Annotated in this window: 54 protein-coding genes, 1 tRNA gene and 2 rRNA genes (2 of these 57 cut by a window edge); 40 read left to right on the plus strand and 17 right to left on the minus strand. The window is 69.3% G+C overall.

Annotation, left to right across the window (positions count from 1 at the left end; all coding sequences use genetic code 11):
* The 3 genes from DFJ64_RS17240 to DFJ64_RS17250 all read left to right on the plus strand — a co-directional run.
* Positions 1-2,708 (plus strand): 23S ribosomal RNA (locus tag DFJ64_RS17240); it begins 438 nt to the left of the window's first position.
* 166 nt (positions 2,709-2,874) lie between these two features.
* Positions 2,875-2,991, plus strand: a 5S ribosomal RNA gene (rrf, locus tag DFJ64_RS17245).
* Between the two features lie 428 nt (positions 2,992-3,419).
* Entirely contained in the window at positions 3,420-4,121 is a 702-nt protein-coding gene (locus tag DFJ64_RS17250) for a tetratricopeptide repeat protein (protein ID WP_245941199.1), read from the plus strand.
* Positions 4,122-4,236: 115 nt separating this feature from the next.
* On the opposite strand, the gene DFJ64_RS17255 is transcribed toward DFJ64_RS17250, so the two are convergent.
* Positions 4,237-5,595, minus strand: a complete 1,359-nt coding sequence (locus DFJ64_RS17255; protein ID WP_211310649.1) for a DUF1015 family protein — start codon at positions 5,593-5,595, stop codon at positions 4,237-4,239.
* 75 nt (positions 5,596-5,670) lie between these two features.
* On the opposite strand from DFJ64_RS17255, the gene DFJ64_RS17260 reads away from it, so the two are divergent.
* The 11 genes from DFJ64_RS17260 to DFJ64_RS17305 all read left to right on the plus strand — a co-directional run bounded on the left by DFJ64_RS17260 (position 5,671) and on the right by DFJ64_RS17305 (position 17,521).
* Positions 5,671-6,072 (plus strand): tetratricopeptide repeat protein, encoded by a 402-nt coding sequence (locus DFJ64_RS17260; protein WP_115851375.1) that lies wholly within the window; start codon positions 5,671-5,673, stop codon positions 6,070-6,072.
* Complete coding sequence (locus DFJ64_RS17265) at positions 6,069-7,136, plus strand: HAD-IIA family hydrolase (protein WP_115851376.1); 1,068 nt, start codon at positions 6,069-6,071, stop codon at positions 7,134-7,136. The genes DFJ64_RS17260 and DFJ64_RS17265 overlap by 4 nt, the downstream gene beginning before the upstream one ends.
* 67 nt (positions 7,137-7,203) lie before the next feature.
* Positions 7,204-7,410: a hypothetical protein gene (locus DFJ64_RS20005; protein WP_245941200.1), complete on the plus strand. Its 207-nt coding sequence runs from the start codon at positions 7,204-7,206 to the stop codon at positions 7,408-7,410.
* Complete coding sequence (locus DFJ64_RS17270; RefSeq protein WP_245941201.1) at positions 7,385-8,209, plus strand: TlyA family RNA methyltransferase; 825 nt, start codon at positions 7,385-7,387, stop codon at positions 8,207-8,209. Before DFJ64_RS20005 ends, DFJ64_RS17270 begins: the two co-directional genes overlap by 26 nt.
* Entirely contained in the window at positions 8,206-9,171 is a 966-nt protein-coding gene (locus DFJ64_RS17275; protein ID WP_115851378.1) for an NAD kinase, read from the plus strand. The genes DFJ64_RS17270 and DFJ64_RS17275 overlap by 4 nt, the downstream gene beginning before the upstream one ends.
* Positions 9,172-9,181: 10 nt before the next feature.
* The gene (gene recN, locus DFJ64_RS17280; RefSeq protein WP_115851379.1) at positions 9,182-10,981 is read left to right on the plus strand and encodes a DNA repair protein RecN; all 1,800 of its coding nucleotides are present in this window, start codon (positions 9,182-9,184) and stop codon (positions 10,979-10,981) included.
* A gap of 134 nt (positions 10,982-11,115) precedes the next feature.
* Complete coding sequence (gene steA, locus DFJ64_RS17285; RefSeq protein ID WP_115851380.1) at positions 11,116-12,300, plus strand: putative cytokinetic ring protein SteA; 1,185 nt, start codon at positions 11,116-11,118, stop codon at positions 12,298-12,300.
* Positions 12,297-13,442, plus strand: a complete 1,146-nt coding sequence (locus DFJ64_RS17290) for a copper transporter (RefSeq protein WP_170152657.1) — start codon at positions 12,297-12,299, stop codon at positions 13,440-13,442. Before steA ends, DFJ64_RS17290 begins: the two co-directional genes overlap by 4 nt.
* A gap of 265 nt (positions 13,443-13,707) precedes the next feature.
* Positions 13,708-14,778: a glycosyltransferase family 4 protein gene (locus DFJ64_RS17295; RefSeq protein WP_115851382.1), complete on the plus strand. Its 1,071-nt coding sequence runs from the start codon at positions 13,708-13,710 to the stop codon at positions 14,776-14,778.
* Between the two features lie 224 nt (positions 14,779-15,002).
* Positions 15,003-16,793, plus strand: a complete 1,791-nt coding sequence (locus DFJ64_RS17300) for a CTP synthase (protein WP_115851383.1) — start codon at positions 15,003-15,005, stop codon at positions 16,791-16,793.
* Between the two features lie 29 nt (positions 16,794-16,822).
* Complete coding sequence (locus DFJ64_RS17305; RefSeq protein ID WP_211310651.1) at positions 16,823-17,521, plus strand: NUDIX domain-containing protein; 699 nt, start codon at positions 16,823-16,825, stop codon at positions 17,519-17,521.
* Between the two features lie 68 nt (positions 17,522-17,589).
* Here DFJ64_RS17305 and DFJ64_RS17310 read toward each other — a convergent pair whose 3' ends face one another.
* The 4 genes from DFJ64_RS17310 to DFJ64_RS17325 form a co-directional block, all read right to left on the minus strand.
* A complete protein-coding gene (locus DFJ64_RS17310; protein WP_245941202.1) occupies positions 17,590-18,663 on the minus strand; it encodes an aminotransferase class V-fold PLP-dependent enzyme in 1,074 nt (357 codons plus the stop codon).
* A 56-nt stretch (positions 18,664-18,719) separates the two neighbouring features.
* The gene (locus DFJ64_RS17315) at positions 18,720-19,049 is read right to left on the minus strand and encodes a DUF2087 domain-containing protein (protein ID WP_115852200.1); all 330 of its coding nucleotides are present in this window, start codon (positions 19,047-19,049) and stop codon (positions 18,720-18,722) included.
* Between the two features lie 177 nt (positions 19,050-19,226).
* Positions 19,227-19,670 carry a cyanase gene (cynS, locus tag DFJ64_RS17320; protein ID WP_115851385.1) on the minus strand — a complete coding sequence of 148 codons (444 nt, stop codon included), beginning with the start codon at positions 19,668-19,670 and terminating at the stop codon, positions 19,227-19,229.
* Positions 19,671-19,730: 60 nt separating this feature from the next.
* The gene (locus DFJ64_RS17325) at positions 19,731-21,260 is read right to left on the minus strand and encodes a helix-turn-helix domain-containing protein (protein WP_115851386.1); all 1,530 of its coding nucleotides are present in this window, start codon (positions 21,258-21,260) and stop codon (positions 19,731-19,733) included.
* A gap of 264 nt (positions 21,261-21,524) precedes the next feature.
* On the opposite strand from DFJ64_RS17325, the gene ald reads away from it, so the two are divergent.
* The 8 genes from ald to DFJ64_RS17365 all read left to right on the plus strand — a co-directional run bounded on the left by ald (position 21,525) and on the right by DFJ64_RS17365 (position 29,951).
* Positions 21,525-22,640 (plus strand): alanine dehydrogenase, encoded by a 1,116-nt coding sequence (gene ald / locus DFJ64_RS17330; protein ID WP_115851387.1) that lies wholly within the window; start codon positions 21,525-21,527, stop codon positions 22,638-22,640.
* Positions 22,641-22,750: 110 nt separating this feature from the next.
* Positions 22,751-23,632, plus strand: a complete 882-nt coding sequence (xerD, locus tag DFJ64_RS17335; protein ID WP_245941331.1) for a site-specific tyrosine recombinase XerD — start codon at positions 22,751-22,753, stop codon at positions 23,630-23,632.
* 162 nt (positions 23,633-23,794) lie between these two features.
* On the plus strand, positions 23,795-24,730 hold the full coding sequence (locus tag DFJ64_RS17340; protein WP_115851388.1) for a ParA family protein: 936 nt from the start codon (positions 23,795-23,797) through the stop codon (positions 24,728-24,730).
* Positions 24,727-25,698 carry a segregation and condensation protein A gene (locus DFJ64_RS17345; protein WP_115851389.1) on the plus strand — a complete coding sequence of 324 codons (972 nt, stop codon included), beginning with the start codon at positions 24,727-24,729 and terminating at the stop codon, positions 25,696-25,698. The genes DFJ64_RS17340 and DFJ64_RS17345 overlap by 4 nt, the downstream gene beginning before the upstream one ends.
* 17 nt (positions 25,699-25,715) lie before the next feature.
* Positions 25,716-26,738 carry an SMC-Scp complex subunit ScpB gene (gene scpB, locus DFJ64_RS20170; protein ID WP_342768145.1) on the plus strand — a complete coding sequence of 341 codons (1,023 nt, stop codon included), beginning with the start codon at positions 25,716-25,718 and terminating at the stop codon, positions 26,736-26,738.
* Positions 26,735-27,496: a pseudouridine synthase gene (locus DFJ64_RS17355; RefSeq protein WP_115851390.1), complete on the plus strand. Its 762-nt coding sequence runs from the start codon at positions 26,735-26,737 to the stop codon at positions 27,494-27,496. Before scpB ends, DFJ64_RS17355 begins: the two co-directional genes overlap by 4 nt.
* 151 nt (positions 27,497-27,647) lie before the next feature.
* The gene (locus DFJ64_RS17360) at positions 27,648-29,198 is read left to right on the plus strand and encodes a serine/threonine-protein kinase (protein WP_170152658.1); all 1,551 of its coding nucleotides are present in this window, start codon (positions 27,648-27,650) and stop codon (positions 29,196-29,198) included.
* A gap of 15 nt (positions 29,199-29,213) precedes the next feature.
* On the plus strand, positions 29,214-29,951 hold the full coding sequence (locus DFJ64_RS17365; RefSeq protein WP_115851392.1) for a creatininase family protein: 738 nt from the start codon (positions 29,214-29,216) through the stop codon (positions 29,949-29,951).
* A gap of 421 nt (positions 29,952-30,372) precedes the next feature.
* Here DFJ64_RS17365 and DFJ64_RS17370 read toward each other — a convergent pair whose 3' ends face one another.
* From DFJ64_RS17370 to DFJ64_RS17390, 5 genes are all read right to left on the minus strand, one after another.
* The gene (locus tag DFJ64_RS17370) at positions 30,373-30,846 is read right to left on the minus strand and encodes a YbaB/EbfC family nucleoid-associated protein (RefSeq protein ID WP_115851393.1); all 474 of its coding nucleotides are present in this window, start codon (positions 30,844-30,846) and stop codon (positions 30,373-30,375) included.
* 34 nt (positions 30,847-30,880) lie between these two features.
* Positions 30,881-31,828: a hypothetical protein gene (locus DFJ64_RS17375; RefSeq protein ID WP_115851394.1), complete on the minus strand. Its 948-nt coding sequence runs from the start codon at positions 31,826-31,828 to the stop codon at positions 30,881-30,883.
* A gap of 51 nt (positions 31,829-31,879) precedes the next feature.
* Positions 31,880-32,185, minus strand: a complete 306-nt coding sequence (locus DFJ64_RS17380) for a hypothetical protein (RefSeq protein WP_115851395.1) — start codon at positions 32,183-32,185, stop codon at positions 31,880-31,882.
* Between the two features lie 92 nt (positions 32,186-32,277).
* Positions 32,278-32,949 (minus strand): type III secretion system chaperone family protein, encoded by a 672-nt coding sequence (locus DFJ64_RS17385; RefSeq protein WP_115851396.1) that lies wholly within the window; start codon positions 32,947-32,949, stop codon positions 32,278-32,280.
* A 74-nt stretch (positions 32,950-33,023) separates the two neighbouring features.
* Positions 33,024-33,920 (minus strand): glycoside hydrolase family 16 protein, encoded by an 897-nt coding sequence (locus tag DFJ64_RS17390; RefSeq protein ID WP_147304747.1) that lies wholly within the window; start codon positions 33,918-33,920, stop codon positions 33,024-33,026.
* A 123-nt stretch (positions 33,921-34,043) separates the two neighbouring features.
* Between DFJ64_RS17390 and DFJ64_RS17395 the strand changes: the two genes are divergently transcribed.
* Positions 34,044-35,027, plus strand: a complete 984-nt coding sequence (locus DFJ64_RS17395) for a dihydrodipicolinate synthase family protein (protein ID WP_115851398.1) — start codon at positions 34,044-34,046, stop codon at positions 35,025-35,027.
* A 45-nt stretch (positions 35,028-35,072) separates the two neighbouring features.
* Here the strand turns inward: DFJ64_RS17395 and DFJ64_RS17400 are convergent, their stop codons facing one another.
* Entirely contained in the window at positions 35,073-36,122 is a 1,050-nt protein-coding gene (locus DFJ64_RS17400; RefSeq protein ID WP_115851399.1) for a DUF4037 domain-containing protein, read from the minus strand.
* A gap of 128 nt (positions 36,123-36,250) precedes the next feature.
* On the opposite strand from DFJ64_RS17400, the gene DFJ64_RS17405 reads away from it, so the two are divergent.
* The 9 genes from DFJ64_RS17405 to DFJ64_RS17445 all read left to right on the plus strand — a co-directional run bounded on the left by DFJ64_RS17405 (position 36,251) and on the right by DFJ64_RS17445 (position 43,880).
* Entirely contained in the window at positions 36,251-36,691 is a 441-nt protein-coding gene (locus DFJ64_RS17405; protein ID WP_211310652.1) for an ester cyclase, read from the plus strand.
* Positions 36,688-37,692, plus strand: coding sequence for an acyltransferase domain-containing protein (locus tag DFJ64_RS17410; protein ID WP_115851400.1), 1,005 nt, complete (start codon positions 36,688-36,690; stop codon positions 37,690-37,692). Before DFJ64_RS17405 ends, DFJ64_RS17410 begins: the two co-directional genes overlap by 4 nt.
* A 102-nt stretch (positions 37,693-37,794) precedes the next feature.
* On the plus strand, positions 37,795-38,268 hold the full coding sequence (gene aroH / locus DFJ64_RS17415) for a chorismate mutase (protein WP_115851401.1): 474 nt from the start codon (positions 37,795-37,797) through the stop codon (positions 38,266-38,268).
* Positions 38,265-39,362: a prephenate dehydrogenase gene (locus tag DFJ64_RS17420; protein WP_245941204.1), complete on the plus strand. Its 1,098-nt coding sequence runs from the start codon at positions 38,265-38,267 to the stop codon at positions 39,360-39,362. Before aroH ends, DFJ64_RS17420 begins: the two co-directional genes overlap by 4 nt.
* A gap of 30 nt (positions 39,363-39,392) precedes the next feature.
* Positions 39,393-40,088, plus strand: a complete 696-nt coding sequence (gene cmk, locus DFJ64_RS17425) for a (d)CMP kinase (RefSeq protein ID WP_115851402.1) — start codon at positions 39,393-39,395, stop codon at positions 40,086-40,088.
* Positions 40,089-40,093: 5 nt separating this feature from the next.
* Positions 40,094-40,849, plus strand: a complete 756-nt coding sequence (locus tag DFJ64_RS17430) for a lysophospholipid acyltransferase family protein (protein ID WP_170152659.1) — start codon at positions 40,094-40,096, stop codon at positions 40,847-40,849.
* 2 nt (positions 40,850-40,851) lie between these two features.
* Positions 40,852-42,246: a ribosome biogenesis GTPase Der gene (gene der, locus DFJ64_RS17435; RefSeq protein WP_115851404.1), complete on the plus strand. Its 1,395-nt coding sequence runs from the start codon at positions 40,852-40,854 to the stop codon at positions 42,244-42,246.
* A 259-nt stretch (positions 42,247-42,505) separates the two neighbouring features.
* Positions 42,506-42,579 (plus strand) — tRNA-Pro (locus DFJ64_RS17440).
* A gap of 566 nt (positions 42,580-43,145) precedes the next feature.
* Positions 43,146-43,880, plus strand: coding sequence for a lysoplasmalogenase family protein (locus DFJ64_RS17445; RefSeq protein WP_115851405.1), 735 nt, complete (start codon positions 43,146-43,148; stop codon positions 43,878-43,880).
* Between the two features lie 229 nt (positions 43,881-44,109).
* On the opposite strand, the gene DFJ64_RS17450 is transcribed toward DFJ64_RS17445, so the two are convergent.
* Positions 44,110-44,934: an SDR family NAD(P)-dependent oxidoreductase gene (locus DFJ64_RS17450; RefSeq protein WP_211310653.1), complete on the minus strand. Its 825-nt coding sequence runs from the start codon at positions 44,932-44,934 to the stop codon at positions 44,110-44,112.
* 123 nt (positions 44,935-45,057) lie between these two features.
* On the opposite strand from DFJ64_RS17450, the gene DFJ64_RS17455 reads away from it, so the two are divergent.
* Positions 45,058-45,450, plus strand: a complete 393-nt coding sequence (locus DFJ64_RS17455) for a winged helix-turn-helix transcriptional regulator (protein WP_211310654.1) — start codon at positions 45,058-45,060, stop codon at positions 45,448-45,450.
* Between the two features lie 128 nt (positions 45,451-45,578).
* Here the strand turns inward: DFJ64_RS17455 and DFJ64_RS17460 are convergent, their stop codons facing one another.
* Positions 45,579-46,025 carry a winged helix-turn-helix transcriptional regulator gene (locus DFJ64_RS17460; RefSeq protein WP_115851408.1) on the minus strand — a complete coding sequence of 149 codons (447 nt, stop codon included), beginning with the start codon at positions 46,023-46,025 and terminating at the stop codon, positions 45,579-45,581.
* 122 nt (positions 46,026-46,147) lie between these two features.
* Here DFJ64_RS17460 and DFJ64_RS17465 point away from each other — a divergent pair, with 122 nt between their 5' ends.
* From DFJ64_RS17465 to DFJ64_RS17495, 7 genes are all read left to right on the plus strand, one after another.
* Entirely contained in the window at positions 46,148-47,077 is a 930-nt protein-coding gene (locus DFJ64_RS17465; protein ID WP_115851409.1) for an NADP-dependent oxidoreductase, read from the plus strand.
* A gap of 193 nt (positions 47,078-47,270) precedes the next feature.
* Positions 47,271-48,236, plus strand: coding sequence for a nitroreductase/quinone reductase family protein (locus DFJ64_RS20125; RefSeq protein ID WP_115851410.1), 966 nt, complete (start codon positions 47,271-47,273; stop codon positions 48,234-48,236).
* A 434-nt stretch (positions 48,237-48,670) separates the two neighbouring features.
* A complete protein-coding gene (locus DFJ64_RS17475) occupies positions 48,671-48,907 on the plus strand; it encodes a hypothetical protein (protein ID WP_115851411.1) in 237 nt (78 codons plus the stop codon).
* Between the two features lie 254 nt (positions 48,908-49,161).
* A complete protein-coding gene (locus DFJ64_RS17480) occupies positions 49,162-50,598 on the plus strand; it encodes a serine hydrolase domain-containing protein (RefSeq protein ID WP_115852205.1) in 1,437 nt (478 codons plus the stop codon).
* Between the two features lie 242 nt (positions 50,599-50,840).
* The gene (locus tag DFJ64_RS17485) at positions 50,841-51,077 is read left to right on the plus strand and encodes a hypothetical protein (RefSeq protein WP_115851412.1); all 237 of its coding nucleotides are present in this window, start codon (positions 50,841-50,843) and stop codon (positions 51,075-51,077) included.
* A 75-nt stretch (positions 51,078-51,152) separates the two neighbouring features.
* On the plus strand, positions 51,153-52,160 hold the full coding sequence (locus tag DFJ64_RS17490) for a hypothetical protein (RefSeq protein WP_115851413.1): 1,008 nt from the start codon (positions 51,153-51,155) through the stop codon (positions 52,158-52,160).
* The gene (locus tag DFJ64_RS17495) at positions 52,157-52,441 is read left to right on the plus strand and encodes a hypothetical protein (protein WP_115851414.1); all 285 of its coding nucleotides are present in this window, start codon (positions 52,157-52,159) and stop codon (positions 52,439-52,441) included. The genes DFJ64_RS17490 and DFJ64_RS17495 overlap by 4 nt, the downstream gene beginning before the upstream one ends.
* An 80-nt stretch (positions 52,442-52,521) precedes the next feature.
* Here the strand turns inward: DFJ64_RS17495 and DFJ64_RS17500 are convergent, their stop codons facing one another.
* The 4 genes from DFJ64_RS17500 to DFJ64_RS17515 all read right to left on the minus strand — a co-directional run.
* Entirely contained in the window at positions 52,522-53,748 is a 1,227-nt protein-coding gene (locus tag DFJ64_RS17500) for an SfnB family sulfur acquisition oxidoreductase (protein ID WP_211310655.1), read from the minus strand.
* Entirely contained in the window at positions 53,745-54,932 is a 1,188-nt protein-coding gene (locus DFJ64_RS17505) for an LLM class flavin-dependent oxidoreductase (RefSeq protein WP_115851415.1), read from the minus strand. Before DFJ64_RS17505 ends, DFJ64_RS17500 begins: the two co-directional genes overlap by 4 nt.
* Before the next feature lie 112 nt (positions 54,933-55,044).
* Positions 55,045-56,673, minus strand: a complete 1,629-nt coding sequence (locus DFJ64_RS17510; RefSeq protein WP_211310656.1) for an ABC transporter substrate-binding protein — start codon at positions 56,671-56,673, stop codon at positions 55,045-55,047.
* Between the two features lie 38 nt (positions 56,674-56,711).
* Positions 56,712-57,671, minus strand: the 3' portion of a protein-coding gene (locus DFJ64_RS17515) for an LLM class flavin-dependent oxidoreductase (protein ID WP_115851417.1). The gene runs 486 nt beyond the window's last position; only the last 960 of its 1,446 coding nucleotides appear in the window; its start codon lies beyond the right edge, outside the window — the gene reads right to left on this strand; it ends in the stop codon at positions 56,712-56,714.

Raw genomic sequence — 57,671 nt, forward strand, 5'->3', positions numbered from 1 at the left:
CCCGGACGTGTCCCCAAGTAGCACGGGACCCCGGAAATCCCGTGTGAATCTGGCGGGACCACCCGCTAAGCCTAAATACTCTCTGGTGACCGATAGTGAACCAGTACCGTGAGGGAAAGGTGAAAAGTACCCCGGGAGGGGAGTGAAATAGTTCCTGAAACCGGGTGCCTACAAACCGTCGGAGCGGCTGGCTCTCCTTGTGGGGGTTGGCTGTGACGGCGTGCCTTTTGAAGAATGAGCCTGCGAGTTAGCGGCATGTGGCGAGGTTAACCCGTGAGGGGGAGCCGTAGCGAAAGCGAGTCTGAAGAGGGCGTTGAGTCGCATGTCCTAGACCCGAAGCGGGGTGATCTACCCATGGGCAGGGTGAAGCGCGGGTAAGACCGCGTGGAGGCCCGAACCCACCGGCGTTGAAAAGCCGGGGGATGACCTGTGGGTAGGGGTGAAAGGCCAATCAAACTCCGTGATAGCTGGTTCTCCCCGAAATGCATTTTGGTGCAGCGTCACGTGTTTCCTGCCGGAGGTAGAGCACTGGATGGCCTAGGGGGCCCACAAGCTTACCGAAGTCAGCCAAACTCCGAATGCCGGTAGGTGAGAGCGTGGCAGTGAGACTACGGGGGATAAGCTTCGTAGTCGAGAGGGAAACAGCCCGGACCACCAGCTAAGGCCCCTAAGCGTCCGCTAAGTGGAAAAGGATGTGGAGTTGCTTAGACAGCCAGGAGGTTGGCTTAGAAGCAGCCATCCTTTAAAGAGTGCGTAATAGCTCACTGGTCGAGTGATTCTGCGCCGACAATGTAGCGGGGCTCAAGCGGACCGCCGAAGCTGTGGCATTCGCACGTGAACCTGGCCCTTCGGGGTTGGGTGTGCGGATGGGTAGGGGAGCGTCGTGTGGCGTGTGAAGCGGCGGGGTGACCCAGCCGTGGATGCCACACGAGTGAGAATGCAGGCATGAGTAGCGAAAGAGGGGTGAGAAACCCCTCCGCCGGATGACCAAGGGTTCCAGGGCCAGGCTAATCCGCCCTGGGTAAGTCGGGACCTAAGGCGAGGCCGACAGGCGTAGTCGATGGACAACGGGTTGATATTCCCGTACCGGTCTTGCCGCGCCCATGTCGAATCCGGTGATGCTAAGCGCCCGGCCCCGCGCTGGTCCTTCGGGACTGGTGGTGGGTGTCCGCGCGTGACCCGATCCGGTAGTAGGCAAGCGATGGGGTGACGCAGAAGGGTAGCTCTACGCGGCGATGGTAGGCCCTTTCGGGCTGAACCGCGGGCAAGGGTGTAGGGCGAGGCGTAGGCAAATCCGCGCCTCATACAAGCCTGAGACCTGATGCCGAGCCGATTGAGGCGAAGTGAGTGATCCCATGCTGCCGAGAAAAACCTCTAGCGAGTGGCAAGGCCGCCCGTACCCGAAACCGACACAGGTGGTCAGGTAGAGAATACCAAGGCGATCGGGCGAACCGTGGTTAAGGAACTCGGCAAATTGCCCCCGTAACTTCGGGAGAAGGGGGGCCGGATCCGTGACGGAACTTGCTTCCTGAGCGGTGAAGGTCGCAGAGACCAGGCCCAAGCGACTGTTTACTAAAAACACAGGTCCGTGCGAAGTCGCAAGACGATGTATACGGACTGACGCCTGCCCGGTGCTGGAACGTTAAGGGGACGAGTTAGCTGACCCTTCGGGGTTGGCGAAGCTCTGAACTTAAGCGCCAGTAAACGGCGGTGGTAACTATAACCATCCTAAGGTAGCGAAATTCCTTGTCGGGTAAGTTCCGACCTGCACGAATGGCGTAACGACTTGGGCGCTGTCTCAACCACGGACCCGGCGAAATTGCACTACGAGTAAAGATGCTCGTTACGCGCAGCAGGACGGAAAGACCCCGGGACCTTTACTACAGCTTGGTATTGGCGGTCGGTTCGGCTTGTGTAGGATAGGTGGGAGACTGTGAAGCCTGGACGCCAGTTCAGGTGGAGTCGCCGTTGAAATACCACTCTGGTCGTACTGGCTGTCTAACCTCGGTCCGTTATCCGGATCAGGGACAGTGCCTGGCGGGTAGTTTAACTGGGGCGGTTGCCTCCTAAAAGGTAACGGAGGCGCCCAAAGGTTCCCTCAGCCTGGTTGGCAATCAGGTGTTGAGTGTAAGTGCACAAGGGAGCTTGACTGTGAGACCGGCGGGTCGAGCAGGGACGAAAGTCGGGACTAGTGATCTCGCGGTGGCATGTGGAAGCGCCGTGACTCAACGGATAAAAGGTACCCCGGGGATAACAGGCTGATCTTGCCCAAGAGTCCATATCGACGGCATGGTTTGGCACCTCGATGTCGGCTCGTCGCATCCTGGGGCCGGAGCAGGTCCCAAGGGTTGGGCTGTTCGCCCATTAAAGCGGTACGCGAGCTGGGTTTAGAACGTCGTGAGACAGTTCGGTCCCTATCCGCTGCGCGCGTAGGAGACTTGAGAAGGGCTGTCCCTAGTACGAGAGGACCGGGACGGACGAACCTCTGGTGTGCCAGTTGTCCCGCCAGGGGCACGGCTGGTTAGCCACGTTCGGAAGTGATAACCGCTGAAGGCATCTAAGCGGGAAGCACGCTTCAAGATGAGGTCTCCCACCGGGTCAACCGGGTAAGGCCCCCAGCAGACTACTGGGTTGATAGGCCAGAAGTGGAAGCGAGGACTAGCGACTCGTGAAGCTGACTGGTACTAATAGGCCGAGGGCTTGTCCTCTAACACACGTATGCTCGTATTCCACTGTGCGGTTCTGGAAACACAAGCCACCACCCCCGCACACACCCCCCAGGGTTAGGGGTGGGCGGCTCGGGTTGTGACAACAGAACAACGAGCCCACCCGGGACCGTGAGCATTTCCTAGGTTTTTGAAGGGTGTGGGTTGTCTCGGTGGTCATAGCGGAGGGGAAACACCCGGTCCCATTCCGAACCCGGAAGTTAAGCCCTCCAGCGCCGATGGTACTGCAGGGGAGGCCCTGTGGGAGAGTAGGACACTGCCGGACAACCACAACACGTGAAGCGAGGTGTGGGAGAAGGCCACCACCGAGTGGTTCTCCCGCACCTCGCTTTTTCTTGTCCGGACTCTCGCTCGACTCCGCGTTTCCGGGAGGGCGTCTTTTTTCCGTTCCAGGGCGGGTGTTGGGCCTGTCCGTCTCGGGGGTGTTTGGCAGGGATGCGCCCTTCCGCGGTTGGACGCCCGGGTGGGAGCTCGCTCAGGGACGTGGCTAGGTTTACAGCGGGACCGGCCGGAAGGGACACGATGAGCGAGAACGCGGGGCACGCTGGAGGCGAGAGCGACGGCAGGCAGGGTCAGCCGTGGCGAGGGCGAAGCCGGCCCAAGCGGGATAGGGCTCGCCATCCATCCCGGCCCCGGGACGGGCGCCGTCGACCCCGGCCCACCCGAGACTCCGGTCGAGAGACCACCCGGCCGTTGGGGGAGCGAGCGCACGGGACGCCGGAGCCAGATGTACCGGAGGAGATCACCGGTCACGAGCTCGATCCAGCCGTGCGGCGCGAGCTCGGCACGCTCGCCAAGCCCACTGCGGTACGGGTGGCACGTCACCTCGTCGCCGCGGGCCAGCTGCTCGAGGACGACCCCGAGCTCGCGCTGGAGCACGCGCAGGCAGCCCGCCGAGCGGCCCCCCGGCTGGGTGTGGTCCGGGAAGCCTGCGGCCTTGCCGCGTACCAGGCTGGACGGTATGACCTCGCACTCGCCGAGCTACGGGCGGCACGACGGATGACAGGCTCGGTCGAGTACGTGCCGGTCATGGCGGACTGTGAGCGAGGGCTGGGGCGTCCCGAGCGTGCGCTCGACCTCGTCGCAAGCGTCGACCGCGCCACGCTCGACCTGGCCACGCGGATCGAACTGCTCATCGTCGAGGCGGGCGCCCGGCGCGACCTGGGGCAGCTCGCGGCCGCGCTCACCGTCTTGGACGTTCCCGAGCTGCGCATGAGGAGCGCCCACCCAGCGATCGCGCGCCTTCGCTACGCGTACGCCGACACGCTCACTCAGCTGGGGCGGCGCAAGGAGGCGGCGAGCTGGTTCGCGCGAGCCGCTGAAGCCGACCTCGAGGGTGAGACCGATGCGGAGGAGCGTTACGCGGCTCTGGTCTCGGAGATGGATGTGTCCTGACGCCAGGGCGGGGGAGCTCGATCCACAACGCTGAGGATCGGTGCGCAGCGGTCAGTCCAGGTCGGCGGTCGGTGACGTGCGTTCGGTTGGGGGAGATGACGACCGGGCGCGACCTTCACCCCCACGCCGGCCGGTTCGGACCGGGAGACCGCGTCGTCTGGTCGTCGAAGGCCCGCATGACGAAACCCGTGCGCGGCTTGGGCCCGAACGAGGTCGACTTGCGTGGCATTCGTCCGCCCTCGCCGGCCACCGTCCACACGGTGGCCACGTCGACGGGGTTGAGCACGAACGCCACACCGCCGCCGTCACGCACCGCGTCGATGACGGCCCGCTCGTCGTGGACGTAGCTGATCGCTTCCTCAGCAACCCGGAGGGGGCCGCCCAGGAGGAGCCCGTGGAGGACGTCGGTATCGAGAAGGGGGCGTGACGCAAGGAGCGTGCTCTGGAACGCGGCCGCTCGGTCGTGCGGGAGCCGGAGGAGTACCCACTGGCTCCCATCAGTCGCGATGAGAGCGTGGGCAACTCCGGCGCACCCGGCGAGAGCCTTCCGGGCCGCCGCGCCATCGGCACCGAACATCTCGACCTGGAAGACCCCGGACGCGGCGTCGACCACGTCACGCAGGGTGCGGCCGGTGACGGTGCGATGGATCGCCGCAATCCCCAGGGGATGCGCGCGTTGGTCGACGAGGAGAGCGAGTCCGGCGTCCCACGGCCCGTTTCCGGCTCCCGCGGCGTGCATCTCCTCTCGGAGCCGGAGATAGGCGGCGTAGCGGTGGTGGCCGTCGGCGATGAGCGACTGCCGTGGAGCCAGGTCTTGCGCGATGGTCGCCAGGCGCTGTGGGTCGCTGATCCGCCACAGCCGGTAGCTGGTGCCGTCCGGCCCGTGTGCTTCGACCATCGGTGGCGTGGCGCTCACCGCCTCCACGATCTCGGTGGTCGTGCCGCCGCCCTGGTAGACGAGCAGGATCGGTTCGAGGTTGGCTCTCGTGACGCGCATGAGAGCCAGGCGGTCCTGGACCGGCCCGGGAAGGACGTCCTCGTGGGGGAGGACGACCCGCTCGTCCGGATCGCGTAGTTCCACGGCGCCGATGAGTCCGCGGAGCACGCCGGCCGGCGACCCGCGGTTCTCAGGTCGACCGTCGACCTGCTCGTAGACGTAGAGGGCCGGCTCGGGGTCGACGACCAGCACGCCGTCGCCGCGCCACCGGGCGAGGAGGTCACGTGCCTCGTCGTACCCGGCGTCATGCGCGGCTGCCCGTTCTGGCCGCCGAGTGGGTTTGGTGGCCCGTGGAAGAATGATTCGGACGATGTTGTGCGGGTCGGTCGCTCGCAAGGCGGCGACGCCGGCTCGGTCGAGGGTGTCGTACGGCGGCGCCGTCACCGCGGCGAGGTCCTCGACCCGCTCTGGCGCATACCGCAGGCCGCGGAAGGGTTCGAAGGTCAGGGGGCGCCTGCGACGCGCGGCATCAGTCACGCTGGGCCATGGTAGGTGCTGGCTGGCGGCGCCCGGCGAATCGATCGGCATTGGCGTCGGAGAGGAGGCGTGGCCATGGAGCAAGCCGGTAGGCCCGCAGGAGAGGTCTACGACTGGTATCGGCGAGGCCTCGATCTGCTCGCGTCCGGAGACGCGGCCGCGGCGGCGCAGGTGCTCGGCCACGCGCACGCCGTCGAGCCCGGTTCGAAGGCGATCCGCGAGGCGTTGGCTCGGGCGCAGTTCAACTCGCGGCAGTACTCCGACTCCGCCCGGACGTTCGAGAGCCTGGTCGCGGACAACCCCGCCGACGACTACGCCCACTTCGGTCTCGGTCTCGCGTTGAGCAGGATCGGCCAGCACCGGGAGGCGGCGCCTCACCTGGCGATGGCCGTGGCCATGCGTCCGTCCTCGAAGCACTACGCGAACGCTCTCCGTCAGGTACGTGCGACCTTGCGGGCACGCGAGGAGATGGAGTGAGCCATACCCTTCCCACCGGCCGGCCCCTGGGACTCCAGCCACTGAGCGAGGCGCCGCGTCCGCTGGTCGACCTCTACGACACCGGCCTGTTCGACCTGGATGGTGTGGTCTACATCGGTGCCCACGCGGTGCCGGGTGCGCCCGCCGCACTGGATCAGGCGCGGTCGAGGGGGATGCGGGTGATGTTCCTCACCAACAACGCGTCCCGCACGCCGGAGGCGGTGGCCGCGCACTTGACCGGTGTCGGCGTGCCGGCGACCGCGGAGGACGTGGTCACCGCCGCCCAGGCGGCGGCCGGCCTGGTCGCTGAGCGTGTCCCGCCGGGCGCTCGAGTGCTCGTCGTGGGCGGTGATGGGCTCGTCGCGGCGTTGCGGGAGCGCGGTCTCGTCCCGGTCTTCTCAGCGTCGGAGCGGCCGTCCGCGGTCGTGCAGGGCTTCCATCCGGATGTCGGCTGGCGGCAGCTGGCGGAGGGCGCGTACGCCGTCGCGGCCGGCATTCCCTGGGTGGCCTCCAACGTCGACGTGACCCTTCCCACCGACGGCGGACTGGCGCCGGGCAATGGCGCGCTCGTCGAGGTGATCCGGCTGGCGACCGGACGCGATCCGGTGGTCGCTGGCAAACCGGGTCCGACGCTGTTCACCGAGGCGCTCACGCGCACCGGCGGCCGGCGTCCGCTCGTCGTCGGTGACCGCCTCGACACCGACATCGAAGGTGCCCACGCGGCCGGGCTGCCGAGCCTGCTGGTGCTCACCGGGGTGACTCGACTGCGTGACCTGCTGACCGCGCCCCCCGCGCGCCGACCGACGTACATCGCCGCCGATCTCGGCGGCATGTTCGTCGCCCACCCGCGCCCGGTGGTGCGGCCCGGGCACGCGAGCTGCGGTGGATGGGCGGTGGACGTGCGGCCCGGTCACGACGGTGCGCGTCGTGCTGTCCTCACGGGGGAGGGCGACCCGCTCGACGGGGCTCGTGCGCTCCTGGCGGCGGTCTGGAGCGTGCCCCAGCCTGTCGACGCCGACGAGGCGCTCGAGCGCCTTCGCCGCGGGGGCGCCGCGGTCGGCTGACGCGGCGGGTCGTAGGTTCGTCGAGCGGGTAGGAGCTCGCCGACGTACGAGGTGCGGAGGTGGAACCATGAGCCACGAGACGCCGGAGGTCGCGCGGACGTCGTATGAACCGACCGGGCGACCCGAGATCGACGTGGTTCTGGATCGCCTGGAGGAGCTCGACGGACGGCCTCCGATCCAGCACGTCAGCATCTACGAGGACATCCACCGGCGCCTCCACGACGTCCTGCTGGAGGCGGGAGAGTCCAGTGACCAGGCGACCGGAAGGTCGTGAGCGAGCCGCTCGGCTGGACGTGGCATTGGTGCGCCGAGGCTTGGCCCGCTCCCGTTCCCACGCGGTCGAGCTGATCCAGGCAGGTCGAGTGCGGGTCGGCCAGCGCCGAGCCGTCAAGGCGGCTATGCCGGTTCCCGCCGACGTCGTGGTGACGGTCGACCAGGACGCCGTCGAGTACGTCTCTCGTGGCGGCCACAAGCTCGCGGGCGCCCTCGCCGCCTTCCAGCCACAGGGCCTGCGGGTCACCGGTCGGCGGTGCCTGGACGCGGGCGCCTCGACGGGCGGCTTCACCGACGTCCTGCTCCGGGCGGGCGCGTCGACGGTGGTCGCCGTCGACGTCGGTCACGACCAGCTCGCACCCTCGCTCCGCGCCCACCCAGCGGTCGAGGTCCACGAGCGAACCCACGTCCGTGACCTCACCGTGGAACGGATCGGCGGCCCGGTCGACCTCATCGTCGCGGACTTGTCCTTCATCTCCCTCACTCACGTGCTGCCGACCCTGAGCCAGCTGATCGTCGACGACGGTGACCTCGTCCCGCTGGTCAAACCACAGTTCGAGGTGGGGCGCGACGGTCTGGATCGCAACGGGGTGGTTCGTGACGCCGCCCTGCGCGCGCACGCGGTTCGCAAGGTCGCTCACGCTGCCGCGGAGGTCGGGCTCGGCGTCGCTGGCGTGGTCGCCAGCCCGCTACCCGGCCCGACCGGCAACCGGGAGTACTTCCTGTGGCTGCGACGGGGAGCGGCCCCACTCGACGAGATCGAGCTCGCCCGCGTCTTCGCGAAGGAGACGTCACCGTGAACCAGGACCGCACGGTTCTCCTCGTCGTCCACACCGGGCGTCCCGAGGCGGTCAGCCTCGCCAGGGCCGCGGCGGATCGTCTCCACGACGCCGGCATTCGCGTGCGGGTGCTCCGGTCCGAGGCCGACGAGCTGGCTCTCGCCAGCGCCGAGGTCGTCGAGGCATCAGGCGATGCCGCCGCCGGCTGCGAGATCGTCATGGTGCTCGGAGGGGACGGCACGATCCTGCGCAGTGCCGAGGTCGCTCGGACGACGCGGACTCCGATCCTCGGCGTCAACCTCGGTCACGTCGGCTTCCTGGCCGAGTCCGAACGCGACGACCTGGCCGCGACCATCGACCACGTCGTCCACCGCAGGTACGCGGTCGAGGAGCGGATGACGCTCGACGTGACGGTGACGCTCGACGGAGTCGTGACCGCCCGGCAGTGGGCGCTCAACGACGCCAGCCTGGAGAAGTCCGCTCGAGAACGCATGCTGGAGATCGTCGTCGAGGTGGACGGTCGGCCCTTGTCCCGGTGGGGCGGTGACGGCATCGTGGCGTCGACGCCGACCGGTTCGACGGCGTACGCGTTCTCAGCTGGCGGTCCGATCGTCTGGCCGGAGGTGGAGGCGATCCTGGCGGTTCCGCTGAGCGCGCATGCGCTGTTCGCGCGTCCGCTCGTGGTCTCCCCGAGGTCGGTGATCGCGGTGGAGCTTCTCCAGCACTACAACGCCGGCCCTGGCGTTCTCTGGTGCGACGGCCGGCGCACCGAGAGCGTCCCACCGGGATCGCGTGTCGAGATCCGCCGCGGCGACCTGCCCGTCCGACTGGCTCGCTTCCACCAGGCGCCGTTCACCGACCGGCTGGTGCGCAAGTTCGACCTGCCCGTCCACGGCTGGCGCGGTCGGGTCCGTCGCGAACGTCGTGAGCCCGAGCTCTCCGCTGACCTGCGAAATCCTCCGGACGTCGACGCCGCGCCGTAAAGTTCCAGCGATGCTGGAGGAGATTCGGATCCGAGGGCTCGGCGTGATCGAGGATGCCGGGCTGGAGCTCGACCCAGGCTTCACCGTCGTCACCGGTGAGACAGGGGCCGGCAAGACGATGGTCGTCAGCGGCCTGTCCCTGCTGATGGGCGGGCGCGCCGACGCCGGTCTGGTCCGTCCCGGAACTGACCGCGCGGTCGTCGAGGGTCGGATCCGCGTCGATCCGACCTCACGCGTGGCGAAGCGGGTTGCCGAGGCGGGCGCGGAGCTCGACGACGACACCCTCATCGTCATGCGCACCGTCTCGCGAGACGGGCGCTCGCGCGCCTACGCGGGCGGCACTGGCGTGCCTGCCGGTCTTCTCGCGGAGCTGGCGGAGGATCTCGTCGCCATCCACGGCCAGTCTGACCAGATTCGGCTGCTCCGACCCGCGCGGCAGCGCGAGATCCTCGACCGGTACGCGGGTCCGGCGGTGGGGGAGCCGCTCGCCGCCTACCGGGAGCGCTACGCGCGACTCGGCGAGGTCGACGCGGAGCTGACCGAGCTCGTGGAGCGTGCTCGCGAGCGCGCCCAGGAAGCGGACCTGCTGCGGTTCGGACTGGGTGAGGTGAGCGCGGCTGACCCGCAACCCGGCGAGGACGAGGCCCTGGCGGCGGAGGAGGCCCGGCTCGCCCACGCGGATGCGCTTCGCAGCGCGGCCGAGGAGGCGCACGCCGCCCTGGTCGGCACCGAAGACCCAGCTGTCGAACCCGTCGACGCCTTCGCCCAGGTCGCCCGTGCCCGCAAGGTGCTCGACGCGGCTGGCGTCCACGACCCGGCTCTGGCGGCGGTGTCGGAGCGCCTCGCCGAGGCCGCGGCGATCCTGGCCGACGCGGGCGCCGACCTGGCGTCCTACGCCGCGAGCGTGGACACCGACCCGGCTCGGCTGCGCGCGGTCACGGAGCGGAGGGCGGTGCTCGCCAACCTCACCCGCAAGTACGGCGACACCATCGACGAGGTCCTGGCGTGGGCGAGGCAGGCGGCCGAGCGTCTGGCGACCCTCGAGGGCTCCGACGACCGCATCGCCGCGCTACGGGCCGAGCGAGAACAGCTCGTGAGCGACCTCGCCCAGCTCGCGGAGAAGGTGAGCGCGGGTCGTGTCGAGGCCGCCGCTCGCCTCGGCACCGAGGTCACCGCGGAGCTCGCCGCCCTCGCGATGCCCCACGCGACGCTCACCGCCGCTGTCACCCAGACCGAGCAGCCAGACGGAGGCCTCGCGATCGGGGGACGTTCCCTAGCCTTCGGGCCGTACGGCGTCGACGACGTGGAGTGGCTGCTGAGCCCGCATCCGGGCGCGCCGGCTCGTCCGATTCACCGTGGCGCCTCCGGTGGCGAGCTCTCGCGGATCATGCTGGCGGTGGAGGTCGTGGTCGCGGGCAGCGACCGCATCCCGACCTTCGTCTTCGACGAGGTCGACGCCGGGGTTGGCGGGCGAGCCGCCGTCGAGATCGGTCGCCGGCTCGCCCAGTTGGCCCGGACCGCCCAGGTGGTGGTCGTCACCCACCTTCCCCAGGTCGCCGCGTTCGCTGACCGCCACTATGTCGTCCAGAAGAGCAGCGACGGGTCGGTGACTCGGAGCGGTCTGGTGCGGTTGGACGACGCCGGCCGGGTCGAGGAACTCGCCCGGATGCTCGCCGGGCTGGAGGGGTCCGCGAGCGCTCGTGCCCACGCCGAGGAGCTGCTGGCGACGGCGGCGGCCGTGCGAGCGGGGGAGGCTGCGGCACGACGCGGCCGCCGGACATCCGCGCGACGACGCCGGACCATGGCGTGAGCTCGACGAGCCCCGACTCTCGTCACGCCCGGTGGCGCGAGTCGAGGATGGCGCCTCGCGGGTTGTGCGACACAGCGACGGCGGGTATGTCCGTGATTGTCCGTGCCGCCGCCCTGCAATGATACGGGTCTGTCATGAAACTCCCGCTCTCGCGCCGTGCCCGGTCCGCGCCGCTGCCCGGGATCGTCGGCGCCGCCAGGCTGGACATCCGCACCAAGAACCTCCTCAAGCGCTTGCGCCCGGGCGACATCGCCATCATCAACCACCTCGACCTCGACCGGGTGAGCGCTGAGGCTCTCGTGGAGGCTGGCGTGGTGGCGGTCGTGAACGCCGCCCCCTCGATCAGCGGGCGTTACCCGAACCTCGGTCCCAGCATCCTCGTGGAAGCGGGCATCCCGCTCGTCGACCAGGTGGGCATGGAGGTGTTCGCCAGGGTCGCCGAGGGTGACACCGTTCGCTTGGACGGGGGAGTGCTCTACCGCGGCGAGGAGCCCATCGCCGCGGGTGTCGTCCAGACCGCTGAGTCGGTCGCCCGCGCGACGCAGGAGGCTCGGGCGGGCTTGTCGACGCAGTTGGAGGCCTTCGCCGCGAACACGATGGAGTACCTGCGGCGGGACCGCAATCTGTGGCTCGATGGGGTGGGCTTCCCGGACCTCGCCACCGACCTGGAGGGTCGGCACGTCCTCATCGTGGTGCGCGGGTACCAGTACCGCGAGGATCTCCAGGCACTGCGTCCCTACATCCGCGAGTACCGTCCGGTGCTCATCGGTGTCGATGGCGGCGCTGACGCTCTCCTCGAAGCCCGCTACCGACCCGACATCATCCTCGGCGACATGGACTCGGTCTCCGACATGGCGCTGCGCTCGGGCGCGGAGCTCATCGTGCACACCGACCGGGAGGGACGTGCGCCGGGTGCCGAGCGCTTGGAACGACTCGGGCTGCGGGCTCAGGTGGTGGTGGCGGCGGGAACGAGTGAGGACGTCGCCATGCTGCTCGCGGACGCGAAGGGCGCCCAGCTCATCGTCGCGGTCGGGGTGCCGCAGTCGCTGGAGGAGTTCCTCGACCGCCGCCGGTCGGGTATGGCGAGCACGTTCCTGACGCGGTTGCGGGTGGGCGCCAAGCTGGTCGACGCCAAGGGGGTGAGCCGCCTCTACCACCCTCCCAGGCCCCAGGTCTGGCCCAGCGTTCTCCTCGTGGTGGCCGGGTTGGTGGCCTTCTGCGCGGCGGTCGCCGCGACGCCCGGCGGCTCGGGACTGCTGGAGAGCGTGAGTGCGGTCTGGAACGACCTTCTCGACTGGATACGGGACGTGGTGACGTGATCGATTTTCGGGTCGTACTCGCCTCGCTCGCGTCGATCTTCTTCGCTCTGGCCGTGGGGGTCACCCTGGGCGCCGGGCCGCTTCGAGGTGACGCCGACGAGCATCTGCGAGCCGAACTGCGCCAGATGGGTGCCGAACAGGTGACGCTGCGACGGCAGGTGGAGCGCCTGGAGCGCATGGCGCGCTACCACCAGGCCTTCGCCTCGGCCGTCGCGCCAAGCCTGGTCAAGGAGAGGTTGAGTGGGCAGCGCGTCGTCGTGGTGGCACTCCCGGGCGCGGACGACGCGACGGTCACGAACGTGCGGGGCATGCTGGCCGCTGCGGGCGGCACTGTGACGGGCACGGTACGGGTGAGCGAGCGGTGGGCCGACCCCGCGCAGCGGCAGTTTCTCGACGAGCTGATCAAGCGTCTCCCGGCGAGGGTCGCCGACGGCGCCTCCACCTACGAGCGCGCCGGCTCCCTCGCGGCCCGTGCGCTCGTCACCCGAAGCGAGGACTCCAGTCCGACGGACGAACCGCGGGACTCTGAGCAGACGCCTGAGCCCGGCCAGACGCCGGAGGAGACGCCTGGCCCCGAGCAGGTACCGGACGGCGAGCAGGCACCGGCGACGGATTCCGCTGGGACGGATTCTGCTGGGACGGAGGGGTCGTCCCGTCCGGACAAGACAGCTGCCATGATCATCGGTGCCCTGCGGGAGGGGCGGCTTCTCCAGGCCGACGCCACGCTCTCGCCCGCTGACCTCGCGGTCGTCGTGGCGCCGGCGCGGCCGGGTCAGGGGAACGAGGCCACCGAGGCATGGCTGGCTTTGGCTCGCGCCCTCGACCAGAACAGCCGCGGCGTCGTCGTCGCCGGCGGCGGCGCGTCCACGCGGGGGCTGGTGGCGGACCTTCGCGCGAACGCTCAGGTGAGCGCGGAGGTCTCCACGGTTGACGTCGCCGACCTGACCAGCGGCCAGGTCGCGGTGGTGTGGGCGCTCGTGGAGCAGCAACACGGTGGCGTCGGTCACTACGGCGCCGTCGAACACACCCATGGCGCCGCGCCGAAGGAGACACCCGGGCCGGAGCCGCGGGAGTCGGGTACCGAAGAGGTTGGCCCCGGTCAGGCTGGACGCGATCAGTCGAGCTCCGAGCAGACCGGGTAGGTCGAGCCTTCGAAGGCTTTCGTCGGCGGCGGGCCTCGGTGTCGCGTCGACGTTCAGCTGCTGTCCAATGCGGTGGGCCGAGCCGACGGGTTGGCCGCGTGTCGGTCGTTTGTCCCGTCGATGCCGTTCGCGACACTGGGCTCGTGGGTCACCGTGGCGCTGTTCCCGTCGTTCAGCCGTCCGGACGCCGCGTCGGTGGCCTCAGGCCACGTGCTGGGGCGCTGACGCCGGCGGCCGAGGCTAGGTCCTCCCACGGGAGCGGCGTGTGAGCAACCTGCGGGTGACGCTCGTGCTGGGGCCGAGCGAGGGTGGCGTCGGTCGCCATGTCCGCTCCCTGGCGTACCGGCTGTCGCAGGAGGGCGCCGCGGTCCGGGTCGTTGGTCCGGCGGCCACGGACGACCGGTTCGACTTCTCCTCTCACGCTGAGTTCGTCCCGCTCGAACCCACGTCGTTGAGAGACCTCTGGCGCCTTCGGCGTCGCCTGGCGGACGCGGACGTGCTCCACGTCCACGACCACGTGGCCGCCCGGGCGGCCCTGGCGGTGCCCAGGTCGACGCCTGTCGTGGTGACCTGGCATCACCCCTTGCCGACGCGGAGCCTGAGCGGGCGAGCGTCGCGGGCGTTGGCGTCGGTCATCGTCAGGCGTGCTTCCGTCGTCCTCGGCGCGGCCGCGGATCTCGTGGAGGCAGCCTTCGCGTTGGGGGCACGCGACGCTCGGATCGTCCGCGTCGCGGCTCCGGAGCTCCCGTCTCCCACACGGACCCGAAGCCAGGCACGGACGGCCCTGGGGGTGGCTGGCAGGCCGCTGGTGCTCGCGCTCGGCGCGCTGGTGCCGGCCAAGCGGTTCGACCTGCTGCTCGACGCCGCGGCGGTGCTCATGCGGAGGGACGCCCTGCCGCCGCTCATCCTGGTCGCCGGTGAAGGACCGGAACGGGAGAGGCTGAACGCCCGGATTCGGCGGGAGCGGCTCCCGGTGCTGCTCGCCGGCCGGCGTGGTGACGTTCCTGAGCTTCTGCTGGCCGCCGACGCGGTGGTGATCCCCAGCGACTGGGAGGCACGGTCGACGGTGGCCCAGGAGGCGCTGCGGGCGGGCGTCCCGTTGGTCGCGACCAAGACAGGTGGCATTCCGGACCTCGTGGGGGACGCGGCGTTGCTGGTGCCGCCCGGTGACGCGGATGCCCTGGCCGCCGCCCTCGTCGAGGTCCTGGAGGACCCCGAGGTGGCCGCGCGTCTGCGGGAGCAAGGGCCCAAGCGGGCCGCCGAGTGGCCGACGGAGGAGGACACCGCGCTCGACATGCTCCGGGTCTACGGAGAGGTCACGGGCACGTCGGTCTGAGGGGTCGAAACGTTCGGTCAGAACCGGGCTGGTTGGTGCCTCCCGTTCTGTCCAAGGTCACGGTCGGTGCCCGAACCGTTCCGTATCGACACCGTCTGTCGACACCACAAACGGGGCGCGGCGCCGTGGGTGGCGAGAGCCCGATCGTTGATAGGCTGAAAGCCCGTGGACCTGCTGGATTCCGCCCTGGTGTCCGGCCACCGACCAGACCACGGGGAGTCGTTTTGAACGCCTCGACAAAGCACGTGTTCGTTACTGGAGGCGTCGCCTCCTCGCTCGGCAAGGGTCTCACCGCATCGAGTCTGGGCAATCTGCTCAAGGCCCGCGGACTCCGGGTGACGATGCAGAAGCTCGACCCCTACCTCAACGTCGACCCGGGGACAATGAACCCTTTCCAGCACGGGGAGGTATTCGTCACCGACGACGGCGCAGAAACCGATCTTGATATCGGGCACTACGAGCGTTTTCTCGATGTCGATCTCAGCCGTAGCGCCAATGTGACGACGGGGCAGATCTACTCGAGCGTGATCGCCAAGGAGCGTCGCGGAGAGTATCTCGGCGATACCGTCCAGGTCATCCCGCACATCACCAACGAGATCAAGGCGCGGATCCGGGCGATGGCCGGGCCGAACGTCGACGTGGTGATCACCGAGATCGGCGGCACGGTGGGTGACATCGAGTCGCTGCCCTTCCTCGAGGCCGTGCGCCAAGTGCGTCATGACGTCGGCCGCGAGAACGTGTTCTTCCTCCACGTCTCGCTCGTGCCCTACCTGGGGCCGTCCGGGGAGCTGAAGACGAAACCGACCCAACACTCGGTCGCCGCGCTTCGCAGTATCGGTATTCAGCCCGACGCGATCGTCTGCCGGTGCAACCGGGAGCTGCCTCCGAGCGTCAAGCGCAAGATCTCGCTGATGTGCGACGTCGACGAGGAAGCGGTCATCGAGAACCCCGACGTCCCGAGCATCTACGACCTGCCCAAGGTGTTGCACTCCCAAGGGCTTGACGCCTACGTCGTTCGTCGGCTCAACCTGCCGTTCCGCGACGTCGACTGGACGAGGTGGGACGAGCTTCTGCGCCGAGTGCACCACGCGACCCACCGGGTCACGGTGGCGTTGGTCGGCAAGTACATCGACCTGCCTGACGCCTACCTCTCGGTCACCGAGGCGCTCCGGGCGGGTGGCTTCCACCACGACACCAAAGTCGACATTCGCTGGGTTCCCTCGGACGCCTGCGCCACTCCTGAGGGCGCTGCGCAGCAGCTCGCCGACGTCGACGCGGTCTGCATCCCGGGTGGCTTCGGGATCCGAGGTGTCGAAGGCAAGATCGGCGCGATCCGGTACGCGCGGGAGAACCAGATTCCCACGCTCGGCCTGTGCCTGGGACTGCAGTGCATGGTGATCGAGTACGCGCGGAACGTGGCGGGACTGGAGGGTGCGAACTCCACCGAGTTCGACCCGAGCTGCGCTCACCCGGTGGTCTCCACGATGGAGGAACAGCGCGAGATCGTCGGGGGAGCAGGTGACCTGGGCGGCACGATGCGGCTGGGTCTGTACCCGGCGAAGCTCAAGGAGGGCACGCTCGTCAGAGCGCTCTACGACGAGCCGTACGTCGAGGAGCGTCACCGTCACCGCTACGAGGTCAGCAACGCCTACCGGGCCCAGCTGGAAGCGGCCGGTCTGGTGATCTCCGGGACCTCGCCCGACGGTCGCTTGGTGGAGTTCGTCGAGCTGCCCAGGGATGTCCACCCGTACTTCGTCGCCACGCAGGCGCACCCGGAGCTGCGTTCCCGGCCCATCCGGCCGCATCCGCTGTTCGCGGGTCTCGTCGCGGCGGCCCTCGCCCGTCAGCGGGAGATGCAGCTTCCGGTGGACGAGGTCGCCATGACCTTCACCAACCAGGACGAGGTCTTCGCCAACCAGGACGAGGACAGCCCCGTCACCAGCACGCCGTCGGCGGCGGAGGCAACCTCGGCTGAGGTCGGGGGGACCTGGATCCAGGCCGGTGCTCGTCAGTGACGGGCGAGGCGAGGAGAGAGGGCCGGACGGTGTCGTCCAGTCTGTCGAAGGCCGACGCCTCGAACGTCGTCCCAGTGGAGTCGCTTCGCGACGTACCGGAGCGGTGGCCGGTCCGGTCGTCCCACTGGGCGCTACGGACGGGGCGCGTCATCGGAGTCCGCACCGACGAGGTGGTGAACGCCGAGACCGGATTCCGTCGGGACGTCGTCGTCCACCCGGGAGCGGTCGGCATCATCGCCCTCGACGAGCGGGAGCACGTGCTGCTGGTTCGCCAGTACCGCCATCCGGTGGGGCATCGCCTCTACGAGCCTCCCGCCGGCTTGCTCGACGTCGCTGGGGAGGACTACCTCGCCGCCGCGAAGCGTGAGCTGTATGAGGAGGGCCACGTCCGTGCCCGTGACTGGCGGGTGCTCGTCGACGGGTTCACCTCGCCCGGCATGACGACCGAGGCGCTCCGCATCTACCTCGCCCGGGGGTTGGAGGCGGTTCCTGAGCACGAGCGCCACAACGGCATCCACGAGGAGGCTGACATGCCCGTGGCGTGGGCGCCGCTGTCGTCCATCGTCGCCAACATCCTGGCGGGGGAGCTGCACAACCCGACTCTTGTCATGGGGTGCCTCGCGGCGTGGGCAGCGCGCAACGGCGCCGGTTACGACGCTCTGCGACCCGCCGACGCCCCGTGGCCAGCGCGGGACGTCATCCCGTTCGACATGCCACCCTCCGCATAGCGGCTCGTCGTCGGCTGCCCGCCCTGACCGCGGTTGCGTGTCGAGCGCTTCCCAGGGTCGGAATGCCGTCAGGTGAGCGCCTCGACCGCGCGGTCGACGTCCGCCTCGGTGGTGTAGACGTGGAACGACAGCCGGACGCGGCCGGCGCGGACCGCGGCCCGCACTCCGGCTCGTGCCAGCCGCGCCTCCGCGTCGGGGATGGCGGTCGTGACGATCGCGGAGTCGCCGGCGGGGAGGCCGAGCCCGGCGCGGAACCGGTTGGCGAGTCCCACGTTGTGGGCGTGCACCTGTTCGACACCGATGTCAAGGAGCAGCTCCATGGCGGGAGCCGCCCCGACGAAGCAGAACCACGCGGGCGACACGTCGAAGCGTCGCGCGTTCGTGGCCAACCGAAGCGGGGGTCCGTAGTAGGCCTCATGAGGGTCTTGGCCGGCGTACCACCCGGCGGCCAGGGGAGTGAGCCGCTCCCGGAGGTGTGGAGCCAGGTACGCGAACGCCGCCCCTCGCGGCGCCATCAGCCACTTGTAGGCGGACACCACCACGGCGTCGGCTCGGCTCCACCGACGCGGCAGCCAGCCAACCGCCTGGGTAGCATCGACGACCACCGTGGCTCCGATCGCTCGTGCCGCGTCGACCACCGCGTCGAAGTCGGCGACCTCACCGGTCGCCGACTGCACGGCGCTGAACGCCACGACCGTCGGCTGTCGGCTTGTTCGCGGAGCCTCACAGACCGCCTCCGCCAAGCGCCCCGCCGGGACGAGGTCGACGTCGACGCCGCGGCTGGCTTGCACCAGCCAGGGGAACAGGTTCGAGGTGAACTCGGTCTGCGGGGCGAGGACCCGGGCCTTCGGCGGGAGCGCGGCCGCCACGAGGCCGATCAGGGCGGAGGTCGTGCTCCCGATCGTGATGTCGTCTGGCGAGGCGCCGATCAGCTGTGCGAACGCCGCCCGAGCGGTCGCCGTGGACTCGTCCCACGACGCCCAGTCGCAGCGGCCGTGTCGCCACTCGTCGAGCGCGGTCTGGAGGGCGGTCCACGCGGGCCGAGGCGGAAGGCCGACGCTGGCGGTGTTGAGCCAGCCAGGCGCGGCGTCCCAGAGCCGCTGTGCCTCGCTGATGTCCATGGCGTACCACTGTGCTACCACGGGCGTCTCCACCACGTCGCGGGTGGTCCTGAGAGCGTCCAGCGACCTCGACGGTCTCAGACGTCGACGGTGCCGCCGCTTCGCCAGTAGACGCCGTGGTGGCGGCTGAGGAAGCCATGGTCGACCAGCGCCCGGCGAAGCGTGGCGTGGTCGTCGTAGACGGCCGAGAGGATCCTGGTGACCACCGGCTCGGTGTAACGCAGGCCGGGCTCGAACAGCTGGGCCACGTGGTCAAGGAGCTGGACGCGTCGGACGGACTTGGCCGGCAGCGTGACGAGACGTCCGTCTCGCACGAACGCACGGAAGAGCGCACGGGTGGCCTCGTCGGCGTACTCCGGTAGACGGAGACGACGGCCGACGGTGGGGGGAGAGGACCGCGACGACACGGTGTCGCTCCCTTCCGGGTGAGCCGCTCCGCGAACACCTCGATCCAGTGTCGCAGCGATCACCGGAAAGGGAAACGATCGTGTCTGTCCCCCGTGGGACTCCTCACCGCTCGGACCGCCCACCACCGGTCAGCCGCCGTCCGCGCACGCGTAAGCCAGCCACCGGCGGTGACCCGGTCACCACTGGTACGGGAGGAACTTGCCGTTGAGGGTGACGACGACTCGGTCACCTTCGGGGTGGGGGACCTTCTCCACGTCCAGCCGGAAGTTGATGGCGCTCATAATGCCGTCGCCGAACTGCTCGTGGATGAGCTCCTTGATGGTGGGCCCATACACCTGGAGCACCTCGTAGAAGCGGTACATCGTCGGGTCCCTGGGAATCGCGGTCTCGAGGGCACCCCGCGTTGGCTGCAGCTGGAGAGCCTGGGCGACCTCCTCGTCCAAGTCCAGGATCCCAACGGCCGCCTGGGCCTGCTCGGCACTCATCGGATGTTGGCCGAGCAGGGCCGCCGTCGTCCACGCCACGGGGGCGCCAACCGCCTCGGCGATCCGCGCCCAGGTCAAGTTCTTCCGCACCTTCGCCGCACGCACCCGCTGCGCGGCCTCTTGCTTCGACAGCATGGGTTTCTTTCTCCCCCCGATGGTCCGGGCCACGCCTGCCGCGGCGTGGCGGCTGTGTCCTCAGATGTCGCGGAAGGTCTCGATCTTGGCGCCGAGGAGGTTGAGGCGTTCGGCGAGGTCCTCGTAGCCACGGTTGATGACGTAGACGTTGCGGAGCACGGACGTGCCCTTGGCGGCGAGCATGGCGAGCAGGATGCACACCGCGGGACGCAGCGCCGGGGGACAGATCACCTCGGTCCCCGACCACCGGGTCGGCCCTTCGACGTAGATGCGGTGCGGGTCGGCGAGCCGGACGCGCGCACCCAGCTTGTTGAGCTCGACCAGATGGATCGCGCGGTTCTCGTACACCCAGTCGTGGATGAGAGTCGTGCCGTGGGCCGTGGCGGCGATCACGGCGAAGAACGGCAGGTTGTCGATGTTGAGGCCCGGGAAGGGCATCGGGTGGATCTTGTCGATCGGCGCGCGCAGTTGGGAGGGCCGGATCGTGAGATCGACCAGCCGGGTGTGACCGTTGGCGGCGAGGTACTCCTCGCCGCGCTCGTAGTCCAGCCCCATCTCCTCCAGGACGGCCAGCTCGATCTCGAGGAACTCGATCGGGGCGCGCCGAATGGTGATCTGCGACCCGGTGACGATCGCGGCGGCGATGAGGCTCATCGCCTCGATGGGGTCCTCCGACGGCGCGTAGTCGACATCGACGTCGATGTCGGGGACGCCATGCACGGTCAGCGTCGTCGTGCCGATTCCCTCGATGCCGACGCCGAGCTTTGTCAGGAAGAAGCAGAGGTCTTGGACCATGTAGTTGGGGCTGGCGTTCCGAATGACCGTCGTGCCCTCCCGGCGTGCGGCCGCCATGAGGGCGTTCTCCGTGGCCATGTCGCTGCGCTCGGTCAGCACGATGGGACGGGTCACCTTGACCGAGCGGTCCACCTCCGCGTGGTAGAAGCCGCCGGTGGCCTTGACCTCCAGTCCGAGCTTGCGCAACGCCACCATGTGGGGCTCCACCGTGCGGGTGCCCAGGTCACAGCCTCCGGCGTAAGGGATCTTGAACCGGTCCTCGAGGTTCATGAGTGGACCGAGGAAGTTGAGGATCGTGCGCGTCCGCCGCGCCGCCTCGACGTCCATGTTGTCGAGGTCCAGCCGCGCAGGGGGGACGATCTCCAAGTCATTGCTGGCGTTCAGCCACCTCGTCCGCACACCGATGCTGTTGAGCACCTCGAGGATCCGGTTGACCTCCTCGATGCGAGCGACCTTGCGCAGCGTGGTCCGGCCCTTGTTGAGCAGTGAGGCGCAGAGCAGGGCGATGCCAGCGTTCTTGCTGGTCTTGACGTCGATGCTGCCGGAAAGCTCACGTCCGCCGACGACCCGGAGGTGCATGGGACCAGAGGTGCCGAGGGACACGATCTCGCTGTTCAGGGCGTCACCGATGCGCGCGAGCATCTCGAGGCTCAAGTTCTGCTGCCCGTGCTCGATTCGGTTGATCGCGCTTTGGCTGGTGCCGAGGACCTCCGCCAGCTGGGCCTGCGTCCAGCCGCGGTGTTTGCGGGAGTCACGGATCAGGCCACCGATTCGACGCAGGTACTCCTCGCTCATGGACGCGAGCTTATCTCACATGTGGTGTCGTGCTTCGCTTGACCCCTGGCTTTCAGTCCCTGATCCGAGGATTTTCGCTCGACATGACCTGCCTGGTGATGTTCGCAAAGGAGCGACACGGCGCTAGAGTCACGGGACGCGAGGGTGGCCGGGTCTACACTCGCCGGCCATGACGACACGGGACGTCCTACCACAACAGGATGGCCCGCGGGTCGGCCGCCACCCGTGGTCGACCATGGAACGTGAGGAAGGCGCTGAGGCAGCGTGAAGATCGGCGTGCCGAAGGAAGTTCAGCCGCACGAGTACCGGGTCGCGCTCACTCCGGCGGGCGCGCACGAGCTTGTCCGGCATGGTCACGAGGTGCTCATCGAGCAGGGGGCGGGCGTCGGCTCCACGATCCTCGACCGTGACTTCGAGCAGGCCGGTGCCCGCATCGTCCCCTCTGCGGAGGCGGTCTGGGCGGAGGCTGAGCTCATTCTCAAGGTCAAGGAGCCCGTCACCGCTGAGTACCACCTGCTCGGTAAGGGACAGGTCCTGTTCACCTACCTGCACTTGGCCGCGTCCCGAGCCTGCACGGACGCGCTGCTGTCGTCCGGGGTGACCGCGATCGCATACGAGACCGTTCAGCTCGCGGACGGTTCGCTCCCTCTTCTCGCCCCGATGAGCGAGGTCGCGGGCCGGCTCGCCGCCCAGGTGGGGGCGTACCACCTCATGCGCTCCTGCGGAGGTCGGGGCGTCTTGATGGGAGGGGTTCCTGGCACCTACGGCGCCGAGGTCGTCGTTCTCGGCGCGGGAGTCGCGGGGCGCAACGCGGCTGCCGTTGCGACGGGAATGGGCGCGCACGTCGTCCTCATCGACAAAGACATCGAGCGCCTGCGGCACGTCGACGAGATCTACCAAGGCAGGGTGCGCACCGTCGCCTCCAACGCGTACGAGATCGAGCGCGCGGTGCTCAACGCGGACCTCGTCATCGGTGCGGTCCTGGTACCGGGAGCTCGGACCCCTCGACTGGTCGACAACGCGCTCGTCGCCCGGATGCGCCCGGGGAGCGTGCTCGTCGATGTCTCCATCGACCAGGGTGGATGCTTCGAGGACTCCCGGCCGACCACCCATGACGCCCCCACGTTCCGGGTGCACGAGTCGGTCTTCTACTGCGTCACCAACATGCCCGGTGCCGTGCCGCACACCTCGACGTACGCGTTGACCAACGTCACCCTGCCGTACGTGCTGCAGATCGCCGACCAGGGCTGGCGGGAAGCGTGTCGACGCAACCCGGCCCTCTTGCGTGGCCTGAACACGTTCGACGGTCACGTTGTCCATGCCGCCGTCGCGCAAGCCCACGGGCTTCCGCATGTCGACCCTGCCGAGGTGGTGGCCTGAGCACTCGTTCGTCGTCCGTCACCGACGCCCGCGACGCGGGCGCCGGTCGTTCCGCCGCGTGGGCGAAGTCCACGGCCCTCGAAGAGGCTGTCGAGGGTTACCTCGACCACCTGAGCGTCGAACGCGGACTCGCCGCCAACACGCTCCTGTCATATCGCCGGGATCTGCGACGCTACGCGGACTTCCTCACAGCGCGCGGCGTTACCGAGCCCCGGCAGGTCGTCCCCGAGGACGTCACGGCCTTCCTGCTGTGTTTGCGTGAGGGCGACGACGAGCACCGCCCGCTTGGATCCAGCTCCGTCGCCCGCACGGTGGTCGCGGTCCGCGGGTTTCACAAGTTCACCCATCGGGAGGGCCTCACACCCGACGACCCGGCCCGTGACGTGCGTCCACCCGCCCTGCCCAGACGACTTCCCAAGGCGCTGCCGGTGGCGGATGTCGAGCGCATCCTGGAGGCCGCCGGCACCGGCGGGACGCCCCTCGCCTTGCGAGACCGAGCCCTCCTCGAGCTGCTCTACGGCACGGGAGCGCGGATCTCGGAGGCGGTCGGGCTCGACGTCGACGACATCGACCTGGACGCGGGGACCGTCCTGCTGCGCGGCAAGGGCGGCAAGGAGCGGGTCGTTCCGGTGGGCTCCTACGCGTGTGAGGCCGTCGCGGCGTACCAGGTCCGCGCCCGACCGGCTCTGGCCAGCGCCGGACGAGGTACGCCAGCGCTGTTCCTCAACGCGCGAGGCGGCCGACTGTCCCGACAAAGCGCGTGGACAGTGCTACGGAACGCAGCGGAACGGGCGCAGGTGCGTGCGGAGGTGTCACCTCACACGCTGCGGCACTCCTTCGCCACCCACCTGCTCGACGGCGGCGCCGACGTCCGCGTGGTTCAAGAACTGCTCGGCCACGCGTCGGTCACGACGACGCAGGTTTATACCCTCGTCACTGTCGACAAGCTGCGTGAGGTGTATGCCGCGACACACCCTCGCGCGCGGGCCTAGGGGCGTCGGATACGACTACCGTCGTAGAGAGCACGTGCCGCACGGCTCGCGGAACGCACGGCCGGTCGGTTCGGTACCTGGCTCGTCGCCAACGCCAGGACAACGTGAACTAGAGTCACCGAACCTGGGAGCCGGTCGTATCCGCGGACGGCGGGCTCGAGGATGTGGCAGGAGGTTACGCGAGCCGTGAACGACACCACGAACGGTCCCGGTACCGAATCTGCCAAGCTGTCGTCTCTCCAGCTGTCCCGCGACGACACCGACGGTCTGGAGGACGCGCCGGCTCCGCGGGTCCGTTTCCCCACGCCGCCGCCTCTGGACCACCACGGCCCAGCTCGCATCATCGGCATCGTCAACCAGAAGGGTGGCGTCGGCAAGACGACCACCGCGATCAACCTCGGCGCCTGCCTCGCCGAGCTCGGGCGCAAGGTGCTCCTGGTCGACTTCGACCCGCAGGCGTCGCTGACCATCGGTTTGGGGATCGACCCACTCTCGCTCGACGGGTCCACCTACGACCTGGTGATCGACCCCGAGACCACCGCCGAAGACATCCGGGTCAAGACCTGCGTGGACGGCATGGATCTGCTGCCCTCCGACATTTCCCTCTCCGGCGCGGAGATCCAGCTGGTCAGCGAGGTGGCCCGGGAGACGACGTTGTCGCGGGAGCTCGAGCCGCTCCGGCCCGACTACGACTTCATCCTCATCGACTGCCAGCCGTCCCTCGGCCTGCTCACGGTCAACGCCCTGACCGCTGCCGACGGCGTGATCATTCCCCTCGAGTGCGAGTACTTCGCGTTGCGCGGTCTCGGCTTCCTCGTTGATAAGACGATCAAGACCGTCCAGCAGCGGATCAACCCCAAACTGCGCATCGAGGGCATCCTGGCCACGATGTTCGACATGCGTACCGTGCACGCGCGCGAGATCCTCGAGGAGGTCGTGGAGCGCTTCGGCGAGACCGTCTTCCACACGATCATCTCCCGGACGGTGCGGTTCCCCGAGACCAACAAGCTCGGTGAGCCGATCACGACGTACGCGCCGAACAGTCTGGCCGCCGAGGCCTACCGTCAGCTCGCTCGTGAGCTTCTGTCCCGGCTGTGACGGCGACATCGGGAGTGACCGGTACCGACCTCGACCCGGGTGACCTGGCGGTGCCGGAGCGGACGGAGTCGGACGGTTTCACGGTTCGGCTGGAGAACTTCGAGGGTCCCTTCGACCTGCTGCTCGCGCTCATCTCCAAGCACAAGCTCGACATCACCGAGGTGGCGTTGTCGGTCGTCACCGACGAGTTCATCGAGTACATCCGGGCCAAGGGGCCGGAGTGGGACCTCGACCAGGCGACCGAGTTCCTCGTGGTCGCGGCGACATTGCTGGACCTGAAAGCGGCCCGGCTGTTGCCGCAGGGCGAGGTGGAGGACGAGGAGGATCTCGCGCTGCTGGAGGCGCGGGACCTGCTGTTCGCCCGCCTGCTGCAGTACCGCGCCTACAAGCAGGTCGCGGCGATCCTCGCGGACCGGATGGCCAAGGAGGCGCGCCGGTTCCCCCGGGCGGTGGGCATGGAGGAGCGCTACAGCAAACTGCTCCCCGAGGTGCTCATCGGCCTGGGAGTGGAGGAGTTCGCCCGGCTCGCGGCCAAGGTGCTGCAGCCCAAGCCGGAGCCGGTGCTCCCGCTCCACCACCTCCATCAGCCGCGGGTCAGCGTGCGGGAGCAGGCGGCGGTGCTGGTGGAGCGCCTGCGGCGGGTCCGGTCCGCGACGTTTCGGGCCCTGACGGCCGACTCGCCGAACCTCATGACGACGATCGCCCGGTTTCTCGCGCTCTTGGAGCTGTTCCGAGAAGGCGTCGTCGCGTTCGAGCAGGCCGCGCCGCTCGCGGAGCTCACCATCCGGTGGTCTGGGAGCGAGGAGGGAGAGATCTCGGTCGGGGACGAGTTCGATGAGGACGACGGCCCGGACTCCACCGGCGACGACTCGGAGGCTCGACCGGGATCGTCGGAGGACTCGCCTCCGGAGCAGGATGGTCACGAGGAGCCCGTGACGGAGGAGCAGCGAACGGGAGAGGTGTCGTGACGGAAGGTGAGCGTGAGGTGCCCGAGAGCGCTGGCACGGAGCGGTCGGCCGACGACGTGTGGGCCGAGACCTCGGGCACCGCGGACGTGCGCGCCGACGCCGCGGTCGAGGCCGCTGGGGCGGCCGAGGGTGCTGGGGCGGCCGAGGACACCGACGACTCCGGTGCTCGCGAAGCCGAGGCGGACGGCCTCGACGTCACGATGCCCGACGATCTCTTCGGACCCATCGAGGCGATCATGATGGTGGTCGACGAGCCACTTCCGGCGATCACCCTCGCGCAGGTGCTCGACCGACCCGTACCGGAGGTGGAAGAGGCCCTCCAGAAGCTGGCCGAGTCCTACACCGCCGAGGGACGCGGCTTCGAGCTTCGGCAGGTTGGGGGCGGCTGGCGCTTCTACACCCGCGAGAAGTACGCGGAGATCGTCGAGCGCTTCGTCCTCGATGGCCAGCAGGCCAAGCTCACCCAAGCTGCCCTGGAGACGCTGGCCGTGGTCGCGTACCAGCAGCCGGTCAGCCGGGCTCGGGTGTCGGCCATCCGTGGTGTCAACTGCGACGGCGTCGTGCGCACCCTCCTGGCCCGGGGCCTCATCGAGGAGGCTGGGACCGATCGGGAAAGCGGCGCGACCCTGTACCGGACGACCTCGTACTTCCTGGAGCGTCTGGGGCTTCGGTCGCTCGACGAGCTGCCGAGCTTGGCGCCCTACCTGCCTGAGGTCGACGAGGTGGAGCAGGAGGAAGCGATTGCTCCCGCCGCCACCGACGTCGGTGTGCCGGGTGCTGGCGGGTCCGACGGTTCGGAGCCGACCGTGTCGTCGGAGGTAGAGAGCGACGAGAGCAAAGTGCGCGTGGACGGCGGGGGCGCTTCTGAGACCGACGCGGCCGGCGTGGAGCCTCGCGTGGACGATGGCGGTGGCGGCGAGGAACGGACCGCCGGAGCAGGTGGTGCCGAGGCGGATGGCGCCGACGCAGCCGCCGTCAGTGGGACGCGTGTTGAGAACACCGACGCCCAAGCTGTGTCGTGGGAGAGACCGGGGGCATGAACGAGCCAACTGACCGGCAAACCGAGGACCAGCCCACGGGTGTCCGTCTGCAGAAGGTGCTCTCGCAGGCCGGGGTGGCCAGCCGTCGCGCCGCCGAGGACCTCATCCGGGCGGGACGGGTCGAGGTCAACGGCCAGGTCGTCACGATCCTGGGTACCCGTGTCGACCCGTCCCGTGACGTCGTCCGCGTCGACGGGGAACGCGTCCCGGTCGACGTGAGCAAGGTCTACCTCGCGCTCAACAAGCCTCGCGGTGTGGTGAGCACGATGAGCGACCCTCAGGGACGGCCGTGTCTCGGCGACCTGGTCCGCGACCGTAAGGAGCGGCTCTACCACGTGGGGCGGCTGGACACCGACACGGAGGGGCTCCTCCTGCTCGTCAACGACGGCGAGTTCGCGCACCGGATGGCGCATCCGTCCTATGAGGTTCCGAAGACCTACGTGGCCGAGGTTCCTGGCCCGGTGCCAGCCCGGGTCGGTCGCATGCTGCGCGCCGGAATCGAGCTGGAGGACGGCCCGGCTCGCGTCGACTCGTTCCGAGTGCTGCAGCAGGTGGGCCGCCGGGCGATGGTGGAGCTGGTCCTCCACGAGGGCCGTAAGCACATCGTGCGCCGCATGCTCGCCGAGGTGGGCCATCCTGTTCGTCGGTTGGCGCGGACCGCGATCGGACCGGTCAAGCTCGGCAACCTGCGACCAGGCGAAACCCGACCGCTGACCCGGCGAGAGCTCGGTCAGCTCCTGGACGCCGTGGGTCTGTGAGCCCGCGCCTGTTGCGCCGGTGCGGACTGCCGGACGACGCGAGGAGGCTGTGCCCCGTTAGGCTCGGGGCCTACCTGAGGGCTGGGACGACGGAACGCCGCACCACGCGGCTCCGTTCTCGGCGGACGGTGGACCAGGGACTGCGATGAGCGTGAGTGCGACGAGGCCGGGAACGACCGTCGGGCGCTATCGGCTCGACGAGCTGCTCAACACCGGCGGGATGGGTGAGGTCTGGCGGGCCTACGACACCACGCTGGGTCGCCAGGTCGCGGTCAAGCTCTTGCTCGCCGGGGTCAACGAGCCCGCCGACCGGCGACGCTTCATTCGCGAGGCCCGCGCCGCCGCACAGCTCAACCACCCCAATGTCGTCGCGATCTTCGACGTCGGCGACTGGTCGGGCCGACCGTACCTCGTCATGGAGCTGCTCGACGGACGCACGCTCGCGGAGGAGCTGCACGAACGCGGGCCACTCCCCGTCGAGGAAGTCCGCGACCTGGCGGCGCAGGCGGCGAGCGCGCTGCACGCCGCGCACTCGGCCGGGGTGGTGCACCGCGACATCAAGCCGAGCAACCTGTTCCGGACGCGCGAGGGTGCTCTGAAGATCCTCGACTTCGGGATCGCGCGGGTGCTCGACGAGGCGTCCACGCGGCTCACCCGTACCGGGACGGTCGTCGGCACGGCGGCCTACCTCGCGCCGGAGCAGGCGCGCGGCCAGGAAGCCGACGCTCGCACCGACCTCTACGCCCTGGGATGCGTGATCTACCAGCTGCTCTGCGGACGGGCACCGTTCACCGGTGGTGTGACCGAGGTGATCTACGCCCACGTGCACACGCCGCCGGAGCCTCCCTCCCGGCTGCGTGCGGACGTTCCCCCCGACCTCGAAGCACTGGTGCTCGCGCTGCTGGCGAAGAATCCCAACGAGCGTCCCCGCGACGCCGCCCAGGTCCGGACCGCTCTCCTCGCCAGGTCGCGGGCGCCCACCGTCGTCCTGAGCCCCCGGGCGAGCGTGGGCACCCAAGACCCGGGCGGGCTCGGCGGTTCGCACAGCGTTGCCGGTTCGGGTGGGGAGGTCGGTGATCCGACCCGACCACTGACGGTGGACATCCGGGCTGGGGAGGGCACAGGGCGTCGGCGCCGCTGGCTGCCGTGGGTGGTCGTGGCGGCCGCTGTCGCGGGTCTGGTGGCGCTCGCCACGCTCCTTCCGGGCACGGTGCTTCCGGGACTGGGGGCGCCACAGACGCCCTCGGCGGGGGAGACCGCGCGACCCTCCTCCGGCGTCGGTCAGTCGGCGAGTCCAGCCCCGACTGACACGCCCAGTCCCTCCTCGACACCTCCACCGACTCCCCTCAGCCAGGCGACGACGCCGGTACCTGAGATCGGCACCTACACCTGGCTGCGTCGCCTGGATGCCGCGCTCGCCCTGCTGGCGACGACGGGGGCGGACCGCGACGTCGTGGACAAGCTCCGGGACCGGGTCGACGACGCGCTCCAGGCACTCGACGAGGGCCGGGAGGGGAAGGCACGCAAGGAGGTCGTCAGGCTGCTCCGCGACCTGCGGAAGGCCCGCGACAAGGGTGACCTCGAGGTGAGGGGTCCGCTCGCGGACCTCCTGAAGCTCCCTGGGGAGGACGGTCGATGGGGCGAGCGCGACGGACAGAACGATGATGGGCCGCCGAAGCGACGGCGAGGCGGCAACGACTGAGGGGGAGTGCGTGGGATGGACGTGATCCGCTGGCACGAGCAGACCCGGGAGCAACTGAGTGCCGTGCTGCCCGACGCTCTCGTGGTGCTTCCGGTGGGCGCGACCGAACAGCACGGCCCCCACTTGGCCACGGGAACCGACGCGCTCCTCGCCGAGACCGCGGCGAGCCGCGCGGCTGCCCGTGCCGCCGCTTCCTCGCCACGTCCGCTCGTCCTGACGCCCACGCTGCCGTTCGGTGCCTCCGATCACCATCTCCCGTTCGGAGGCACGCTCTCCTTGCGGGCGGAGACGTTGCTGGACGTCCTGGTGGACGTGATCCGATCCATTGCCCGGTGCGGCGGGCGCCGCCTGGTGATCGTCAACGGGCACGGCGGCAACCGCGGCATCTGCTCGGCGGCGGCCGCGGCGGCATCCGTCCGTTACCCGATCGCGGTGGGCTACCTCGACTACTGGGACGCCGCGACCGAGGCGGACCTGCGGGGAACGCCGCTCCCCGGGCACGCGGGTGGCTTCGAGACCTCGCTCGTGCTCGCGGTCGCGCCCCACTGGGTGGGGGAGCGGACCGAACGCGTCGACGTGCCGTCCGTCCCGGCCGTCGACGGGATCGAGCTTCATCGGCAAGCCTCCTGGCACGAGCAGGGCGGGTTCACCGACGAGCCGGCCCGGGCCACCGCCGAAATGGGACGGGAGTGGCTCGACCACCTGGTCGACCGGCTGGCCGATCGGCTCGTCGAGCTGGCCAAGGCGCTGTAGTCGGACGTGCCCGCCGAGCGCCTCGTCTCGGGCCGCGTCTTCGTGACCTCAGCGAGTACCTCGCCACTCGGCTCCGGGCCCAGATCGACGAGGGCGACCCGGACGCCATGGTCGCCGTGCTCGGTCCTACGTCGCCGGCTACCACGCGGCCTACCCGTTGACCGAGCGCGAGCGAGTCGCCGTCGCGCCGCTCCTCTTCAACCGTCCTGGTCGGCAGTGCCCGATGGTGTCTGTTCGGCTGGGTGCCTGACCCGGCCGGCTACGAACGAAACCTCCGGGCCATCGCGTGGGTCACGTCCCGCTACGAGCGACTGGCCAGTGCGGCCGCACTCAACGATCCGGCCCGGGGATGACGCGCTGTGCTCGACTGACTCTCGGCACAGTGGCGAGGGCGTGGAGGAACCGGCTCGAAAGCTGATCCTCAGCCGTCGCGGCGTCCCCGGTCCGGGAAGGCGGCCAGGAGCCGCTGAGCCATCTGTGCGATCTGATTGCTCGACTCCTTGGCGGCCTGCAGGATCTCGCCGAGGTTGGCTTCCATCTGCGGGAGGTTGGCCACGAGGTTCTGAGGATTCATCGTGGATCCGAAGGTCTCCTGCGCGACCTCGGCGGTCTGGCGTCGGAAGTCGTCGCGCGCCTCGTTGACGAGCCGCTCGATGGTCGCCGCGAGGTCCTCCGACGGCATGCGGAGCGCGCGCGGGTCGAGCTGCAGGTCGTGCACGCCGCGAGGCTCCGAGTACGCCACGCTGATGCGGCCGTCCTCACTCTCCGCGCGGCCGACGAGCGATTTGATTCGCTCCTGCAGCTCCTGCAAGCGACCCATCTGATCCCGCTGCGCCAGTTCGATCTGTGCCGGGTCGCGAAGGGAGAAGTCGGGGAGGTCATCGAACCCAAACATTGCCGGTCCTTACGTGTCCGTGGGTTGGCCGAGGTCAGGCAGTCGCGTGCTGCGTGCCCCAGTCGACGTCGCCGAACGGTCCGCTCTCCGGGTTTCCCCAGGTGTCGCTGAACCACGGGCTTCCGTGCAGGACCGAGCCTCCGGCCCACGGCGACCTCGCGCCGTACTTGGCGGTGAGGTTGTTCTCGAACCGCTGGATGTATCCGCGCGCCGCGTCGTCGAGCCCGCTGACCAAGGCCTGGCCGAGGTCGATGACCGTCTGCAGGCCTCCTCCGAGGAAGATCTGGGTGACGACGCTCAGGCCCGTGAGGGCGCCGAGGATGCCGGCCCAAGCGTGCTGCATGGCCGTAAGGGCGGTGTTGAAGCCCTTGACGAAGGTGTGGCACATGGTCGCCAGGCGGTTGCCCCACATCTCCACCTGCAGTCCCCACCCCAGCGACCAGGGGAGCAACGCCATCGCCACCCAGAAGGCGATGGCGAGCGCGAACAACGCGACAGCGAAAGCGAAGAGGACGGTGATCAGGATGAAGATCAGGAACGTCAAGATGATCGTGAAGGTGCCCGTCATGAGGCAGACCATCTGGGTGAGGCCAATGCGCTTGATGTAGTCCTGCGCCTTGCCCTCGAACGCCTCGCGATCGTCGGCCTGCCAGACGTCGTCGTCGATCCGGTCGAGCTGTCGTCTCACTTCGTCGGCCGCTTGGGCGCCGAAGTTCCCGGAGCGGAACAGTGCCACGCAGGCCTGCCCCATCGCCTGGGTGTCGGTCTGCGCAAGGACCGCTTCGCGCACCAGGGGAATGGCGGTGGGGAAGGCGAATGACGCGGTGAGCATCATGGCCCAGGCGGCCTGCGCCATCGCCGCGCCCGGCGTCAGGATGCCGACGACAGCCTCGGCCGGGTTGCTGTAGTCGGCGCTGGTCATCGGCTCCCAGTAGTCGCCGGTCGTCGTGGAGGGCCGGAAGTACTCGAGAGCACCACTCACGGGCAACGTCTCCAGTCGATGTCGGGTCGGTCTTGAAGGCCTCGGCGGGGATCAGTCGGTCTTCAACGTGCTCTTCTGCTCGGCCTCGTTCCAGTTGTCGGCCAGGTGGCGGATGGCCGACTGGACGTCTTGAGCGTCACTGATCTTGGTGTCCCAGTCCTGGGTCACGAACTCGACCGCCGCGATGTAGGCCCCGGCGTACGTGTGCTCGACCGCGGTGTAGTTGGCGATCTGAACCTTCTGCGCCTCGCGTGCCTGGTCGAGAGCCTTCTGCAGCGGCTCCCGAGTGTTCGCAGCGATCTGGTCGCCGATGTTCCGAATGAGATCCCGCGTGATACGGCGGTCGCCCCCGCTCACAGCAGCCCCCTTCCGGTGCCTCACCGCGTGTCAAGCGGCGGCCTACTCTAGCCGGGGCCGTTCGCGCTCCGAGGCGGAGGTCGCTCACGGCGTCAGGTGACCCGTGGTCGGTCGACATCCGGCGGCAGCGAGCCCGCGAGGTCCACCAGCACGTCGAAGACCTGCTCGATCCACGTCGCGTTGAGCGCATACTTGTCGATCGGGCCGAGCTCCCAGGTGAGCACCGCGTCGCCGACGAAGCGGTAGGGCCGTCTCCCGCCCTGAAGGAGGCGGCGGCGAAGCTCGGGCCGCAAGAGAGCCGCCGCACCGGCGTCGTGACACCGGATGCGAAACGCTCTGTCGAACTCCTCGTCTCCCACCGTCACGTCGGCTTGTCCGAGGAGTCGTCGACCTCGGTCCGCCAGCCCTTGTGGCGTGAGCTCGAGGGACGGGACCGCGCGTGGTAGGCGCACGACGAAGACGGCGTAGACGTCGCGCACGGTACCCCCAGCGGGGTGACGTCGTTCGTAGGAGTAGTCGAACGCCAGCACAGCGTGTCCGCGGTAGGCGCCGGAGATGACGTTGGTCGCCCGAGGGTTGGTTCCCTGGCCGAACGGTGCCCCGCGCCAGCGATCGACGAGCGTGGGGTCCTCGGGCACCCTGCTCCATCCGTGCTTGCTGAGCAACGCCTCGACGTTCCTCCGCCGCATGCGAGCGGCCCTCCAGGCCAAGAGCGCGAGAGCGCCCGCGAGCGCCACGCCGACGACGAGCTGCCACCACTGCACGCGCCGATTCTCACAGAGCCCGCCACGGCGCGCTCAGGCGATCCCCCGGCAGGCTCGGAGGGGCGGCCGGGAAGTCAGCGCCCAGTGGGAAGATCGCCCCGACTGTAGACGCGCACGTAGTCGACCTCGAAGACGTTGGGGAACACCGTCGTGGCGTCCGGAGGGCCGCCGCGGTCGTCATTGACCCAGACGCCGCTGTTGAGAACGACGTACATCGGCTTGTCGGGGACGAAGGATCCCTCGAACGTCGCGGTCACATGGCCGTCGATGGAGAAGACCGCGCGGCCTGGCTCCCACAGCAGCGCGTAGGTGTGCCATCCGGTCGTGGGCGCCGGGTCGTAGGTCCAGTGACTGTCCCAGCGCACATCCGGCCAGGTGCCCGACGCGATGCCTTGATGCATGCCGTCGATGCCGCCGAACCACTCGGCGACGTCGAACTCTGGCGGCCAGGTGCGGTCCTGCGGCACCAGCCAGAAGGCGGGCCAGAGTCCGCGTCCAGCGGGGAAACGCGCGCAGATCTGCCAGTAGCCGTAGGCCTGGAAGAACTTGTCGTGGGAGGAGATGAAGCCTTCGGAGTAGTCATAGACGCCTGGCGGGTCGTCCCCCACGACCGGCTCGTCGTTCGTGATCAGGTGGAGCCGGCCATGGCGGAGGACGATGTTCTCCTCGAGCGCGTAGCTGCCGTAGTTCTCGTTGTGGTAGTGGCCGCCCGCCCGACCGGGGAAGTCCATGACGGTGTTCCACTTGGTGCGGTCTAACGCCTTCCCCTCGAACTCGTCGTGCCAGGAGAGCCGCCAACCCGAGCCGGGTGGTCGCGTGGGAGAGCAGGTGCGTCCGTTGTCGCTGTGCGAGGAGGAGACCGTGGTGGACGTCACCGTCGGCGGCGTCGCGGTCGCGGGCTGCAGGGAGGCGAGAGCCACCACGACGCTCGCCCCGACGACGGGCAGGATCCTTCGGCTGAGACGGGCCACGGCCACCTCCGCGCGACAGGCCAGACGCTCACGGGGAAATCGCGTGGTTCTCGATTCTGTGGTGCGGACGAGGATCTCCGTCCAGCCACTGTCCTGCACTGGCCCAACCCCTGCGAGGTGAGGATGTCGTCGAGCGCCCGGACGAGAACGACGTCACCGTCGACGCCAGCGGATGCCGCCGCGCCCCTGCGTGGTGTCTCGCCGGTGCTGGAGGTTCCGTTCACCGCGGCCGGCGAGGTGGACGACCGCGGCTTCGAGCGGGTCGTCCGGCACGTGTCGCGCTCCGGCATCAGCGGCGTGATGTTCCCAGGGTTCGCCTCGGAGTTCCACAAGCTGTCGGAGCAGGAGCGGTGGCGGCTGTGCGGCATCCTGCTCGACGTTGTGAAGCGGCACGGCGACGACGATCAAACCGTCGTGGTGATCCTCGCCGTCCAGGAGCACGCCACCAAACTGGCCGTCGACCACGCCCGCCGACTCGTCGAGATGGGCGCGGACGCGATCAACCTGCTGCCGCCGTCCTTCCTCAATCCTTCCGTGGCGGCGGTGCGGGCACATGTGTGCGCGGTCCTCGAGGCGGTGGCGCCGACGCCGGTCGTCCTGCAGCACGCGCCGCACCAGACCGGCACCAGCCTCGACGCGTCGACGATCGGCGAGATCGCGCGGACGCATCCGAACCTACGGCTGGTCAAGGTCGAGTCGACCCCGCCGGGTGCGCTCATCGCGGCGTTGCGTGCACTCGACCCGCCGCTGCCCTCGATCGTGGGGTACGCCGGTGTGCAGCTGCCTGACGCCTTTCGGCGTGGTGCCGTGGGTGTCCAAACCGGATGTTCCTTCGTCGAGATCTACGTCGAGATCTGGCGGCGGTTCGAGTCGGGCGACCTCGACGGGGCGCTGGAACTGCACCGAAGGCTGTTGCCCTACATCTCCTACTGGATGTCCGGCGTCGAGCTGATCGTGGCGGCGGAGAAGCTCATCTCGGTCCGTCGAGGGCTCTTCGCCGACGCGCACTGCCGGGCGCCGGCTCACCATCTGGACGCCGAGGAGGTCGCGATGGTCGACCGTTTCCTCGCGGAGTTCGCCGAGTTCCTTCCCGTGGTCCAGGTCTAGGGCGCCTGGTGCGATCGCCATCCGACACAGCGAAGGGTCGCGAGGTCAGGACGGCGACCGGCGTAGGGCGTCGTAGAAGGCGCGCAGGTGGCCGCTTCGCCGCACCATGGCCAGGACGTCGGTCGAGTCGACGAACTGGTCGACGGATCCGACGAGAGGCAGGTCTCGCAGCGTCGGGTCGCGTATGGCGGCAACGCACGCCTCGGCGAACCGATCGGCCATGAGCACCCGGTAGGGCCGGTTGTGGAAGCGGCGTGGCGTCGGGTCGACCCACTCGGTGAGACCGAGGGTGTTGTGCCGAGCCGCCACCGCCTCGTAGGCACGCACCAGCGCGTCCTCCCGGCTGGCGATGTCGGGTGCGCCGACCGCTTGGGCGAGCGGCTCCGTGAGCGTCGTCGCCGCCTCCAACTCGGCGAACGCCGTGCCGAACCACTTCTCGTAGGGCCAGTAGCGCCGTTCCAACAGGAACACCAGGCGCATGAGGGCCCGGACCAGCCGACCGGTGATGAGCCGCGAGCCCAGCTCGTCCCCCACCTCGGCGGCTCGGCCGACGAAGGCCTCCTCCTGGCTGATCCAGCGCCACTGGGAGGCCAGCATCCACAGCCAGACGTCGCGGGGATACCAGGCGAGCCGTCGGCGGACGGCCTCCAGCTCACCGGTCGGGTCGGCGTACACCGATCCGCGAACCACGCCCAGCAGCTTCTGCTGCGGGATGACGAGCCAGTCGACGGTCGCGAGGCCGGCGCGCGGATCGACGCCGAGCTGGTCGACCAGCCACTCCCCGAGGGGTAGGACCTCCACGTGGTGCCGCACGGGTTCGTCGTCCCAGCCGTAGCGAACCGGCCAGCCGCGAAACGACTCGGGCAAGCCCTGGTCGACGGCGCGGCGGACCGCTTCGACATGGGGTGGCTCGACGAAGACGAGCAGTCTCGGTCCCCACCCGTGGTCGGTGGACCGCTCCGTGTCGTAGCCGAGCACGTCCGAGCCCCAGCCGAGCAGGGCGGCGGCGTGTGGCCAGGCTGCGACCAGTGGGGCGACGACCTCGCGGTAGAAGGCGCCGTTCAGCTGCAGGGACGGCACGAACGTCGGAGCCACGACTCGCCATCCTGCCCGCGCGACCTCACAGTGTCACGCGGGTTTCTCCGCGCCGTCACACGGGTTCTCTCCTCGCCGCGCACCTTCGTGGGCATCCGCGGTCGTGGTGCACTGGTTAACCTGGCGGGATGAGCATGGACGCCGCACGCGACCTGTACCGACGGTTCCTGCTGGAGCTGTGGCACGCGCCAGCCGAGCGCCTGCCGGCGTTGGCGACCGAGGTCGTCGCGCCGGACTTCGTCAGGCACCGCGGTGGTGCACCCGATCAGCACGGGCCCGCGGCGATCGTCACGCTCATCGAGCAGAGCACGGCTCTCTTCGATGACGTGGCGGTCACGATCGACCAGGGGCCGGTCGCCGACGGCGACCTCGTGGCGGCGCGCTGGATCTTCGCGGGCGCCTACCGCGGTGGGATCCCAGGGGCGACCGCACCCGTCGGCACCCGGGTGGCATTCTCGGGCATGGATCTGGTTCGGTTGGCCAACGGGAAGGTCGCGGAGTACTGGGTGTCCTCCGACGGCGACCACCTGATGGCTCAGCTGGGTGTCGACGGGAAGGCGGGTTCGTGAACGCAAAGCTGGACGCCGCGACGATCGTGGCCTGGCTTGGTTCGGGTGAGGAGTACACCACGTGGGTGGAGGAGCTGGACCGGGTCGGTCCACCGGAGGTGGAGGTTCAGCTTCCGAGCCTGTCCGAGCTGGACGGGCTGCTCGATCGGCTCGCGGTACGCCCGGATGACGCCGCCGAGATTCGCGCGACTCGGATCAGCGCCGAGACGGACCCGGAGCTGTGGTGGCTGCTCCAGCGCTGCCACCAGATGCTCGTGGCGAGCATGGGTGACCTGGACGCGTCGTGGCTGCGGTGGCCGAACCTGCCCGCCGAGCTCGGCGCCAAGGGCCGGTTCTTCTACGTGCACGTCTTCCTCGCCACGGTTCCGGCGGTCTTGCGCTACCACGAGAAGCGCGGCATTCCGGAGGACGTCAGCTGGGCGACCTTGGCTGACCTGGGCCGCCAGATCGCGATCTACCGTCGGATCCACGGCCGCGGGGGTCTCGACGTGCAGTTCTGGTTCTCCTTGCACTTCCGCGGCCTCATCTACGACATGGGTCGGCTGCAGTTCAACCGCGGCCGGATCACGTTCGACGAGGACGCGATCAAGGCGAGCGGGGCGCCGTTCCGGAAGGGCGACACGGCGCTCGGCGTCCATATCCCGGAATCGGGTCCGATGACGCCGGAGGCGTGCGACGAGTCGTTCCGTCGGGCGAAGGAGTTCTACGACCGCTACTTCCCGGAGGAGCGGTACCGCTACGCTGTGTGCACGTCGTGGCTGCTCGACCCGCAGCTCGCCGAGTACCTCCCGGAGGACTCGAACATCGTGCGGTTCCAGCGGCGCTTCCACCTGATCCCGGGCGGTCGCGACGGCGACAAGGATGTGTTCCAGTTCGTCTTCCGGATGATCGATCCCACCATCGACCAGCTGCCGCGGCGAACCACCCTCGAGCGGGCCATCGTCGCCCACCTCGAGGCCGGCCGACACTGGCAGGTGCGCTCGGGATGGGTAGCCCTGTGATCGCTGGGCCCGATGGGGCGGATCGCCCACCCCGGTGGTCGGCCTCTAAGGTGAGCCCGAGCGTCGGACGGGCCGGACGGTAGGGAAAGGGAAGACACGACGGTGGCGGTTCGGGCGGTACGTGGCGCGACCCAGCTCGAGGTCGACGAGCGCGAGCACCTCCTGGAGCGGGTGGCCGAGCTGGTTCGAGAGGTGCTGCGCAGGAACGCCCTCACCAACGACGACCTGATCAGCATCATCTTTACCGCGACCGCGGATGTGCGCTCGGAGTTCCCCGCCTACGCCGCGCGGCTCATGGGCATGACCGACGTGCCGCTGCTCTGCGCTCGCGAGCTCGAGATCGAAGGCTCGATGCCCCGCGTCGTCCGACTTTTGGCGCATGTCGAGACTGACCTGACTCGTGACCAGATCACCCACGTCTACCTCCACGGCGCGGCCGCCCTCCGACGTGACCTGACCCACGTCTACGCCGCGCCGGACGAGCCGGACGCCGCGCCTGAGGGCCGCACCGGCGTGGCCGGGACGGAGAGCGGGGAAGCGGCCGGCGCGAGAGCCGCTGGCGGGGAGCGAGCGTGACACGTCCCCACCGCGTCCACGTCATCGGCACCGGGCTGATGGGCACCTCGGTGGCGCTGGCTCTACGTCGGCGTGGCGTGGAGGTGTTCCTCGAGGACGCGAACCCGCACCACCTTCGACTGGCGGTGGGCCTCGGCGCCGGCACCCCGGTCGACGAGGGCGTGCGGCAGCCCGACCAGGCGCCTGACCTCGTGATCGTCGGTGTTCCGCCGGCCGCGTTGGGCGCTGTCATCGCCGAGGCGTTGGAGCGCTACCCGGGCGCCGTCGTGACCGACCTCGGCAGCGTCAAGGCGGCGGTCCTCGCCGATGTCTCGGCTCGCGCGCCACAGTGGCTCGACCGCTACGTCGGCGGCCATCCCATGGCGGGGAGTGAACAGTCCGGGCCGCTGGCCGCGCGCGCCGACCTCTTCGACGGCCGGGCGTGGGCCGTGACACCGCATCCACGATCTCGGCCGGAGGCGGTGGAGATAGTGGAGGAGTTGGCGCGGCTCTGCGGCGCGCTCGTCGTCCGGATGAGCTCCACCGAGCACGACGAGGCTGTCGCACTGGTGTCGCACGTGCCGCAAGTGGCCTCTTCCGTCGTCGCGGGCCTGCTCACCACGGCTTCCGAAGGACAGCTCGCCCTCGCCGGACAGGGACTCCGGGACGTGACGAGGATCGCGGCGGGCGACCCGAGCCTGTGGAGCCAGATCTTGTCCGCGAACGCCGGGCCGGTCGCGCGCCTGTTGCACGAGGCCGCGGAGAGCCTGCATCGCGTGGCGGTGGCGCTGGAGAAGGGGGAGACGTCGGAGTACGCGGGCAGGGAGGTCCGCCGCTTCCTGGAGCGCGGCGTCACCGGCGTGCGACGGCTGCCCGGCAAGCACGGCAAGCGTCCAGAGACCTTCGTCTCCGTGACGGTGCTGCTGCCGGACCGTCCCGGCGAGCTGGCGCGGCTGTTCTCCGACGTCAGCTCCGCTGGGATCAACATCGAAGACGTCCGGATCGACCACAGTCCCGGTGCGCCGGCCGGCCTGGTGCAGCTCGCCGTCCACCCCGACGCCGTCTCGCCACTGTTGGAGGCCCTGGCGCGGCATGGATGGGACGTCCACAGGTAGCCTCCGATCGACGCCGAGGAGGAGACGAAGGTGGAAGCAGCCGACGACGCGGACCTGCGCCGGATCGTGGTGGCCATCGACGGACCATCCGGGTCCGGCAAGTCGAGCGCGGCGCGAGGCGTCGCACGGCGGCTCGGCCTGCGCTACCTCGACACCGGAGCGATGTACCGCGCCGTCACCTGGTGGGCTCTGCACGCCGGCGTGGCGGTCGACGATGCCGACACGCTCGCCGCTCGCTGCGGTGAGCCGGTCATCGAGGTCGACACGGACCCCACGGCGCCGCGGGTGACCGTCGACGGTATCGACGTCTCGCGTCCCATCCGGTCCCGCGAGGTGACGAACGCCGTCAGCCTGGTGTCGGCCGTACCAGCCGTTCGGCAGCGGCTGATCGCCCGTCAGCGCGAGCTCATCGGCGACGGCGGAATCGTCGTCGAAGGCCGGGACATCGGCACGGTCGTCGCGCCCCAGGCGCATGTCAAAGTCTTCTTGACGGCGGACGAGGACGTCCGCGCGCGCCGGCGGGCCGCTGAGGGCCTCGCGGGGATGCGGGTCGAGGTGGACCTCACCCGGCGGGAGATGGCGCGGCGCGACCGGCTCGACTCCAAGCAGATGATGAAGGCCTCCGACGCCGTCGTCTTGGACACCACTGACCTGGACCTCGACCAGGTCATCGACGAGATCTGCGCGCTCGCCAACGAGCGGGTGGGCGCCTGCGGCCAGCGATGACCGGGATGGTGGTTCAGCCGTACTGGCGAGCCGAGGACGGGCCGTCGCGTCGGGTTCTGCGGCTCGTCCGGCCGTTCGGCTCCCGGGTGGTGCGCACGACGTGGAAGGTTCGCGTCCACGACGCTCACCACGTGCCCGAGTCGGGTCCGGTGATCCTGGCGGCCAACCACGTCGGCTTCCTCGACGGTCCGCTCGTGTGGGCCGCCGTGCGCCGGCCCGTCCACGCGCTCGTCAAGCAGGAGATGTTCCGCGGTGTGGTCGGCCGGGCGCTGCGGGCCATCGGCCAGATCCCGGTCGACCGCCAGGCGGTGGACATCGCCGCCGTCAAGGCGTGCTTGGCGGTGCTCGAGCGTGGGGACGTCCTGGCGATCTACCCGGAGGGCACCCGCGGCGCCGGCGACTTCTCGAGGATCAAGCCAGGGGTCGCCTACCTGGCGCTCTGCACCGGCGCTCCCATCGTTCCCGTCGCCTGTCTGGGCACCCGTCAGCCCGGGCGTCCGGTGGGGTCGGTGCCCAGGCCGCGAACGCGGCTCGACGTCGTCTTCGGCCCTCCCGTACGGCTGGATCTGACGCCCTGGCCCCGGCGTCAGGCCGTGGTCCGAGAGCAGGCACGCTGGTTGCAGAAATGGCTGATGGCCCACGTTGGTTACGCCTGCGAGAAGACGGGACAGGCTCTCCCCGGGCCTGTCTCGCGGGGCGGGCCCGGACCTGGCCCAACCGTGGCGAGTGACGCGGGTCAACACACGAAGGACGTCTCGTGACGATGGACGACTTGGCGGAGTTCGGCGAGTTCGAGTTCGTCGAGGAAGGCGCGCAGCTCGATGACCGTGGCGGCGTCGCCGAGGACGTGCCGGTGGTCGCGGTCGTCGGGCGTCCGAACGTCGGCAAGTCCACGTTGGTCAACCGGATCCTCGGCCGTCGGGCCGCGGTGGTCGAGGACGTCCCCGGGGTGACCCGCGACCGGGTGGCCTACGACGCGGAGTGGCGTGGCCGGCGCTTCACCCTGGTTGACACCGGTGGTTGGGACCCCGACGCGAAAGGGTTCATGGCGCGCGTGGCGGCCCAGGCGGAGCTCGCCGTGGCCGCGGCTGACGTCGTGGTCTTCGTCCTCGACGTCACCGTGGGGGCGACCGACATCGACGAGGCCGTGGTCCGGATCCTCCGTCGGGCGGGCAAGCCTGTGATCGTCGCCGCGAACAAGGCCGATGACGTCCGGGGTGAGGCGGACGCGGCGGCCTTGTGGAACCTCGGCCTGGGTGAGCCACACCCGGTCTCGGCACTGCACGGTCGTGGCAGCGGTGACCTCCTCGACGCGATCTTCGCGGTGCTCCCTGAGGCCCCGCGGCGGCGGGAGCCAGCCGAGGGCGGGCCGCACCGTGTCGCACTGGTCGGCAAGCCCAATGTCGGCAAGTCCAGCCTGCTGAACCGGCTGGCGGGTGAGGAGCGGGTCGTCGTCGACGCCGTGGCCGGCACGACGGTTGACCCCGTCGACGAGCTTGTTGAGCTGGGCGGCAAGGTCTGGCGCTTCATCGACACCGCCGGGATCCGGCGAAGGGTGCGGGAGGCGTCCGGGCACGAGTACTACGCGAGCCTGCGCACGGCCGCGGCGATCGACCGGGCCGAGGTCGTCGTCGTCCTGCTCGACGCGGCCCAGCCGCTGTCCGAGCAGGATCTGCGGATCATCTCGAACGTGGTGGAGGCCGGGCGCGGGCTGGTCCTCGCCTTCAACAAGTGGGACCTGGTGGACGAGGAACGCCGACTTCGCCTGGAGAAGGAGCTCGACCGACAGCTCCGGATCCGCTGGGCGCCCCGCGTCAACCTCAGCGCTCTCACCGGCTGGCACGTCGATCGGCTGGTCCGGGCCATCGAGACGTCTCTGGAAGGGTGGTCGACGCGGGTCCCGACGGCGGAGCTGAACGCGTTCCTTGGCCGACTGGTGGCCGCTCACCCTCACCCGGTGCGCGGGGGCAAGCAGCCGCGAATCCTGTTCGGCACCCAGCCGCAGACCTCGCCGCCGAAGATCGTCCTCTTCACCACCGGCTACCTCGAGCCGGTGTACCGCCGGTTCCTGGAGCGCCGGCTGCGCGAGGAGTTCGGCTTCGCCGGGTCGCCGATCCAGATCTCGATGAGGATCCGCCAACGGCGACGCAAGCGGTAGGTCGGCCGCGTACCGCGCTGCGTCCGCCCGGGCGACGCTCTCGCAGGGGGCCACGGTCTGCGGCGGACCGCTCGTGGTCCGATTCGTCCGGGTTTCCGGCTCACCGCCACGGCGGCCGTCGTCGACGCGGGCGCGTGAGCGGAGCGACGCACCCGTGGGGAGCGGCGCATCCTGGCGCGCGAGATCGGGCGAGCCGGTGCTCGGTGCGAGGCCTGACTACGATAAGGTTCCAACCGGCCCGGGAGCTGGTGCCGGGTAACGGGCTGTGGCGCAGCTTGGTAGCGCACTTGACTGGGGGTCAAGGGGTCGTCGGTTCAAATCCGGCCAGCCCGACAAGATCACTCGGAGCCATGCGGCCAGGTCAGTGGCCGGGTTCAGGGCCGTGATCCGCATCCACCGATCACGCCGGGAGTCGACGTCCGGGGACCGGACAAGGAACCACCGGTCCGAGGACGCCGTACCTGCTTCGAGCACCGCACGCTGATTGGGTCCAGATACCCGGCCGTGACCTTCGGATCCTGGTGACCCGCGACGCGCTGTAGCACGTCGCGGTCATGTTCACCACCGCGATGGCCGGGAAGCGCCAGGCCCCTCCCCCATCGGACTGCGCCGTATCCGGAAGCTGTGCAGGCGTCCACCGGCGAGAGGACTCAACGACGCGGCGAGGCTGGCCTGCAACAGGAGACCGGATCATCGGCATGATCCGACGAGGTGTCCGGTGCTGTTGCCTCGGCCACGCGTCTCCAGATGACGCAACGCCCGGATGACGATGGCCCCATCCACTGGGTCTCCTAGACTGTGCCGACCAAGCGTGGCGTCGTTGGAGGTCTCGAGGCGCGAACGGCGGCCGGGTCACTTCGCCTGCAGACCGACCTCCCTCACCCCCAAGGGAACGTTCCATGGCAAGCAGCCTGACCCCCTCGCAGCGGCCAGTGGCATCGGCTCGGAACCGCTTGTGGCTGGTCGCGTACGGGCTGGTCATGCTCGCGCAACTGGCCCTCATCGTCTTCGGCTTGCCGCCGCAGTTCGCGTTCGTCTCGACGTGGCTTGTGGCTGCAGTGTTGGCCGTCTGGGTGTGGAGGGCGCGTGGGCCGGGGCTTCTGGTGGGAGCCCTGTTGCTCTGCTGGGTGGGAGACGTGCTGGGTAACCCGCGTCTGATCGGAATCGGCCCTTACGGACTGTTCTTGAGCGTCGCCGCGTTCGCTGCGGCGAACGTCGTCCTCGGCATCCTCTTCGTGCGGAGCGGGGCGCTTGGCTTCATGCGCTCATCGGCTGACGGGGGCCGACGCTGGCAGGCCGCCATCGGTGTGCTGTACCTGGTGGTGTCGGCTGTTGCGCTGGCGGTCACGTGGAGCAATCTCGACCCCGCGCTTCGTCTACTCGGTCTCGTCTATCTGATGCTGCTCGTCGTGACGGCGACGACCGCGCTGATGCTGGACACATGGACCGGCGTCGGAGCGATGCTGTTCTTCGCATCCCACCTGATGGTGGTGTTGGAAGTGGGAGGTCGAGTCGACGGCACGGCGACCCTGTTCCGTCTGTCGTTCTGGGTGTTGTACATGCTCGGCCTTCTCTTGATCGCCATTCGGATGGTCGAACGCGAGAGAGGCGAGCTGCGACCGGAAGCCGTGTGAGTGGCAAGGGTTTGGGCCGTGCCTTGACGAGCCCCTCGGGGAGGCCCGGCCACCCAGGGCCCGACCGTCAACTACTGGACCGCTGGAAGACACCAGACGGCTGCGCGGCAGCCTGATCGTCCGGCCCGCAAGTCCGGCCAGCCCGACCGGCCTAGAACGTGGTATCGATGGATGGCGCATCGGTCGACTTGTTGCGCGGAGATCTCAGCGAGAGTCAGCGGATGGCCAGCTACTCGTCGCTCGGCGTGGTGAGGCGGGCTAGCAGCTCGGCGGTGACGGCGCTGAGCCTGCGGGCAGCCGCAGGATCCAGGGTGGGACTGGACAGTGGCACAGGCCTGCCTCGGTCGCACGCGGTCAACGCGGCGGTCGGCGGATGGTCGATCCACTCAACAATGGGGGCGATGGACTTCTCGACCGGTCGCGCGAACGCCGCCGCCGCTCTGATCACCATCCGCAGCAGCGGGGGCAGCGGAGTCAGGTCGCCGCTCTTGGTGAAGCCTGGGTGGTAGAGGACGTATCGGGAACGCGAGCCGGAGTTCTCGGCGAAGTCAACCCCGAGCAGGTCGTTGGCGCGACCCGCCTGAAGCTGTGCGTCGATCATGCGGTAGCGGGACGTCAGTTGCAGGTCGTCCCAGTGGATCGTGCCTCTGGTGATGCCCACACCGGCGACATTGATGATCACTGGATGGTCCGCGCGGTCGAGTTCCTCCCGAAGCCCGTGGCAGAGCAGGTACCGGCTCAGGTAGTAGAGGGCGAACGTCTGCTCCAGCCCTTCGGCGGTTTGGACCCGCCGAGGGGCCTGTCGGTTAGCGAACAGGGCCAGCGCGTCTATCGCCGGCCAGCGTTCCTTGATGATTCCGATCACTCTCCGGGTCTCCGCGACGGAGCTGAGATCGGCCCGTACGAAGTGGACGCGTGTCGGCAAAGCCTCGATCGCTCGTCCCTTGTCGGGATTGCTTCCGATGGCGATGATGTCGTCGCCGCGGGCAAGCCGGGCTTGCAGCAACGCCCGTCCCATCCCGTCGGTGCCACCACTGATGACCGTGACGGGCACTCGACCTCCTCCTACGATGGCCATGCCGCGATCGGACTCCGACCAGTGACCATCATCGATCGAGTACGGGGCCCGGGGAAAGAAGGCAGTTGAATGTCCCCTGCGAACACCGATGTTCCTTCCATGGTGGCCAGTTACCTGCCGACTCCAGTCTCGGTGGAGGAGTACGACCGCTGCCCGGTCACGGACGTTCTACGGTTGGTCGGTGACCGCTGGTCGCTCCTCGTCCTGGCACTGTTGGGCAGACGAGCCCACCGCTACAACGAGCTGCACCGAAGCATCGAGGGCATCAGCCAGCGGATGCTGACCCGTACGCTGCGCAACCTGGAAGCCAGGGGACTGGTTCAGCGAACGGTGTACGCGACCACGCCGCCGAGTGTCGAGTACCGGCTCACATCACTCGGCGCAGGCTTGCTGACGCCGCTGTCCGCGTTGGCCGACTGGGCGGTGCGGCATGAGCGGGAGCTGACGGAAGCCCGCCGGCTCGGGGCTCTTCACGCCCCAGCTGGTGATTAGGTGAGACGGCGGCGGACTCGACGCTCACCGCGTTGGCGGCTGCCGCGCCGTGGGGGTGCATCTGAGGCAACCTCTCCTTACGGCCATGTGCTCGGCTCGGTGGCGAGTCGCTTGCGCCTGCCGCAAGCTCACTGTCCAGCCGAGGAGGCGTCGTACTTCTCGCGATGTGCGAGCACCTCGTCCATGTGCGCCTCGGCCCACTCCTTGAGGCCGCGCATCACCTCGAGGAGGGACAGACCGAGCTCGGTCAGCTCGTAGGTGACCGTGACCGGCACTGTCGGGGTCACGGTACGAGTGATCAGTCCGTCACGCTCCAGGGAGCGCAGCGTCTGGGTGAGCATCTTCTGGCTGACTCCGGCCAGCCGGCGGGACAGCTCCGAGTAGCGCAGCGGTCGTGGCGCGCCGACGCAACCGACCCCCGGAGACGGGCCGTCGCTCCCCAGCGCCGCCAGGATCAGCGCGACCCACTTGTTCGAGATCCTCTCGAGCAGCTGGCGGCTGGGGCAGCCCGCCAGGAACGCGTCGTACGCCACCTTCGCCTGCGCTCGCTTCTGGGCCGCCGTCATCGTGGGCATCGCCTGCTCCTTTTCCGCACCGCGGTGAGATACGCACTTCGAAGTGCGTACTTCCCGCTGGAAAGTTACCCCTCCATCGTGGTGTTTGACCCGCGCTGGAAACAACCACGAGGAGCGAAACCATGGGCGGTCCCACCTTCCGTGCCGCTGTCGTCCGCACGCCGAGCGGACCTGACTCGATCGAGATCATCGAGGTACCGGTCGTCGAGCCCGGACCTGGCGAGGTTCGGGTGCGGATCCACGCCGCGGGGGTCAACCCCGTCGACCTCGCGGTCGCGAACGGCGTCTTCCACGCCATGGGAGTGGTCAACCAACCCGAGCACACCGGTCTGGGCTGGGATTTCGCTGGTACCGTCGCCGCCGCCGGACCGGGCGTGGATCTGGCTGTCGGCACCCGGGTCGCCGGCCTCATCAACGGCCTCGACCGCGCCGTCGGCACGTACGCCGAGCAGATCGTCGTGGCCGCCGCTGACGTCGCCGTCGTCCCTGACGGTCTGGACTTGGCGACCGCGGCCACGGTGCCGCTCAACGGGTTGGCGGCCGCGCAGATCGTCGACCTCCTCGGTGACGCGCCCACGGGCGGTCACGCCGACCGCAACCGACTGTTGGTGACGGGGGCAGCCGGTGCGGTTGGCGGGTATGTCACCGTGCTCGCGCACGAGCACGGGTGGCGGGTGACCGGCCTGGCGAGAGCGCAGGATGAGGACTTTGTCCGAAGCCTCGGCGCGGACTTCACCACGGTCGCCGAGCCGGGCTGGGACGCGGTCGCCGACTGTGCGGCGCTGCGGGAGCAGGGCCTGGCACTCGTTCGCGACGGTGGGATCTTCGTCGGCGTACGGCCGAACGCCGGGCCGACCGCGGAGCGCGGAGTCACCGTGGCGGCCGTCGTCACGAGGCCGGACGGCGTCCGACTTCGGGAGCTCTTGACCCGCGTGGCGTCAGGCGAGCTGCCGGCCCGTGTCCACGCGGTCGTGCCGCTGGACCGGGTCGCGGATGCCCATCGCGCGATGGCCAAGGGCGGAGTGCGCGGACGCTATGTGCTCAAACCCTGAGGGTTGGGCCGGCGCGGGGCTCACCGCGCCGGCCCGGCCACTCTCGGCGGGCGACGGCCTGCGCGAGCGCGTGCACGGTCCCTGTGGCGCTGTCGTTGATGCCTGCGACCGACGCCAGGTCCCGTCACTGATCAGGGCGGACTGAAATAGTTACGCGCATAACGTTATGTGCCTCTGTCGAGGAGAGGGCCTCATGGACTTCGAGTCCGCCGACGCCATCAACCAGGCCATCCGCTTGTTGAGCCTGCGCCACCGGGCCAGGGCGGCCGCACTGCTGGCCCCCTTGGGCCTGCACCCCGGCCAGGAGGTGCTCCTACTCCAGCTGGCCCGGACCGGCCCGATGATCCAGGCGGAGCACAGCGAGGCACTCGGCTGCGAGCCGCCAAGCGTCACCCTCATGACCCGCAAGCTCGAGGCCACAGGGCACGTCCGCCGGAGGCCCGCCCCGTCCGACAAGCGCGCAAGCATCGTCGAACTCACCGACAGCGGCAAGGCTTTGGCCGAGCGGGTCAAGCGGCTCTGGTGCGCCCTGGCGGAGGAGACGGTGGCCGGACTGCCCCAGGAGACGGCTGCCGCGCTTCCCAGTCTTCTCAACGCCCTGACTGTCAACGTCGACACCAGACAGCCACGCCACCCCCAGCACCGCCGGCGCGGTCTGACCGCTGAACGGCTTCCCGCCGGGCAGGTCGGCATCGCGTCGACCGGGGAGTATGAGCCGAGTCCGTCTGGCTGGGTCCGCGATCACGTCGAGCAGATCATGCGTACCGGCACGACCGAGGGCGTCACGATCAAAGGACGACCCATCGTGTTGATGACCTACCGCGGCGCCAAGACCGGCAAGGTCCGCAAGGCTCCGGTGATGCGTGTCGAGCACGAGGGTCGCTACGCGGCGGTCGCGTCCAAAGGCGGCGCGCCAACCAACCCACAGTGGTACGCCTGTCTGCTCGCCAATCCGGTTGTCGAGCTTCAAGACGGCACGGTGACCCGGACCTACCGCGCTCGCGAGGTGTGGGGCGAGGAGAAAGCCGAGTGGTGGCGCCGAGCCGTGGACGCGTACCCGGACTACGCCGACTACCAGCGCAAGACCACGCGCCAGATACCCGTCTTCGTGCTCGAGCCCATCAGCGCGGACACGGGTTCCGACCGCTCCGACGGCTAGTTGCCGCCGCTGACCTCGAGCAGGCGGGTCGTCGGCAGGCCACGTGCTGGCGGGCCCCACGTGGATGCGGTCGTGCGCGGCATCGGGCCACCCAGGACGCGTCCAGCCGCTGGGAGATGATCGGTGGAGGCTCTGACGGTTGCGGCGTCTTCCACTGGAGGGGCGACCGGGCCAGACCCGAGCGTGGCCTTGCCGTCATCGGAGTTGAACTCGGCGCCAACCTGGCGCCATCGCTCGCAAGCGACTGGCCGGTCTCCCCGACAGCGACCTGCTGCGCCCGGGTGGTGCGTGGTCGTCGCCGGATGTGTGCGGGCGCAGCCCGCGGACGCGGAACCTTTCTGGACCGACGTGCAGGACGACTACCGGGCGGTGGGCTACGAGGGCGGCCCGCCGCCACCTCCCGAGCAGACGGTCCGCGGCCCCTTCCGCCGGAGGTGCTGAGCCTCTTCGCGGAGTTGGCGAGCCGCCGCTCCCCGGTCGAACTCCGCTACAGCGCCGACGACTACCTCGCCAACCTCGCCACCCAGTCCGGCACCCGCGCGCTCGGCGAGGGCCGAAGCGCTGACTTCCTTGTCCGGGTGCGGAAACGGCTGGAGGCGCTCGGCTGGCCCCGACCTGACCGTCCACGTCGTCGGTCAGCTCACGGTGGACCGGTCGATCTGACGACGTGACCGGTCGGTACGTCGATCCGTCCGCGCTCGGCGCCTTGGACTCCCCGCCGTCTGCGCTGGGCGTTCCGGAGCCGACGCTGTGGGGTCACAGGCTGGCTAACGTTGTCGCGGTCCGCGGCCGCTCGTCCGGAGCTGGTCGACCGGATCGCGAGAGCTCGCCACCAGGTCGTACGCACCGACGGCAGGGTTGGTTCGTACGAAGCAGGGAAGCCCCGTCAAGTCCCCAGACCGCCGAGACCGCGAAGACGCTGAGCATGAGCCGACACGACTTGCCCGCCAGCCCGCCGTCCGCCCAGGGCGTCGACGCGCATGGGATCCACGCCTTCCTCGACACGCTGGAAGCCGCCCCGGACATCGAGCCGCACAGCCTGATGATCCTGCGGCACGGCCACGTCGTCGCGGCCGGCTGGTGGTACCCGTACACCCCCGACCGGCTGCACCTGCTCTACTCGCTCAGCAAGAGCTTCACGTCCACAGCCGCCGGGATCGCCATCGGGGAAGGCCTGGTGCGGCTCGACGACCCGGTGATCTCGTACTTCCCGGAGTTCGAGGCGGACATCACCGATCCGCGCAGCCGTGCCATGCTCGTGCGACACGTGGCGTCCATGGCCAGCGGCCACATGGAGGAGACCCTGCATCGCGCGATCGCCGTAGACCCGGACGAGATCGTGCGAGGTTTCCTCCTCATCCCGCCCGACCGCGAGCCTGGCACCGTCTTCGCGTACAACCAGCCCGCGACGTACACGCTGGCCACGATCGTGCAGAAGGTGACCGGTCAGACACTCACCAACTACCTCCGGCCGCGGCTGTTCGATCCTCTCGGCATCGGTGAGGTGGCGTGGCAGCAGTACCCACCGGGTCGCGACATGGGCTTCAGCGGCCTGCACGCCACCACGGACGCGGTCGCCCGTCTCGGCCAGCTCTACCTGCAGGACGGGGTCTGGCAGGGCAAGCGCCTGCTTCCGGACGGCTGGGTGGCGGAGGCCACGCGGCCGCACATCGCCAATGCCGAGCAGTCGGAGAACCCGGACTGGCAACAGGGCTACGGATTCCAGTTCTGGATGGCGCGGCACGGCTACCGCGGCGACGGGGCGTACGGGCAGTTCTGCGTCGTCCTTCCCGAGCACGACGCGGTCATCGCCATGACATCGGCGACCGTGGCCATGCAGAGTGTGCTGGACGCGATGTGGGAGCACCTGCTGCCGGCGTTCGGCGACACGCCTCTCGCCGGCCGGGAGAAGGCCGACGGCGAGCTGGCGGAGCGGATGTCAGCGCTCGTCCTTCCTCCGGCGCCCGGCGAGCCGGCACCGCTCACCGAGCCCGAAGCGTGGTCAGGCGCGGAGTTCACTCCCGACGGTGGTACCTGCGCCGATCAGCCGGGACTGACCCGGGTGGCGGTCGGCTGTGACGACGATGGCTGGTCCTTGTCGCTGATCGAAGACACGGATCGACTCGATCTGCGCGTGGGCGGGAGGACCGAATGGACCGTCGACCCCACGGCCTCGGTCCCGACGGCGGTGACCGGAGGCTGGACCGACCCGGACACGTTGGCCGTCGAGATCGTGTTCCTGGAAACGCCTCATCGGTTGGTCGTCCGCTGCTCTCTCGCACGGCGTACGTTCGAGGCGCGCTGGAAGACAGCTCCTCTGCGAGCGGAGACCCTCAGCTCTCTCCGTGCGCCGCGCGCGTGAGGTGGACCTGAGCGCCGGGCCGTGTGTTGGGCGCGTGGGTGTGAGCGAGGGGACGATTCGTCGATTCGTCTCGGCTGAATAACGTCTTGGAGTCGACGGATCAGGCCCGGATTGCGTTCCAGAGATCGGGAACGTACGGTGCCAAGCGATCATTCCGCGACGGTGCGGTGACCGAGCTGTATCGAGCCATTCCAAGCGGGGGAGCGCGACGATGGCGACAGCGGCGGCCCAGGGGGGCGTCCGTGCGGTCGATCCGGGTCCTGGCGACCTTTGGCGGCTTCATCTGCGCGGTCATGCTCATCAAGGGGATCTACGCCCTGGTGAGCGAGGCGCCCGACACGTCGCCTGCCGCGCTCTTCTGCTTCGCTCTCAGTGTTGGTGTCGCTGTGGCGTTCAACGTGCTCCTCAACCACGACTCGGTGACGAGCTGGTGCGCCTCGGACCGGACGGCGGATGTGGAGTTCGCTGATAGCCAGTAGGTTTGCCGCCCTCGTGCTGTCGCTGGCGTTGCTCGCGGGGTTGACCAGCGCCTGTAGCAGACAGCCGCCCCCGAGATGCCTCCGGACTTCCTCGAGGTACGCGCATACGACGGGGCCGAGCCCGTCCTCTTGGTCACGTACAGGTCGAAGGAATCCCTGCTCTTCGGGCCACACTTCGGTCTGCTTCCCCACTGGACGGCGACGTGGGAGTCGCTCTCCGCCGAGGACGCGCAGCGGCTCGGCTTCGACGCACCTGACGGTTTCCGCGCCGCGGAAGGCCACGAGTTCGTGGCGATGCACATCGGCAGCACACAGCTGGATCAGGGCCGCTGGCCTGATGACACTGATCACCCGAAGCTCACCGCCTCCCTGACGATCGGAAACCGCACTGAGGAGCTCGCCACGTTCCCGGGACCGGGCACGCTGATCGTCGCGAGCGTTCCGAAGTCGGCGCCAGTCAAGCTCACGATCACCGACATGGGTCACGAGTTCTCGCTCGACATGCGCACGGCGAAGCCGCATCGTGACGGGTACAAGATCGTGTCCGCGACCGTGGACGAGTGGTACGAGGCAGGCGGTGTCGTTGCCACGCCGCTCGGGCCGGCGTCGCTCAGCGTGAGCTTCATCATCGACGAGGTCAGTCGAGAGCCGTACCTACCCGATCTGGGGTGGGCGAAGCCAGGACGCAACTGGCTGCGGGTACGTCTCAGCCAGCTCAAGTCGACGGCCCAGCTCAGGTCGACGGCCGGCCAGGCCAGGCTCGTGGTCGGCTTCCTCCTCGACACGGCCAAGACCTTCACGCTGGAGGTGGAGGGGACACGGGTCCCGGCGAAGCATGAGTGGATCAATGTGTCGATCCCGGTCAGCCAGGTGTACCCGCACACGGTGGTCTTCGACGTGCCCGAGTCGTTCCGCTCGGGCACGGTGCGGATCACACCCGAGGGCCAACTGTTCATCTACCGCCGCGAGCCCTACATAGACGACTATTACGTTTCCGACCCACCGACGTGCGGCGGTGACGTGCTTTGTCTTCGGTGGCGTGACAGGCCAAGGGGCGAGGCGTTCCAGGTGGAGCTCGCATGACCTCGCCGGCGATTTCGTGGTGGTGGTGGGGCTGGAACTTTGGCATCCCCACCACACCGTGCGTGGGGAAGAACCGAGTCGCCGACGACTCGGCGCAGGACTGGAGCCCTGACGAGCTGGCTGTCCACGACCGCGGTCTCGATGTCGTCGTCACGTACGCCACGAGCATGCATGCCAGTCGCCTCCAGCACACCGCGATCCTGCGTCGCCTCGGGGTCGACGGAACGGCCAGGAACTGGAGGACTGTCCAGGCGCTCACACGGCTCGCCTGCGGACACTGAGGAGCCTCGGCCGCGGGACACCAGGCTGCACGAGCCGGTCCCGGGCGGTGGCGTGGTGCCCGGTGTCCGCCGACCCCGACTCAGAGCAGCCCGTGCCGTGGTGGCAGGGTCCCGTTGACGACGTAGCGTCCAATGTGCTGGAGCTTCCATCGGGCCGGATCGTGGAGGGTATGCGTCCGTGCGTTGCGCCAGTGGCGGTCGAGGTTGAGCGAGGCGAGTGCCGACCGGGTCCCGGCGAGCTCGAAGAGCGCGTTGCTCATCTCGACGGCGATCCGGCCGGTCGCGACCTTCGCGGCGGCGACGGCGATGGACGCCTGGGCCGCCGTCTCGTCGGTGAGGTCGGCCCGTGCGAGATCGATCTCCTCAGCCGCGCGCGCCAGCAAGGCCTCCGCCGCGCGAAGCTCGACGGTGAGCTCCCCGACCCGTTGCAGGAGCAGCGGATCGTCAGCCGCACGGTCCAGACCGCTCTCGAACCACGGGCGGCTCTTGGTCCGGACGAACTCCACGGCGTCCGCGAGCGCCGCCGCCGCGATGCCGGCGTCGATAGCCGCGTGGAGGATCTGGGCCACGGCGCCGTGCAGCTGCGGGCCTTCGAAGGTCCGGTAGTGCGGCACCACGTGGTCCGCTGGCACCCGAACCCCGCTGAGCCTCACCGTCCCGCTCGCCGTCGTTCGCTGGCCGAGGCCGTCCCAGTCGTCGATCACGGTGAGCCCCGGTGCGTCCGCGGGGACGTACGCCACGTGAAGCTTGTCGTCCGGTGTCCGTGCGAGGACCGGGACCCAGTGCGCGAAGAGCGCCCCCGTGCTGTAGTGCTTCACCCCGTCGAGCAGGTAGCCGCCGGGCACCGGGGTGAGACGGGTGCGGATGTCCTGCACGTGCTTCGTGCCGGCCTCGGACTGCGCGTTGCCGAGCCGCTTGCCGGCGAGGATCTCGCCGAAGAAGAACCGCTGCTGCTCGGGCGTCCCCTGGCGGCGCAGGACATTGATGTAGACGAAGTGGCTCTGCGGGATCTGGGCGAGGTTCGGGTCGCCGACGGCGAGCAGTCGGAGCACTTCGGTGAGCGTCGTCGTCGACACGTCGGCGCCACCGTACTCGGCTGGGACGGTGATCGCCAGCAGGCCGCTCGCGGACAAGCGGTCGACCTCCGCGTGGGGCAGTAGGCGCTCCGCGTCACGACGTGAGGCGTCGGCCGCGAACTCGGCGGAGAGCTGTCGGGCGACCTCCAGCGCCTCCGCGTCGTCTTTGATGACGTGCGCGGGGATGGATTCGGCCGTGCGGTCACGAGTCTGGGAGCGGGTGGCTGTCATGGGCTGACCTTTCCGGGCGACGTCGGGGCGAAGGGGACGGCGAGCGCGGCGCCGTCGGCGCCGCCGCCGGCGAGACTCGGGGCCTGCCAGAGACCACGCTCGGCGAGGATCGGCAGCACACCCTCGCCGAACCAGTACGCCTCCTCCAGGTGGGGATAGCCGGACAGCACGAACTCGGTGATCCCCAACGTGGCGTACTCGGCGATCCGATCGGCGACCTCGCGGTGGCTGCCGACGAGCGCGGTGCCGGCGCCGCCGCGGACCAGGCCGATACCGGCCCAGAGGTTGGGCGCCACCTCGAGGTCCCGGAGACCGGTCCGTGTCCCGCCGCCGTGAAGGGCGAGCATCCGGCGCTGGCCCTCCGACTCGCTGCGGGCCAAGCCCTGCTGGACCCGTTCGATCGTCTCCGCGTCCAGCCCGTCCAGCAGCCGTTGCGCCTCAGCCCAGGCCTGCTCGGAGGTGTCGCGAGTGATGACGTGGAGCCGGATGCCGTAGCGCAGCGTGCGCCCATGCTCGCGGGCCAGCCGTTGGATCCAGTCCAGCTTCGCGGCCACCTGGTCCGGCGGCTCGCCCCAGGTGAGGTAGACGTCGGCGTGCCGTGCCGCCACCGGTCCCGCGGCCGCGGATGACCCGCCGAAGTAGATCGGGGGCGTGGGTGCGGGCACCCGGCCCAGCCGCGCGCCTTCGACACTGATGTGGCGCCCCACCAGGTCGACCGTCTCGCCCCGCCACAACGCCGTGACGACGCGCAGGAACTCCTCGGTGCGCGCGTAGCGGTCGTCCTTGGCGAGGAAGTCGCCATACGCCCGCTGCTCGTGGCTCTCCCCGCCGGTGACGACATTGAGCAACAGCCGCCCGCCGGAGTGCCACTGGTAGGTGGCCGCCATCTGGGCGGCGAGGGTGGGTGAGATCAGGCCCGGACGAAACGCGACGAGGAACTTCAGCCGCTCGGTGCGCTCGACGAGGAACGCTGTCGTCAGCCAGGCGTCCTCGCACCACGCCCCGGTGGGGGTGAGCGCGCCAGCGAACCCGAGCTGCTCCGCCGCCGCGGCGACCTGCCCGAGGTAGCCGAGTGTCGCTGGCCGAACACCTCCCGCGGAGCCGGTCGCCACACCGTGGCCACCGCCGACGATGTGCCGGCTGTCGCCGTACGTGGGAAGGAACCAATGGAATGTCAGGGGCACAGGCGACCTCCTTCGTCGTGGGGCGCCCGGTCGCGAAGGCGCCGTGCGGGGTTGTCACGTCTCATCTGTCGATCTCCGAGGAGCGAGAGTCGCCAAGGGGACGTTGTCGTGATCACTTGTCGAGCCAGGCGGCGGTGAAGACGGGCTGCGGATGTGAGGTGTCGACCGCGATGTCCTTGACGTACGTGTGGTACGCCCATTGCGCGTTCGCCTCCCACAAGGGGAGCGCGGGGACGAGCTCGAGGAGGCGATGCTGCGCCCGGCTGTAGAGCGCGGCCGCCTCGGGTCCGTCCGGTGTCGCGCGGGCCTTCTCCAGGATCGCGTCGAGCTCGGCGTCACGCAGGTACGACGCGTTCTGCCCGATCCGCTCGGCGCTGGGAATCTCCGACGAGTGGTAGCGGATGTAGAGGACGTCAGTGGTGTTGGTGTGCCAGTACCCGCTGGTGAGGTCGTAGTCGCCGGAATAGCGGCGCTCGGTGAGCTGTGCCGGCGGAAGCTGCACGATCTTCAGCTCGAATCCGACCTTTTTCACCTGTCCCTGGAGCTGGACCAGCTGCGGTGAGGGCGTCGCGCTCTCGTTCGTCGGCAGCTCGACCGTGAGCCGTCGACCGTTCTTCGTGCGGTACCCCGCGCTGTCCCGGCCGGTCCAGCCCGCCTCGTCGAGCAGCCGGTTCGCGAGTGCCGGGTCGTACCGGAGGACGCCCTCGGTCGTTGGGTCGTAGTACTTGGAGTTCGAGGCGAGGTAGTTGTCCTTGACCGGGTAGTAGCCGAAGCCGACGCTCTGCGCGATGGCGGCCACGTCGGTCGCCGCGACGAACGCCCGGCGAACCCGGACGTCGTCGAACGGCGGGCGGGAGGTGTTGAACCACACGGCGTTGGGGTGTCCGGGACGCGTGAGGTTCTTGAAGACAAGGTTGGGGTTCGCTTCGACGGCCGCGGCGTTCTGGGGTGGAACGAGGTCGGTGATGTCGTACTGTCCGCTCACCAGCGACTGGTAGCGGATCAGCGCCTCGGGGACGATCGTGACCTCGATCCGGTCGAGATACGCCGGGCCCTTGTGCTTCAGCCAGGAGGGCGCCCAGTTGTAGTCGTCTCGGCGTACGTAGGTGATCCTCTGGTTGCGCGCGTAGCTCTCGACGACGAAGGGACCCGTCCCGATCGGCTTGTCGCACATCGTCTCGGGAGCCTCCCGAATCTGCTTGGGCGACTCCATGCCGAGCCAGGCCTGGGCGAGCACGTAGAGGAAGGGCGTGTAGGGGTAGGCGAGGTGGACCTCCAGGGTGTACTCGTCGATGATGCGGCTGCTCTCGTAGGGGGCGATGTAGGCGGCGGCGAGCGGTGACTTGGTGGCGGGGTCGCGCATGTGCTCGAGGTTGACTTGGAATGCCTCGGCGTTCCACGGTGTGCCGTCGCTGAACGTGACGCCCTTGCGCAGGTGGAAGGTGTAGGTCGTGCCGTCGGGGGAGATGTCCCACGACTCGGCGAGGTAGGGCGCCGGTCGGCCGCGACGGTCAAGCGTCGTCACCGTGTCCGTGATGATCCGCCCAAGGAACTGGTTGAGGCCCGACGAGATCGCGTGCCCGTCGAGGCAGAGGGGATCGCCGGAGACGGAGAACCGCAGCGTGCCGCCGGCGACGGGAGCACGCGACGCCCCGGTGGTCGGGCTCGCGGCCCGGGAGTCTCCTCCCGCCCCACACGCCGTGGCCAGCACGAGCACGGCGCTGACGGCGACAGCGGTCAATGGCGCCGCTCGTCTCGTCGGTGACCGTCGACGAGCGGTCATGCGACCTCACCCGCCAGGAGCGCCGAGCCGCCAGGCTTGCCCGTCGTGAAGCCGGCCGCCGCCCGAACCTCTGGGTCCCGGTACCGCGCGCCGGGATGGTCCTCGGGCAGCCGCGAGCGCCCCTTGCCGAACAGCCGCTCGCGTAGCGTCTCGCCCTCCTCGTAGGACTCCCGGAAGCGGCCACGTCGCTGCAGCTCGGGGATCACCAGCTCGATGATGTCCTCGGCCGTTCCTGGCGTGAGGAACTGCCGAACGTTGAAGCCGTCGACGCCAGCCTCGTCCACCCAGGTCTCGAGCGCGTCGGCGACTTCCTTCGGTGTCCCGGCGACGTAGAAGCCGCCGCTCGACAAGCGCCCGATGTGCGCGAGGATGTCGCCGACCCGTTGGTCGGGGTGGTAGCGCTGGACGAGGCGTTCATAGCCGGGATCCTTGCGGGCGATGATGTCGCCGATCCGCTCCTCGGGTGGGTAGCTGGTGAAGTCGAGACCTGCTCCGGCGTGGGCGAGGTAGCCGTCGACGCTCCGCAGCTTCTCGAACTCGGCGACCTTCCGCGCCACCTCGTCATCGCTGCGGCCAACGATGATCGCCGCGCCCGGGAAGAACTTGATGGCGTCGGGGGAGCGCCCGAGCGCCTGCGCGCGTGCCTTGATGTCCTCGATGTTCGCGCGGACCTTCTCGACTGACCGCCCGCCGATGAAGACGGCCTCAGCGTGCTTGGCGGCGAACGCCCGGCCCGCCTCCGACACCCCGGCCTGGAAGATCACCGGGGTTCGCTGCGGCGACGGCTGGGGGAGATGCGGTCCGGCGACCTTGAAGTGCTGGCCGACGTGATTGATGTAGCGGACCTTCGTCGGCTCGGTGTAGACGCGGTTCGTCCGGTCCTGGACCACGGCGTCGTCGTCCCAGGATCCCTCCCACAGCTTGTAGGTGACGTCGAGGTACTCGTCCGCGATCTC

This window comes from Thermasporomyces composti (assembly GCF_003386795.1).
Taxonomy (GTDB): Bacteria; Actinomycetota; Actinomycetes; order Propionibacteriales; family Actinopolymorphaceae; genus Thermasporomyces; species Thermasporomyces composti.

Coding starts and splice junctions, on each gene's coding strand:
- recN (WP_115851379.1), top strand. CDS start 9,182: ATGCTGGAGGAGATTCGGATCCGAGGGCTCGGCGTGATCGAGGATGCC.
- DFJ64_RS17495 (WP_115851414.1), top strand. CDS start 52,157: ATGACCTCGCCGGCGATTTCGTGGTGGTGGTGGGGCTGGAACTTTGGC.
- DFJ64_RS17370 (WP_115851393.1), bottom strand. CDS start 30,846: ATGTTTGGGTTCGATGACCTCCCCGACTTCTCCCTTCGCGACCCGGCA.
- DFJ64_RS17430 (WP_170152659.1), top strand. CDS start 40,094: ATGGTGGTTCAGCCGTACTGGCGAGCCGAGGACGGGCCGTCGCGTCGG.
- DFJ64_RS17340 (WP_115851388.1), top strand. CDS start 23,795: ATGTGGCAGGAGGTTACGCGAGCCGTGAACGACACCACGAACGGTCCC.
- DFJ64_RS17445 (WP_115851405.1), top strand. CDS start 43,146: ATGGCAAGCAGCCTGACCCCCTCGCAGCGGCCAGTGGCATCGGCTCGG.
- DFJ64_RS17455 (WP_211310654.1), top strand. CDS start 45,058: ATGGTGGCCAGTTACCTGCCGACTCCAGTCTCGGTGGAGGAGTACGAC.
- DFJ64_RS17490 (WP_115851413.1), top strand. CDS start 51,153: ATGCCTCCGGACTTCCTCGAGGTACGCGCATACGACGGGGCCGAGCCC.
- DFJ64_RS17325 (WP_115851386.1), bottom strand. CDS start 21,260: ATGAGCGAGGAGTACCTGCGTCGAATCGGTGGCCTGATCCGTGACTCC.
- DFJ64_RS17355 (WP_115851390.1), top strand. CDS start 26,735: ATGAACGAGCCAACTGACCGGCAAACCGAGGACCAGCCCACGGGTGTC.
- steA (WP_115851380.1), top strand. CDS start 11,116: ATGAAACTCCCGCTCTCGCGCCGTGCCCGGTCCGCGCCGCTGCCCGGG.
- DFJ64_RS17365 (WP_115851392.1), top strand. CDS start 29,214: ATGGACGTGATCCGCTGGCACGAGCAGACCCGGGAGCAACTGAGTGCC.
- DFJ64_RS17500 (WP_211310655.1), bottom strand. CDS start 53,748: ATGACAGCCACCCGCTCCCAGACTCGTGACCGCACGGCCGAATCCATC.
- cynS (WP_115851385.1), bottom strand. CDS start 19,670: ATGCTGTCGAAGCAAGAGGCCGCGCAGCGGGTGCGTGCGGCGAAGGTG.
- DFJ64_RS20005 (WP_245941200.1), top strand. CDS start 7,204: ATGAGCCACGAGACGCCGGAGGTCGCGCGGACGTCGTATGAACCGACC.
- DFJ64_RS17395 (WP_115851398.1), top strand. CDS start 34,044: ATGTCGTCGAGCGCCCGGACGAGAACGACGTCACCGTCGACGCCAGCG.
- der (WP_115851404.1), top strand. CDS start 40,852: ATGGACGACTTGGCGGAGTTCGGCGAGTTCGAGTTCGTCGAGGAAGGC.
- DFJ64_RS17260 (WP_115851375.1), top strand. CDS start 5,671: ATGGAGCAAGCCGGTAGGCCCGCAGGAGAGGTCTACGACTGGTATCGG.
- DFJ64_RS17465 (WP_115851409.1), top strand. CDS start 46,148: ATGGGCGGTCCCACCTTCCGTGCCGCTGTCGTCCGCACGCCGAGCGGA.
- DFJ64_RS17460 (WP_115851408.1), bottom strand. CDS start 46,025: ATGCCCACGATGACGGCGGCCCAGAAGCGAGCGCAGGCGAAGGTGGCG.
- DFJ64_RS17405 (WP_211310652.1), top strand. CDS start 36,251: ATGAGCATGGACGCCGCACGCGACCTGTACCGACGGTTCCTGCTGGAG.
- DFJ64_RS20125 (WP_115851410.1), top strand. CDS start 47,271: ATGGACTTCGAGTCCGCCGACGCCATCAACCAGGCCATCCGCTTGTTG.
- DFJ64_RS17480 (WP_115852205.1), top strand. CDS start 49,162: ATGAGCCGACACGACTTGCCCGCCAGCCCGCCGTCCGCCCAGGGCGTC.